Origin of the sequence: Amycolatopsis speibonae (assembly GCF_042647925.1) — a bacterium.
Classification (GTDB): Bacteria; Actinomycetota; Actinomycetes; order Mycobacteriales; family Pseudonocardiaceae; genus Amycolatopsis; species Amycolatopsis speibonae.
This window is the reverse complement of the sequence record NZ_JBHRWK010000008.1, coordinates 1-49,706: the sequence shown is the minus strand read 5'-3', so window position 1 is coordinate 49,706 and position 49,706 is coordinate 1. Positions and strand designations below refer to the sequence as shown.

At 69.1% G+C, this 49,706-nt stretch carries 46 protein-coding genes, 1 rRNA gene and 2 pseudogenes; 35 read left to right on the top strand and 14 right to left on the bottom strand.

Going from position 1 to position 49,706, the window contains the following annotated elements; all coding sequences use genetic code 11:
- Positions 1-100, top strand: a 5S ribosomal RNA gene (gene rrf / locus ACFOSH_RS04285); the annotation flags it as partial.
- A 325-nt stretch (positions 101-425) separates the two neighbouring features.
- On the opposite strand, the gene cobF is transcribed toward rrf, so the two are convergent.
- Positions 426-1,202, bottom strand: coding sequence for a precorrin-6A synthase (deacetylating) (gene cobF, locus ACFOSH_RS04280; RefSeq protein WP_378237316.1), 777 nt, complete (start codon positions 1,200-1,202; stop codon positions 426-428).
- Positions 1,203-1,298: 96 nt separating this feature from the next.
- Between cobF and ACFOSH_RS04275 the strand changes: the two genes are divergently transcribed.
- From ACFOSH_RS04275 to ACFOSH_RS04265, 3 genes are read left to right on the top strand one after another with little or no spacing between them, the layout of a single operon-like run.
- Positions 1,299-1,505, top strand: a complete 207-nt coding sequence (locus tag ACFOSH_RS04275; RefSeq protein WP_378237315.1) for a heavy-metal-associated domain-containing protein — start codon at positions 1,299-1,301, stop codon at positions 1,503-1,505.
- Complete coding sequence (locus ACFOSH_RS04270; RefSeq protein ID WP_378237314.1) at positions 1,502-1,672, top strand: hypothetical protein; 171 nt, start codon at positions 1,502-1,504, stop codon at positions 1,670-1,672. The genes ACFOSH_RS04275 and ACFOSH_RS04270 overlap by 4 nt, the downstream gene beginning before the upstream one ends.
- Before the next feature lie 41 nt (positions 1,673-1,713).
- Positions 1,714-3,870, top strand: a complete 2,157-nt coding sequence (locus ACFOSH_RS04265) for a heavy metal translocating P-type ATPase (RefSeq protein ID WP_378237320.1) — start codon at positions 1,714-1,716, stop codon at positions 3,868-3,870.
- Here the strand turns inward: ACFOSH_RS04265 and ACFOSH_RS04260 are convergent, their stop codons facing one another.
- Positions 3,871-4,152, bottom strand: coding sequence for a metal-sensitive transcriptional regulator (locus tag ACFOSH_RS04260; protein ID WP_009081418.1), 282 nt, complete (start codon positions 4,150-4,152; stop codon positions 3,871-3,873).
- Positions 4,153-4,320: 168 nt separating this feature from the next.
- Between ACFOSH_RS04260 and ACFOSH_RS04255 the strand changes: the two genes are divergently transcribed.
- Positions 4,321-4,683 (top strand): YciI family protein, encoded by a 363-nt coding sequence (locus ACFOSH_RS04255; protein WP_378237313.1) that lies wholly within the window; start codon positions 4,321-4,323, stop codon positions 4,681-4,683.
- Here the strand turns inward: ACFOSH_RS04255 and ACFOSH_RS04250 are convergent.
- The gene (locus ACFOSH_RS04250) at positions 4,680-5,348 is read right to left on the bottom strand and encodes a M protein (protein WP_378237312.1); all 669 of its coding nucleotides are present in this window, start codon (positions 5,346-5,348) and stop codon (positions 4,680-4,682) included. The genes ACFOSH_RS04255 and ACFOSH_RS04250 overlap by 4 nt on opposite strands.
- 300 nt (positions 5,349-5,648) lie before the next feature.
- On the opposite strand from ACFOSH_RS04250, the gene ACFOSH_RS04245 reads away from it, so the two are divergent.
- Positions 5,649-6,257, top strand: coding sequence for a hypothetical protein (locus ACFOSH_RS04245; RefSeq protein WP_378237311.1), 609 nt, complete (start codon positions 5,649-5,651; stop codon positions 6,255-6,257).
- Between the two features lies 1 nt (position 6,258).
- Here ACFOSH_RS04245 and ACFOSH_RS04240 read toward each other — a convergent pair whose 3' ends face one another.
- The 4 genes from ACFOSH_RS04240 to ACFOSH_RS04225 all read right to left on the bottom strand — a co-directional run bounded on the left by ACFOSH_RS04240 (position 6,259) and on the right by ACFOSH_RS04225 (position 9,834).
- The gene (locus ACFOSH_RS04240; RefSeq protein ID WP_378237310.1) at positions 6,259-7,593 is read right to left on the bottom strand and encodes a copper resistance CopC/CopD family protein; all 1,335 of its coding nucleotides are present in this window, start codon (positions 7,591-7,593) and stop codon (positions 6,259-6,261) included.
- Positions 7,590-8,168, bottom strand: coding sequence for a hypothetical protein (locus ACFOSH_RS04235; protein WP_378237309.1), 579 nt, complete (start codon positions 8,166-8,168; stop codon positions 7,590-7,592). The genes ACFOSH_RS04240 and ACFOSH_RS04235 overlap by 4 nt, the downstream gene beginning before the upstream one ends.
- 116 nt (positions 8,169-8,284) lie before the next feature.
- Positions 8,285-8,971 carry a winged helix-turn-helix transcriptional regulator gene (locus ACFOSH_RS04230; RefSeq protein ID WP_378237308.1) on the bottom strand — a complete coding sequence of 229 codons (687 nt, stop codon included), beginning with the start codon at positions 8,969-8,971 and terminating at the stop codon, positions 8,285-8,287.
- A 41-nt stretch (positions 8,972-9,012) separates the two neighbouring features.
- Positions 9,013-9,834 (bottom strand): AfsR/SARP family transcriptional regulator, encoded by an 822-nt coding sequence (locus tag ACFOSH_RS04225; protein WP_378237307.1) that lies wholly within the window; start codon positions 9,832-9,834, stop codon positions 9,013-9,015.
- 224 nt (positions 9,835-10,058) lie between these two features.
- Between ACFOSH_RS04225 and ACFOSH_RS04220 the strand changes: the two genes are divergently transcribed.
- From ACFOSH_RS04220 to ACFOSH_RS04105, 24 genes are all read left to right on the top strand, one after another.
- Complete coding sequence (locus ACFOSH_RS04220; RefSeq protein WP_378237306.1) at positions 10,059-12,335, top strand: TOMM precursor leader peptide-binding protein; 2,277 nt, start codon at positions 10,059-10,061, stop codon at positions 12,333-12,335.
- A 42-nt stretch (positions 12,336-12,377) separates the two neighbouring features.
- A complete protein-coding gene (locus ACFOSH_RS04215; protein WP_378237319.1) occupies positions 12,378-13,838 on the top strand; it encodes a SagB family peptide dehydrogenase in 1,461 nt (486 codons plus the stop codon).
- 150 nt (positions 13,839-13,988) lie between these two features.
- Positions 13,989-14,891, top strand: coding sequence for a helix-turn-helix transcriptional regulator (locus tag ACFOSH_RS04210; RefSeq protein WP_378237305.1), 903 nt, complete (start codon positions 13,989-13,991; stop codon positions 14,889-14,891).
- A gap of 145 nt (positions 14,892-15,036) precedes the next feature.
- A complete protein-coding gene (locus ACFOSH_RS04205; protein WP_378237304.1) occupies positions 15,037-16,014 on the top strand; it encodes a DUF1702 family protein in 978 nt (325 codons plus the stop codon).
- Positions 16,011-17,975 carry a CRTAC1 family protein gene (locus ACFOSH_RS04200; RefSeq protein WP_378237303.1) on the top strand — a complete coding sequence of 655 codons (1,965 nt, stop codon included), beginning with the start codon at positions 16,011-16,013 and terminating at the stop codon, positions 17,973-17,975. Before ACFOSH_RS04205 ends, ACFOSH_RS04200 begins: the two co-directional genes overlap by 4 nt.
- Positions 17,976-17,980: 5 nt before the next feature.
- Positions 17,981-18,970, top strand: coding sequence for an enediyne biosynthesis protein (locus tag ACFOSH_RS04195; protein ID WP_378237302.1), 990 nt, complete (start codon positions 17,981-17,983; stop codon positions 18,968-18,970).
- Positions 18,967-20,319, top strand: a complete 1,353-nt coding sequence (locus tag ACFOSH_RS04190) for a cytochrome P450 (RefSeq protein WP_378237301.1) — start codon at positions 18,967-18,969, stop codon at positions 20,317-20,319. Before ACFOSH_RS04195 ends, ACFOSH_RS04190 begins: the two co-directional genes overlap by 4 nt.
- A 5-nt stretch (positions 20,320-20,324) precedes the next feature.
- Complete coding sequence (locus ACFOSH_RS04185; RefSeq protein ID WP_378237300.1) at positions 20,325-20,882, top strand: DUF5987 family protein; 558 nt, start codon at positions 20,325-20,327, stop codon at positions 20,880-20,882.
- On the top strand, positions 20,879-22,531 hold the full coding sequence (locus ACFOSH_RS04180) for a GMC family oxidoreductase N-terminal domain-containing protein (protein ID WP_378237299.1): 1,653 nt from the start codon (positions 20,879-20,881) through the stop codon (positions 22,529-22,531). The genes ACFOSH_RS04185 and ACFOSH_RS04180 overlap by 4 nt, the downstream gene beginning before the upstream one ends.
- Positions 22,532-22,533: 2 nt before the next feature.
- Positions 22,534-23,463 (top strand): carboxymuconolactone decarboxylase family protein, encoded by a 930-nt coding sequence (locus tag ACFOSH_RS04175; RefSeq protein WP_378237298.1) that lies wholly within the window; start codon positions 22,534-22,536, stop codon positions 23,461-23,463.
- Positions 23,464-23,631: 168 nt separating this feature from the next.
- Entirely contained in the window at positions 23,632-29,451 is a 5,820-nt protein-coding gene (locus tag ACFOSH_RS04170) for a type I polyketide synthase (RefSeq protein WP_378237297.1), read from the top strand.
- Position 29,452: 1 nt separating this feature from the next.
- Complete coding sequence (locus ACFOSH_RS04165; RefSeq protein WP_378237296.1) at positions 29,453-29,893, top strand: acyl-CoA thioesterase; 441 nt, start codon at positions 29,453-29,455, stop codon at positions 29,891-29,893.
- Between the two features lies 1 nt (position 29,894).
- Positions 29,895-30,467 (top strand): flavin reductase family protein, encoded by a 573-nt coding sequence (locus ACFOSH_RS04160; protein WP_378237295.1) that lies wholly within the window; start codon positions 29,895-29,897, stop codon positions 30,465-30,467.
- A 16-nt stretch (positions 30,468-30,483) separates the two neighbouring features.
- Positions 30,484-30,651, top strand: a complete 168-nt coding sequence (locus ACFOSH_RS04155; protein ID WP_378237294.1) for a DUF6222 family protein — start codon at positions 30,484-30,486, stop codon at positions 30,649-30,651.
- 158 nt (positions 30,652-30,809) lie between these two features.
- The gene (locus tag ACFOSH_RS04150; protein WP_378237317.1) at positions 30,810-32,351 is read left to right on the top strand and encodes an acyl-CoA carboxylase subunit beta; all 1,542 of its coding nucleotides are present in this window, start codon (positions 30,810-30,812) and stop codon (positions 32,349-32,351) included.
- Positions 32,352-32,362: 11 nt separating this feature from the next.
- Complete coding sequence (locus ACFOSH_RS04145) at positions 32,363-32,563, top strand: acyl-CoA carboxylase subunit epsilon (protein ID WP_378237293.1); 201 nt, start codon at positions 32,363-32,365, stop codon at positions 32,561-32,563.
- A gap of 421 nt (positions 32,564-32,984) precedes the next feature.
- Complete coding sequence (locus tag ACFOSH_RS04140) at positions 32,985-33,107, top strand: hypothetical protein (RefSeq protein WP_378237292.1); 123 nt, start codon at positions 32,985-32,987, stop codon at positions 33,105-33,107.
- Positions 33,108-33,220: 113 nt separating this feature from the next.
- On the top strand, positions 33,221-33,529 hold the full coding sequence (locus ACFOSH_RS04135) for a DUF6235 family protein (RefSeq protein ID WP_378237291.1): 309 nt from the start codon (positions 33,221-33,223) through the stop codon (positions 33,527-33,529).
- A 276-nt stretch (positions 33,530-33,805) separates the two neighbouring features.
- A complete protein-coding gene (locus ACFOSH_RS04130; protein WP_020629598.1) occupies positions 33,806-34,291 on the top strand; it encodes a DUF6423 family protein in 486 nt (161 codons plus the stop codon).
- 8 nt (positions 34,292-34,299) lie between these two features.
- Positions 34,300-35,619 carry an NAD(P)-binding protein gene (locus ACFOSH_RS04125; RefSeq protein ID WP_378237290.1) on the top strand — a complete coding sequence of 440 codons (1,320 nt, stop codon included), beginning with the start codon at positions 34,300-34,302 and terminating at the stop codon, positions 35,617-35,619.
- Complete coding sequence (locus tag ACFOSH_RS04120; protein WP_378237289.1) at positions 35,612-36,097, top strand: DUF6187 family protein; 486 nt, start codon at positions 35,612-35,614, stop codon at positions 36,095-36,097. Before ACFOSH_RS04125 ends, ACFOSH_RS04120 begins: the two co-directional genes overlap by 8 nt.
- Positions 36,069-36,614, top strand: a complete 546-nt coding sequence (locus ACFOSH_RS04115; protein WP_378237288.1) for a carboxymuconolactone decarboxylase family protein — start codon at positions 36,069-36,071, stop codon at positions 36,612-36,614. Before ACFOSH_RS04120 ends, ACFOSH_RS04115 begins: the two co-directional genes overlap by 29 nt.
- A 269-nt stretch (positions 36,615-36,883) precedes the next feature.
- A complete protein-coding gene (locus ACFOSH_RS04110; RefSeq protein ID WP_191259243.1) occupies positions 36,884-37,075 on the top strand; it encodes a hypothetical protein in 192 nt (63 codons plus the stop codon).
- Between the two features lie 254 nt (positions 37,076-37,329).
- On the top strand, positions 37,330-37,938 hold the full coding sequence (locus ACFOSH_RS04105) for a response regulator transcription factor (RefSeq protein WP_378237287.1): 609 nt from the start codon (positions 37,330-37,332) through the stop codon (positions 37,936-37,938).
- Between the two features lie 7 nt (positions 37,939-37,945).
- On the opposite strand, the gene ACFOSH_RS04100 is transcribed toward ACFOSH_RS04105, so the two are convergent.
- On the bottom strand, positions 37,946-40,267 hold the full coding sequence (locus ACFOSH_RS04100) for a sensor histidine kinase (protein ID WP_378237286.1): 2,322 nt from the start codon (positions 40,265-40,267) through the stop codon (positions 37,946-37,948).
- Between the two features lie 366 nt (positions 40,268-40,633).
- On the opposite strand from ACFOSH_RS04100, the gene ACFOSH_RS04095 reads away from it, so the two are divergent.
- Positions 40,634-41,254, top strand: coding sequence for an L-threonylcarbamoyladenylate synthase (locus ACFOSH_RS04095; protein WP_378237285.1), 621 nt, complete (start codon positions 40,634-40,636; stop codon positions 41,252-41,254).
- A 59-nt stretch (positions 41,255-41,313) separates the two neighbouring features.
- On the opposite strand, the gene ACFOSH_RS04090 is transcribed toward ACFOSH_RS04095, so the two are convergent.
- From ACFOSH_RS04090 to ACFOSH_RS04080, 3 genes are all read right to left on the bottom strand, one after another.
- Positions 41,314-42,015 (bottom strand): winged helix-turn-helix transcriptional regulator, encoded by a 702-nt coding sequence (locus ACFOSH_RS04090; protein WP_378237284.1) that lies wholly within the window; start codon positions 42,013-42,015, stop codon positions 41,314-41,316.
- 46 nt (positions 42,016-42,061) lie between these two features.
- On the bottom strand, positions 42,062-42,886 hold the full coding sequence (locus ACFOSH_RS04085; RefSeq protein WP_378237282.1) for an AfsR/SARP family transcriptional regulator: 825 nt from the start codon (positions 42,884-42,886) through the stop codon (positions 42,062-42,064).
- 166 nt (positions 42,887-43,052) lie between these two features.
- Positions 43,053-43,658, bottom strand: a complete 606-nt coding sequence (locus tag ACFOSH_RS04080) for a response regulator transcription factor (RefSeq protein WP_026466657.1) — start codon at positions 43,656-43,658, stop codon at positions 43,053-43,055.
- A 433-nt stretch (positions 43,659-44,091) separates the two neighbouring features.
- Between ACFOSH_RS04080 and ACFOSH_RS04075 the strand changes: the two genes are divergently transcribed.
- The gene (locus ACFOSH_RS04075) at positions 44,092-45,087 is read left to right on the top strand and encodes a DUF1702 family protein (protein WP_378237281.1); all 996 of its coding nucleotides are present in this window, start codon (positions 44,092-44,094) and stop codon (positions 45,085-45,087) included.
- 84 nt (positions 45,088-45,171) lie between these two features.
- On the opposite strand, the gene ACFOSH_RS04070 is transcribed toward ACFOSH_RS04075, so the two are convergent.
- Positions 45,172-45,870, bottom strand: a complete 699-nt coding sequence (locus tag ACFOSH_RS04070; protein WP_378237280.1) for an AraC family transcriptional regulator — start codon at positions 45,868-45,870, stop codon at positions 45,172-45,174.
- A gap of 491 nt (positions 45,871-46,361) precedes the next feature.
- Here ACFOSH_RS04070 and ACFOSH_RS04065 point away from each other — a divergent pair, with 491 nt between their 5' ends.
- Positions 46,362-46,967, top strand: a complete 606-nt coding sequence (locus tag ACFOSH_RS04065) for a response regulator transcription factor (RefSeq protein ID WP_378237279.1) — start codon at positions 46,362-46,364, stop codon at positions 46,965-46,967.
- 12 nt (positions 46,968-46,979) lie between these two features.
- Here the strand turns inward: ACFOSH_RS04065 and ACFOSH_RS04060 are convergent, their stop codons facing one another.
- Positions 46,980-48,077 (bottom strand): carboxylate-amine ligase, encoded by a 1,098-nt coding sequence (locus ACFOSH_RS04060; RefSeq protein WP_378237278.1) that lies wholly within the window; start codon positions 48,075-48,077, stop codon positions 46,980-46,982.
- Between the two features lie 135 nt (positions 48,078-48,212).
- Between ACFOSH_RS04060 and pip the strand changes: the two genes are divergently transcribed.
- Entirely contained in the window at positions 48,213-49,154 is a 942-nt protein-coding gene (gene pip, locus ACFOSH_RS04055; RefSeq protein WP_378237277.1) for a prolyl aminopeptidase, read from the top strand.
- A 187-nt stretch (positions 49,155-49,341) separates the two neighbouring features.
- Positions 49,342-49,479: pseudogene (locus tag ACFOSH_RS04050) on the top strand (IS5/IS1182 family transposase); the annotation flags it as partial.
- Positions 49,480-49,523: 44 nt separating this feature from the next.
- On the opposite strand, the pseudogene ACFOSH_RS04045 reads toward ACFOSH_RS04050, so the two are convergent.
- A pseudogene (locus tag ACFOSH_RS04045) lies at positions 49,524-49,706 on the bottom strand (HNH endonuclease signature motif containing protein); the annotation flags it as partial.

Here is a 49,706-nt window from a genome sequence, read left to right as displayed (position 1 = left end):
CAGGGAAACGCCCGGTCCCATTCCGAACCCGGAAGCTAAGCCTGACAGCGCCGATGGTACTGCAACCGAAGGGTTGTGGGAGAGTAGGACACCGCCGGACTAACATTGAAAAAAGGTCTGGGACCTGGTCGAGAACCCTTGAGGTTCTCCCAGGTCCCAGACCTTTTTTCATACCCAAACCCCGTCACACACGTGCCCGAACCGGTCACACACGTGTCCAGAGAGGGATCACGCGTGTCCAGACGGGCGACACGGCGCCGCCGGCAGCGGGTGCCGTGTCGCCCACCCAATCACGCGAGATGCCCCCGCAAACACGGGTACCGTCCAGCTGATCACACGAGACCCGCCCCTGGACACGCGAGATCCGCCTCCGATCACGCGAGTGACGGGCCTGATCACGCGAGTGACGGCTCTGGACACGCGTGTTACGGGGTGGGGCGGGAGGAGACGGGGCGGCGCAGGTGGTAGATGTCCATGATCCAGCCCTTCCGTGACCGGGCTTCGGCGCGCACGGACTCGATCCGCGCGGCGAGATCGGCGGAGAGCTGGCCGGAGAGCAGGAGCTCGTCGGGTGTGCCGAGGTACGCGCCCCAGTAGATCTCCAGGCCGGTGTCCACGAACCGTGAGAACGTGCATCCCGCGTCCAGCATCACGAACACGTCGTCGACGTCCGCCGGCCAGCCCGCCTGGAGGCGGCGGCCGGTCGTGACGAGTACCGGGCGCCCGATCTGGTTCATCGTGGTCCGGTGCCGCGACGTCAGCGCGGCCACGCTGCTGACCCCGGGGATGACGTCGTACTCGAACTCGACGTTCCCGCGGGCGAGCACGGCGTCCAGCAGGGTCAGGGTCGAGTCGTAGAGCGCCGGGTCACCCCAGACGAGGAACGCGCCCCGCTCGCCGGAACCCAGGGAAGCGATCATGGTCTCGTAGACGTCGGTGCGGAGGCGGTGCCAGTCGGCGACGGCCTGCCGGTAGTCGTCCGGAGTACGGTCGCGTTCGGGGTCCGGCGCCCGCACGACGCGGTAGCCGGGCCGCTCGACGAACCGGTCGAGGATCTCCTGGCGCAGTCCCACCAGGTCCTGCTTCTCTGAACCCTTGTCGAGGACGAAGAACACATCGGTCTCGTTCAGTCGCCGGACGGCCTGGACGGTCAGGTGGTCCGGGTCGCCGGCGCCGATGCCGATGGCGGAGATCTTCCTCATTTCCGCAGTGTGCCCGCACCCTCGATGCACACCCCTACCCCCATGGGGTATAAAAGAAGTGATCGCTTCGCCTGTCCTGTAGAGGAGTCCGCACCGATGGCCGAAACCACCTACACCGTCAAGGGCATGTCCTGCGGGCACTGCGCTTCCTCCGTCACCGAGGAGGTCAGCGAGATCGCGGGCGTCAGCGCCGTGAACGTGGACGTCGCCAGCGGCAAGGTAACCATCACCAGCGACACCGCGCTCGATGTCCAGATCGTGGACGCGGCCGTCACCGAAGCCGGTTACCAGCTCGTCTCGTGAGCACCGCCGTCAAGGTGTCGGCGTTCGCCGCGGCCCTGGTCGCGGTGTTCGTCGTCGCCTGGGCGATCGGGTCCGCTGTCGGGCCGGTGGACGAGGCGCCGCCCCCACCCGCGCCGACCAGCGTGCACGAAGGGCATCACGAGGGACACCCGGGAGGCACGCCGTGAGTGTCGGGACATCCCAGCGCGTCGAACTCGTCATCGGCGGGATGACCTGCGCGTCCTGTGCCGCTCGGGTCGAACGCAAGCTCAACAAGGTCGACGGCGTCTCCGCCACGGTCAACTACGCGACCGAGAAGGCGCAGGTCGACTTCCCCGCCGCGGTCTCGGTCGACGACCTCGTCGGTGTCGTCGAGTCCGCGGGCTACTCGGCTCAGCCGCCCAAACCTGACGAAGAGGACGAGGACCAGGCCGGCGCGCTTCGCACGCGACTTCTGGTCTCGGCCGTGCTCGCGGTTCCGGTGATCGTGCTGGCGATGGTCCCGGCCTGGCAGTTCACCTACTGGCAGTGGGTCTCGCTGGTCCTGGCCGCCCCCGTCGTCACCTGGGGCGCGTGGCCGTTCCACCGCCCCGCCTGGACGAACTTCCGCCACGGCGCCGCCACCATGGACACCCTGATCTCACTCGGCGTCGCCGCCGCCACGCTCTGGTCGCTGTACGCCCTGCTGTTCGGCACCGCCGGGGTGCCCGGGATGCGGCACGGCTTCGAGCTGACCATGGACCGCGGGTCCGGCGCGGGCAACCTCTACCTCGAGGTCGCCGCCGGGGTGACCACGTTCCTCCTCGCCGGCCGGTACTTCGAGGCTCGGTCCAAGCGTCGCTCCGGCGCCGCGCTGCGGGCGCTGCTCGAACTCGGCGCGAAGGACGTCGCCGTCCTCCGGGACAGTGTCGAGAGCCGTGTCCCGATCGGTGAGCTGATGGCCGGTGACGAGTTCGTCGTGCGGCCCGGGGAGAAGATCGCCACCGACGGCGTCGTGACCGACGGCGGATCCGCGGTCGACCTGAGCATGCTGACGGGGGAAGCCGTCCCGGTCGAGGTGACCGTCGGCGACGCCGTGGTCGGCGGGACCGTCAACGCCGGCGGCAGGCTCGTCGTCCGCGCCACCCGGATCGGCGCGGACACGCGGCTCGCGCAGATGGCGCGGCTGGTCGAGGACGCGCAGAACGGCAAGGCGCGGGTCCAGCGGCTCGCCGACCGCGTGTCGGCCGTGTTCGTCCCGGTGGTGATCGCGCTCGCGGCCGGCACGCTCGGCTTCTGGCTCGGGGCGGGCAGCGGGGCGGACGCCGCCTTCACCGCCGCCGTCGCGGTCCTGATCATCGCCTGCCCGTGCGCGCTCGGCCTGGCCACGCCGACCGCGCTGCTGGTCGGCACCGGCCGCGGCGCGCAACTGGGCATCCTCATCAAGGGGCCCGAGGTACTCGAGTCCACTCGCGCTGTCGACACCGTCGTCCTCGACAAGACCGGCACGGTGACCGCCGGGAAGATGAGCCTCACCGAGCTCCACGGCGACAGCGAGGTCCTCCGGCTCGCGGCGGCTGTCGAGCACGCTTCAGAGCATCCGATCGCCCGCGCGATCGTCGCGGCCGCCGGAGAGCGCTGGGGTGAACTGCCGCCTGTCGACGGGTTCCGCACCGTCGAGGGCCTGGGTGTCGTCGGCGAGGTCGAGGGCAAGACCGTCCTGGCCGGGCGTTCCGCTCTTCTCGACCGGCACGGCATCACCGTCGGCGACAAGTTCGCCCGGCTCAAGACGGCCGCCGAGGACCGTGGCGCGACCGCCGTCGTCGTCGCATGGGACGGCGAAGCGCGAGGTGTGGTCGTCGTCGCCGACACGGTCAAGCCGACGTCGGCCCAGGCTGTCGCCGAGCTGAAAGCGCTCGGTCTCCGGCCGGTCCTGCTGACCGGCGACAACACCGGCTCCGCGCGAGCGGTCGCCGCCGAAGTCGGGATCGACGAGGTCATCGCCGAGGTACTGCCCGCCGACAAGGTCGACGTCGTCAAGCGGCTGCAGGCGGAGGGCCGTGTGGTCGCCATGGTCGGGGACGGCGTCAACGACGCGGCCGCGCTCGCCCAGGCCGACCTCGGCCTGTCGATGGGGACCGGGACGGACGCCGCGATCGAGGCCGGTGACCTGACGCTGGTGCGCGGTGACCCGCGTGCGGCCGTGGACGCCATCCGGCTCTCACGCCGCACGCTCGGCACGATCAAGGGCAACCTGTTCTGGGCGTTCGCCTACAACGTCGCCGCCCTGCCGCTGGCCGCGCTCGGCCTGCTCAACCCCATGATCGCCGGGGCCGCGATGGCGTTCTCGTCGGTTTTCGTCGTCAGCAACAGCCTGCGGCTGCGGCGGTTCCGCGGCGTCGCCTGATCAGGAACGGACCAGCCGGGCGATGGCGTCGGACGCCTCCCGCACCTTGAGGTCGGCCTCTTCCCCGCCCGCGGCGGCGGCCTGGACCACGCAGGTGGCGAGGTGCTCGTCCAGCAGTTCGAGGGAGAACGACTGCAGCGCCTTCGTGGCCGCGGACACCTGGGTCAGGATGTCGATGCAGTACTTGTCCTCTTCGACCATCCGCTGCAGACCGCGGATCTGTCCCTCGATCCGGCGCAGGCGCTTGAGGTAGGCCTCCCGCTCGCTGCCGTAGCCCGTCATCCCGCACCCGCTCTCTCGTCGTTCCCTGCCGTCGGCCACTATACCCTCCCCACGTATCCGTCACGGGCGGGTGAAATTCGCGGGTGCCAGGATGTCGAGGACGATCCGGCGGCTCCGACTCCTGTGCGAGCGGCCGGGAACCCGGCCGGACGACCAGGAGGAACACCGATGAAGTACATGATCATGATCACGATGAACCCCACCGCATGGGACGCTCTCCCCGAGGACGAGCGCAACGAGGTGGTCGCCCGTATCGACCCTTTCATGAAGAAGCTGACCGACAGCGGCGAGCTGCTCGGGACGCAGGCGCTGGGGGAGCCGAAGGAGAGCACGGTGGTCCGGGTGCGTGACGGCGTCCCGGTGGTCACCGACGGCCCGTTCGCCGAGTCGAAGGAGTACCTGGCGGGCTTCTACCTGGTCGAATGCGACAGCAAGGAGCGCGCGATCGAGATCGCGGGCCAGGTCCCGGACGCGCACATCAACGCGATGGAGGTCCGGCCGGTGGTTTACTCCTCGGGGGATGACGCTTAGGTGGCGGCCGCTTCGGTGCCGGTGCGGGCCTCGGGCCTGCTCCGGCGCTGAACGGGCACTTCGGGCTTCGGATCCGCGGTGATCGTCAAGACGGTCCTGGCTTCCGCGAGCAGTTCGCGGCAGCCGAGCAGCTGTTTCAGCACGTCATCGCGCAGGCCGAGGGCCACATCGGCCTTCTGCCGCGCTTCGGCGACCAGGCGCTCGCCCTCTTCGGTGGCGTCGTCGAGCAGTTTTCTCGCCCGCGCCTGCGCGGCTTCGTCCCGTGCGGCGAGCACGCGCATCGCCTCCGCCCGGCGCAGCGTCATGGCGCGCTCGAAATCTTCGGCGACCTGCTTCCGCTCCGCCTCGGCCTTGGCGGCTTCCTCGGCGGCACGCGCTGTGATGTCGTCGGCTTCTTCACGGGTGAGTTCGAGCATCCGGCGCGAGCGCTCCTGCAGCGCGTCCGGGGCGATCGGCACGCGGCTGATCCGGTCGACGCTGGCTTTCAGTTCACGGTTTTCCTCTTGTGCGGCGGTGAGCCTCGCGGCGAGGGCCTCCCCGCGCCGGATGGCTTCGTCGCGCTCGGCGGCGGCTCGGCGTAACTCGGTTTCCACCTCGCGAACGAATTCCCGGACCTGGGCGCGATTGAAACCACGCCACGCCAGATCGAAGCCGGGCTTCTCCATTGGTCACCTCCACAGTGGGCGATCCGTCACCGGTGTGTGATTTTTTCTTGCCACACGGGGCTTTCCCCGTCCAGTGTGCCTGAAGCCGAGACGACACGCGCCACTGGTGGGTGATCTTGCGCCGAACGGTCCGGCGCAAACGGGAAGAAGGGGCATCCTTCCCACGGTGGGAGAATGGACGACCATCGCTTGACCCCTACTGGAGGTGGCCGCGTGACGAGCAGCCGAATTCGGGTCCCTGGCTGGAATACGGCGACCGCGGCCGAAGGATATCGGCAGGTCAGAGAGAACATCTCGATCTTGCTCACCGATCACGCGGGCGCGGGGGAGCGGACCGTCCCGGCATGTCCACAGTGGACCGTCCGGGAGCTGCTCGCGCATCTGACCGAGATCTGCGACCGGGTGATCACCCGGTTCGGTGGCGAGGCCTGCCCGGTTCCGGAGACGGCGTCGGTCGCCGCACTGCTGCGGCTCTGGACCGAACGCGGACCCGAGGCCGACACCCTCCTCGCCGCCGACGGCGAGGGGAAGAGCCGCGGCGACATCATGGTGATGGACGCCTTCACCCACGAACTCGACCTTCGGTACGCGCTCGGCGCTCCGCCGCCCGAGGCGCACGCGGCCTGGCTGAGGGGTTTCGAAGTGCTCGTCGGCGGCCTCGGCGCCTCGCTGGGGAAACACGGGCTGCCCGGGATGCGGATCGAGATCGAGGGCGCGACCTGGATCGCCGGCACCGAACCGGTCGCCGCGGTGCTCTCGGGCACGCCGGTGGCGGTGTACCGGTCGCTCGCCGGGCGCCGGAGCCCGGCCCAGATCGCCGCCATGGACTGGCTGGGCGATCCCGAGCCGTGGCTCCGGGCCTTCGCCTGGGGGCCGTTCGCCCCGCCGGAGGAAGCGACCGAACAGTGAGCTAGCCGGTCGGGGACATCGAGGACAGCGCCGCGGCCAGTGCGAGCACCACGGCCACGATCAGGACCTCGACCCCGACGCTGACCCGCAGTTTCCGCAGGTCGGCGGTCACGACGCCGGTGCCGCCGCGGCCGGAGATCCCGCGGCGCACCGCGTTGCGGCTCAGGTTCGCCACCAGCAGCAACGCGGCGAACCCGGTCAGCTTCAGCAGGAAGACGATGCCGTAGGCCGAGGTCCAGAGCGCTTCCACCGACGGCACGAGCCGGAAGCCGAGGTAGGCGCCGCTGACCACCATGACCACGATCGACCAGGTGGCGATCGGGTGGAACCGCGCCAGCGCAGGCTCGGCCTCCGCCGCCGAGTACTTGCCGCGCAGGAGCACGGCCAGCTGGATCAGCCCGCCCACCCAGACGGCCATCGCGCCGAAGTGCGCGAGGTCGGCGCTGACCGAGAGGAACATGATCTTGTCGGCCACCGCGTGCCCGGTCGCGGAGAAGCTCAGCATCACGATGAACCCGGCGGCGATGCCGAGGTTCTCGTAGCGCGACCGCAGCCTGTCCGGCAGGTCGGCGGCCAGCAGCCGTCGCACGAGCACGGCGAGCGCGACGATCGCGGCCAGGCGCAGGAGCAGGAGCTTCCCGTACGCCACCCGCAGGGTCGCTTCGATCAGCGCCGGGTCGAAGACCGAACCGGCGCCACGCCCTGCGACGTACGGGCCTTGCAGCAGGAACCCCGCCACGGCCGTGACCCCCGAGAGCCACAGGCCCGCGGTGAGCAGCTTCCGCGCCGCCGGGTCGGTCCGGCCGCCCGGGCGGCAGACCAGCATGAACACCAGCCCGCCGAGCAGCGCGACGCCGAGGAACGAGCCCCAGCGGAAGGTGGTGAACAGCGCGTCGGTCACCGGGTCGGTGCCGGTGGAAGCGGACACCGCGCCCGCCGAGGTGATCAGGGGGCCGGTGCCGAGCACGAAGGCGATCGTGCCGCGCACCGGATGCGAGTCGGCCGAGACGAAGGCGTACTCGACGAGGTAACTGCCGTCGGGGAGGTCGGGTTCGAGTTTGACGGCGACCTGCTCGGCGATGTCACCGGGCTGGAACACCGGACCGGACACGACGTCGGTGCCCTGCTGATCGACGACCTTGATCGAGTTCGGCTGGATGCCGATGTTCTCCGACAGGGTGATCGAGACCAGCGGGGGCGCCGAGGTGAGCCGGGCGCCGTCGGCGGGGTTCGAGGAGAGGAGTTCGACGTGGGCGGAGGCCGGGGCCGCGGCGAGCACCGCGACCCCGAACCAAGCCGCCACCAGGGCGAGGAGCGCGAAGAGCCTCCGGGTCACGAGGCGGCGGCCGCCAGCTCACGCCGGCTTTCGGGCGCACACGTGCAGCCGGTCAGCTCCCGTTCGATGGCGGAGGCCTTCCGGTGCACGAGCATCGCGATGATCATCGGGATGGTGACGATGGTGTTGTAGAACAGGTGCAGTTCCACCCGCGGGATGAACAGCTGGATGATGCTGCTCGGCGCGGTACCGCCGCCGAGGCGCCAGCCGGTCTGTGCCTGGATCAGCAGGAGCAGATGCTCGATGTGGTGCCAGAACTGCAGGCCGAGCGCCAGGTTCCACCACTGCCGCGAGCGGCCGGCGAAGCCCTTGCGCAGGGCGAACAGGAAGACCAGCATGACGATCGCGTAGCCGTAGTGCAGCCATTCGGAGCTGATCAGCTTGGGGAAGGGGATGCCGAGCACACCGCGCGCGTCCGAGGTCTTCCAGCCGAGGGCGTAGATCTGAAACGCCTGCACGAGGTGTTCCGCCCAGTGAGCCAGCACGACGAGCGCGAAGATGGTGAGCGCCGCACGGTGGTATTTCCCGTTGAGCGAGGCGAGCGGGCCAGGACGTGGCGAATCGAGTGCGGCCATGAAGGGGCTCCTTGGGCGAAAGACCGGCCGGTGACGGACACCGACGATATCTCGCAAACCGGTGAATTCCGTTACTCCGGATTGCTGATCCGACCTGCGGTATTGCGCCGGATGGCTCAGCGAATGACGATTCCGTGGGACACCTGGGGCGCGGCGGGAATGTGGAACAATTCGGTGAACAGTTCCAGATATTCGAACGCGCCTTCGATCCGGACCTTGCCGGTCCGCGTGGCGTCGGCGGCGGTGAGCTCCCCGCTCAGCAGGTCCTTGATGAACGGGCCCAGCGGTTCGATGATCGCGTCGGCATCGGGATGCGCGCCGTCCGCGACCTTGAGCGCGCCGTCCTCGATGATGGCGTGCAGCACCATCCCGCCCGGGTAGTGCAGTTCGTAGGTGGCCTGGATGCCCTTGGCCTTCTCGCTCTGGAAGGTCGTGTACAGCGAGAGGATCGCCGCGTCCAGGGTGAAGACGTCCTCGGGAGCCGGACGGCCGAGCGAGCGCGCGCCCCAGAGGCCGAGGTCCAGCACGATCTGGTCGAGTTCGCCGCCGTACTCGGTGAGCTCGTAGACCACCGCGGCGTCGAGCTGGGGGAGCAGGCGGCGGCGGAGCACACCGGACTGCTCGAGTTCGTTGAGCCGCGCGGACAGCGTGCTCGCCGGGATCTTGGGCAGGCCGGCCTGCAGTTCCGTGAACCGCTTCGGGCCGAGGACGAGGTCACGGACGATGAGCAGCGACCAGCGTTCGCCGATGATCTCCAGCGCGCGGGCCAGACCGCAGAACTGTCCATAGGTACGACCGCTCATCCGCCGATCCTCACTTTCGGTTGCCGTGACAGCAGTGGGTTTCACGCGGGTTCACCCTCGGAGAGCAGGCCGTGGTGCAGGACCTGGAGCTCTTCGCAGGGTTCGACGCCCAGTTCATTGTTGAGCCTGGAGCGCACCTGGCGGTAGGTCGCGAGCGCGTCGGATCGCCGTCCGCTGCGGCCGAGCACGCGGATCAGCTGGCCGTGCAGGGCCTCGTCCAGCGGGTTCGCGGTGACCAGGGAGCGCAGTTCGCCGATCAGCTCGTGCCGCATCCCGGCCGCGATGTCCGCCTCGATCCGCAGGTGCAGGGTGCTGCGCCGCTGTTCGACGAGGTCGACCGCGTACGCCGACAGCACCGGTCCACAGTGGACGTTCGCGAGCGGCGGCCCGGACCACAGGTCGAGCGCGGACCGGAAGGCCTTCGCCGCTTCGGCGGGCTCGCCCCGTAGCTGCAGCTCCCGGCCCTTCTTCTGCATCGCCTGGAACTCGAAGACATCGACCTGCCGCGGCTCGATCCGGAACACATACCCCGGCGGTTTCGTCGCCAGCATGGTCTCGCCGTACGGGGCCAGATCGTTCTCGTCGATGCACCGGCGCAGCTGGTAGACATAGGTGTGCATCGTCGTGCGGACGCTGCGCGGCGGGTCGTTGGCCCACAGCTCCTGGACGATCGTGTCGATGTGCACGATCTTCCCGGGGCTCATCACCAGCATGGCGAGCACCTGTAACAGCTTCGGCGTCGTCGGCGCGTAGTCGATGCCGTCGCGCAGGAGTTCGAGCGGGCCGAGGAGGGTGAAGTGGACGGGGGCCGGTTCGGGTGCCGAGCCGTGCCGCGTGTCCGCTACTCGTGATCCGGGGTACATCGCAAGCGCCCTCCAGCTCGATACGCGTCGTGACCTGTGTTTCCCAGTGCGTCGACAGTGACAGAGCGGCGGGGCGCCGGGCCAGTGAGCCGTCCACCAGGTCCCGCGTGCGTGCGTCCCGGAAAAACATGGGTTTTTCACGGTCGACCCGTGAATCGCGCACTGGCCGGTACGCGGCTCCGCCCACCAGGATTCGGGGACCGCACCGACCTACGGGGGTTCCCATGCGCGAGGCAGTGTCGAACGGGTCCGGCTCGATCAGCGGCGGTCTGGGATTCAAACGGCATCTGCGCGCGGAGATCAGCGAGGGCAACGGCGCCTACCTGTTCTCGGAGCAGGGCGTCATCGCCATGCGCGGCGCGCAGGTCGCGTCGGTCGCGGCCCTGCTCGACGGCACCCGTGACCTCGACGGACTCCTGTCCGCCTGCCCGGAGGGGATGAGCGCCGAACAGGTCACCGGCGTCCTGGCCCGGCTGGTCGAGGCGGGCCTGGTCACCGTCCGTGTCCCGGACGAGCTCAGCGGTGACGCGCGCGCGCTCGCGTACTGGGACGCGTGCGGGCTCGACGCGTCCGCGGTGGCCTGCCGCCAGAAGCCGGCGACGGCGAGCCTGACCGCGATCGGCCGCGGCGTCGACACCTCGCAGGTGGACAGCGCGCTCGTCGCGAGCGGCATCGAAGTGGTCGAGACGGCCGCCGAACTGGCCATCGTGCTGTGCGACGACTACCTCGACCCGAGGCTGGCCGAGATCGACGCCGAGCACCGGCGCACCGGGCGGCCGTGGCTGCTGGCCAGGCCGTCGGGCTCGCAGGTGTGGATCGGCCCGATCATGCAGCCCGGCCGGTCCGGCTGCTGGCACTGCCTGACCAACCGCCTGTGGGGGCACCGGCACGCGGAGGCCTGCGTGCAGGAGGTGCTCGGGCACGACGGCCCGGCCTCGTTCCCGATGCCCGCCGTGCCGCCGCTGACCGCGGCCGCGTCGCATCTGATCTCGCTCGAAGCGTCCAAATGGCTGGCGGGACACCGCTATCCGGGGCAGCAGGCCGTGTGGATCCTGGACACCCTCGACCTGCAGGGGCGGCTGCACGAACTGCGGCGGCGCCCGCAGTGCCCGGAATGCGGTGACGAAGGGATCGTCGCCGCGCGGACGGCCGAGCCGATCGTGCTGCTGGAGGCCAAGAAGGCGACGTCGGGTGGCGGCGGGCACCGGACGCTCACCCCGGTCGAGGTGCTCGACCGCTACGGCCACCTGGTCAGCCCGGTCACCGGCATCGTCAAGGAGATCGCCCGTGACCCGAGGGCGCCGGCGTTCGTGAACGCCTACCGCTCCGGGCTCAACGTCGCGCGCCGCGTGCGCGGTGAGGCGGGGCTGCAGGCCGGGCTGCGCGGGGACAACGGCGGCAAGGGCGCGAGCCCGATCGACGCCGAGGTCGGCGCGCTGTGCGAGGCGATCGAGCGGTTCTCGGCGAACTACCAGGGCGACGAACTGCGGATCCGCGACACCTTCCGCGCGCTCGGCGAGGACGCCGTCCACCCGAATTCGTGCATGCTCTTCGACGAGCGTCAGTACGAGGGCCGCGACGAATGGAACGCCAAGCACGCGATCTTCCAGCACGTCCCCGATCGGTTCGACGCCGAGAGGCCCGTCGACTGGACGCCGCTGTGGTCGCTGTCGCAGCAGCGCCGGAAGCTGATGCCGACGGCGTACCTCTACTACGGGGTGCCGCCGGAGTGCGGGATCACCGGGATGCGCGCGGACTCCAACGGCTGCGCGGCCGGGAGCAGCATCGAGGACGCGATCCTGCAGGGACTGCTCGAACTCGTCGAACGCGACGCCGTCGCGATGTGGTGGTACAACCGGCTTCCCGTGCCCGGCGTCGACATCGCGTCGTTCGACGACCCGTGGGCCGAGGAGATGGTGGGCCAGTACGCGCGGGCGGGCCGGGAGCTGTGGGTCCTCGATCTGACCGCGGATCTCGGGATCCCGGTCATGGTCGCGCTGTCCAGGAGTATCGCCGGGCCCCGCGAGAACGTCATGATGGGCTTCGGCGCCCACCTGGACCCTCGGACGGCGCTGCGGAGGGCGGTCAGTGAACTCAACCAGATGATCCCGGCGGTGCTCGCGAACGACGTCGAACTCGACGATCCCGACGCGGCGCGGTGGCTCAGGCACGCCACGGTCGCGAACCAGCCGTATCTGCGGCCGGCGCCGGGACGGTCGGCGAAACGGGCCGCGGACTTCAAGTTCGTCCGGCGGCCCGACGTACGGGACGACGTGGAATGCTTGGTACGCAAGCTTTCCGCACTGGGAATGGAGACGCTCGTGCTGGATCAGACCAGGCCCGACATCGATCTTCCGGTGGTCAGGGTGGTCGTTCCGGGGCTGCGCCCGTTCTGGAGCCGCTTCGCCCCCGGCCGGCTGTTCGACGTGCCGGTGCGGCTGGGCAGGCTCACCGAACCGACCCCGTACGACCGGCTGAACCCCTTCCCCATGTTCTTGTAGATCCGGCTGGAGCGACAAGTGAGGACAGATCCCCCCGGCGGTGTGGCCGAGACGATCCCCTTGTGGTCGCTCACCGACGACAGTCTTGTCGAAATCGGTGAGGACGGCACACTGGTGGTCGTCACGCGCTGGGGGGAGTACGACTTCGATCGTGCGGAACCGCTGGTCCGGGAGTCGTTGCGGCGCATGGCTTTGGGCCCGATCTCGCTGGCGAACGTGACGTCCTCTTGGGAGCCTGTCGAGCGGGAGCCCGATCTCGAAGGCGAGCTGAGCTGGACCGCCGAGGGCGCCGACGCGCTGCGGCGGGCGCTCAAGGAACTCGGCGGTTCCGTGGTGCGCTCGCTCGGTCTCGCCGACGGCAGGGGACCTTTGCTGTCGGTGATCCCGGTGGCGCTCGCTCCCGTTTTCGTGCCGGTGGAGATCCCGGCCACGCGGCCGATCCGGTTGTCCCGCTTCAGTTCCCTGCGTTCCGACGCCTACGGGATGGGGCTGGAGTCGCCGTCCGCGCGCTACCGTGTGGTGCTGTACCAACCGTGGGCCGTGCACGTCGCCGCGACACTGGCGACGGCGAAGTCGGTCGGGGAAATCGTGGCCACGACGGGAATCGGGCCCACCGTGGTCGGCGCGATCGTGTCCTATCTGGTCGCCGCGGGCGTCGTCCAGGTCGCCGGGGAATACGGCCGGTTCGCCGAGGACGACGACCCCGAACTGAGCCTGTGGTCCCCGGACGAGCTGTTGTTCCACACCACGAGCCGGACCTGGCGGCCCGGTGGCCCGGCCGATCTTCCCGGACTCGGGAAGCCGCCGGTGGTCAAGGCCGCCACCGGCGAGGGGCCGGTCTACGCGCTCTACCGGCCGGACCTGGCCGACCGCGCGGTGACCGATCCGACGCTGACGGCGTTGCTGGAGAACGACCACACCTGTCCCGAGTTCACCGAGGGTGTGCTGTCCGCCGAGCAGATCGGCGAGTTCCTGTTCCGTGGCGCGCGGATCCGGTCGATCGGGCCCGCGCACTTCCCTAATGGACACGGCCCCAATGGACCGGTCCACAGTGCCTCGCAGCGGCCGTACTTCAGCGTCGCCTGCCTGTACGAACTCGAGCTGTACGTCTCGGTCAACCGCTGCTCGGGGCTGGACCGCGGGATCTACCACTACGACCCGCTCGAACACCGGCTCAGCCTGGTCAACGACGACGAGTCCGATCTGGACGCGATGCTCGACATGGCGATGATCGGCGGCGGCAACCACCGGCGGCCCTCGGCGCTGATCACCGTGACCGCGCGGATGCCGAGGATGGCTTCGGTACTCGGCGGTGGTGCGTACGCCACGACGCTGGCGCACGTCGGCGCGCTGCAGCAGACGCTCTACCTCGTCGCCAGGGCCATGGGGCTGGCCGCGCACGCCGTCCCGGTCGACGCCGGCGACCGCGTCGACCGCGCGCTGAAGCTCGCATGGCCGGCCGAGGTCGGCGTGGGCGAGTGCGTGCTCGACCTGCCTGTGTGATCAGACGGCGATCTCGCGTGATTGAAGGCGGAACTCATGTGAGTAGTACCAGCGCATGGTCGGTCTCGATCGCGTGTCGAGTGCTCCGAAATCGGTGACGCGTTTGCTGGCGTGCAGAGGAAAAGCGACAGCGAATCCGAGGTTGGTCTGATGCAGCTACGAACAGTCGCCACGGCGGCGAACGAGAAAGGCGTCATCGAACCCGGTCGGCTCCCCGAGCCGGCGTCTCCCCTGCAACCCGCGGTGCTGCAGGCCATCTCATCGATGCACGCGCGGTACTTCGACCCGATCACCTTGGGCGACCTGGCATCGGAAGTCTTCGTCAGCCCGTTCCACTTCTCACGGATCTTCACCAAGGCGACCGGCGTGACCCCCGGCCGGTACCTCACCGCGATCAGGCTCTTCGAAGCGAAACGACTGCTGCTGACGACATCGCTGACGGTGTCGGACATCGTGTGCAGCGTCGGCTACAGCAGTGTCGGCACCTTCACCAGCCGGTTCACCCGCGCGGTCGGGATGACCCCGACCCAGTACCGCGACCCCGAGGTCGGCGAACTGCTCGTCGCGCTGGCCCCGCACTTCCAGCGGCTGCCGACCCTGGAAGCCTTGCACAGCGCCGGAATGGGCTGCGCGACGATGCGCAGCGGCACCGGCACGATCAGCGTGCGCGTCGAGACGCCGCGCGGGGCGGGCCCGGCCAGTGTCCTCATCGGACTGTTCGCCGAGTCGATCCCGCAGTGCGGCCCGGTCGCGTTCGGCGGCAGGGCGAACGTCCTGTCGGCGGACATCGAGATCCAGAACGTCCCCGAGGGCCGGTGGACCGTCATCGCGGTCGCCGAGCACGCCGCCGGGACAGCGGCTTCTTCGTTCTCCGTGGGCACGCTGCCCGGCCGCGTCGACATCACCCGGTACGGCCGGGTCCACCTGCGGATGCCGATGCGCACCCCGCGGCCGACCGACGCGCCGATGGCGATCACCCTCGCCGGCGGCCCGACCTCGACCGGGAACCGGATGACCATGCCCGCTCCCGGCTATCTCCGCGCGGCGGCCTGACCAAGGGGGTTATTCCCGCGTTCTCCCGGTCTCGCAAACCGGGAGAACCGCGGGCGCAACCGTGGAGTAGCTGCCCTATCGCCACGCATGTGAGCCTTTAAACCAGTCCGCAGAATTCGAATCCACCCGTTAGGGGGAGAGTGCGTTGGGCAATGGTTGGCGCACGTTCAGACGCCGCATGATAACACCGGATGTCTCCGAGACGTCGCTGGACAAGCGCGGTTTCCACAAGAAGAGCCCGGCCGCTCAAGAATTGCTGGAGACCGTCGGTGAGAAATTCCTGCTCGGCTACGCGCACGCGGTCGAAGCACGTTCCGTCGGCCAGGCGGAAGAATGGCTGGAACGTATTCCGGTGAAATACCGCGGCTTCGCCTACGAAGGTGCGGGAATGGGTTACGGAATGCTGGACGGCCTGCCCGGTGGGGGTCGCGGGCACATCGCGGACTTCCTCGCCGGTCCCGGCGAGAAGCACGACTACATCATCTACGTCGGCGTCGGCTGGGCGATGGCGCGGCTGCCGCGCTTCCGCTGGCCGTCCGCCGAGGACTTCGACCCGTTGCTGCGCTGGCTGGTGCTCGACGGGTACGGGTTCCACCAGGCCTACTTCAAGACGGCGAAGTACGTCGACGGGCAGTTCCAGGACCCCGACTTCACTTGGCCCGCAGGCAACAACGGCTACTCACTGCGGGCGATCGACCAGGGCATCGGCCGGGCGCTGTGGTTCATCTGCGGCACCGACGTCGATCTCGTCACCGACACGGTCGCGCGATTCCCCAAGCGGCGCCACGGTGACCTCTACGCCGGGATCGGGCTCGCCTCGACCTACGCGTGCGGTGTCACTTCCGACGAACTGCTGAAGCTGGCCGAGTTCGCCGGTGAGCACCGGGGAAACCTGGCCCAGGGCAGTGCTTTCGCCGCCGAAGCCCGCGTTCGCGCCGGGCTGCTGATCCCCGAGACCGAGGTCGCCACGCAGGCGATCTGCGGGCTGCCGGCCGAGCGCGCCGCGGCCATCACCCAGGAGGTCCGCCCGGCTGTGGTGGTCGACGGGGAACTCCCGCATTTCGAAACCTGGCGACAGCGCATCGCCGCCGAGGTACTCACTTCTGGAGGTGCAGGTAAATGACCGCGACCTTGGGCTGGCTCCGCAAGCAGCTTGCGGGCATCGTGGCGCTGTTGCTGATGGCGGGACTTTTCGTGGTGGCTCAGCTGCCCACGGTCTCGACCGCCGAGGCGGACACCATGGCCTCGAAGTACGCGTTCGAACCCCTGACGATCGCCTTGCCGGAAGCGGCCAAGAGCCAGTCGATCCGCACGGTGAACAAGGAGTACGAGCACATCCGTGCCTGGATCTCCTCGGTCGGCGCCGCGATCGCGGTCAACGACCTCGACGGCGACAAGCTCGCGAACGACCTGTGCTTCGTGGACCCGCGCAGCGACCAGCTGGTGATCACCCCGACGCCGGGCAAGGGCGGCGACCGGTACAAGCCGTTCGCGCTCGACGCGGCGCCGCTGCCGATGGGCAAGTACATCGCGCCCATGGGTTGTGTGCCCGCCGACTACAACGAGGACGGCCGGGTCGACCTGCTGGCCTACTACTGGGGCCGCACCCCGATCCTGTTCCTCTCGAAGCCGGGCGCGACCAAGCTGGAGCCGTCGGCCTACGAGCCGGTGGAACTGGTGCCGGGCAACAACTCCAAGAACGGCGAGTACGCCGGTCCACTGTGGAACACCAACGCCGCCTCGGTCGGTGACTTCGACGGCGACGGCCACCAGGACATCTTCATCGGCAACTACTTCCCCGACAGCGCGGTGCTGGACGACCGCGTGAACGGTGGGGTCGAGATGAACAAGTCGATGTCCCACGCCGACAACGCCGGTGGCAAGTACATCCTCCGGTTCACCGGTGCCACCCAGGGCGCGAAGCCGTCCGCGACGTTCGCCCTCGACGACAAGGCCATCCCGGCCGACTCGCAGGGCGGCTGGTCGCTGGCGGCCAGCGCCACCGACGTCGACGGCGACAACCTGCCGGAGCTCTACATCGGCAACGACTTCGGTCACGACCGCCTGCTGTACAACAAGTCCCGCCCCGGCCACGTCGAATTCGCCGAGGTGAAGGGGATCCGCGGGGCCAACGAGCCGAAGTCGAAGGTGCTCGGCAACGACTCCTTCAAGGGCATGGGCGTCGACTTCGCCGACCTCGACCACGACGGTCTCTACGACCTGTACGTCAGCAACATCACGACGTCCTGGGGTATCGAGGAAAGCCACTTCCAGTTCATGAACACCGCCAAGGACACCGCGGATCTGCGCGGCCGTCTGCAGGGTGGCGAGGCGCCGTGGGTGGACCGCAGCGCCCAGGCCGGCACCGCGTGGTCCGGCTGGGGCTGGGACGTGAAGATCGCCGACTACAACAACAGCGGCGAATCGGTGATCACGCAGGCGACCGGCTTCGTCAAGGGTGATGTCAACCGCTGGCCGCAGCTGCAGGAATTGGCCACGTCGAACGACGAACTGCTGAAGCACCCGTACTTCTGGCCGAACATGGTCGCCGGTGACGACGTCGGTGGCGACCACACCCTGCACTTCTGGGCCAAGGGCTCCGACGGGCGCTACACCGACCTGGCCCCGCGCCTCGGTCTCGCGGTCCCGGTGCCCACCCGCGGTATCGCCACCGGTGACGCCGACGGTGACGGCAAGCTCGACTTCGCCGTGGCCCGTCAGTGGGAGCAGCCGATCTTCTACCACAACGTCAGCCCCGACTCCGGTTCGTACCTGAACCTGAAGCTGGTGCAAGACAAGGCTTCGGCCGACGGTCCGCTCAAGGCGGCGGGCACCGCGGCGATCGGCGCGCAGGTCACCGTCATCACCCCCGACGGCAAGAAGTACATGGACCGTGTCGACGGTGGCAGTGGCCACTCCGGCAAGCGCAGCCACGAGATCCAGATCGGGCTCGGCAAGGTCACCGGTCCGGTGAAGGTCCACCTGCAGTGGCGCGACCTGACCGGGCAGATCCGCACGCAGGAAGTCCAGCTGACCCCGGGCAACCACACGTTCCAGCTCGGCGCTCAGGCTAAGGAGAAGTGACCGTCATGGCTGAGCAGACACTCACCGCACCGAAGAGCAACAAGACGATCACGGCGCTGCGCCGGTTCGCGATCTCGATCACCGTCTTCAACATCATCGGCTACACCGTGCTCGGTTTCGAGCAGCCCTACACCTATCCGTTCATCGCGCTGGCGACGGCGTACACCACCGAAATCCTGCTGGAGATCATCGGGGCCCGCGTGCAGGGCCGCGACGTCCGGTTCCGCGGCAACGGGTTCAAGGGGCTGTTCGAGTTCCTGCTCCCCGCGCACATCACCGGTCTCGCGCTCAACATGCTGACCTACGTCAACGACCAGGTGCTGGTCATGATGTTCGGCGTCGTGGTCGCCGTCGGCGCCAAGTGGGTCCTCCAGGCCCCGGTGCGCGGACGGCTCCGCCACTACATGAACCCGTCGAACTTCGGCATCACGATCATCCTGCTGGTGTTCCCGTGGGCGAGCATCGCGCCGCCGTACCACTTCACCGAGCAGGTCGACTCGTGGGTCGGCTGGCTGATCGTCGGCATCATCATGATCTCGGGCACCGTGCTCAACGCGATGCTGACCCAGCGGATGTGGCTGATCGGCGCGTGGCTCATCACCTTCGCGCTGCAGGCGATCATCCGGGGCCTGGTGTTCGACACCGCGATCCCGGGCGCGCTCGGGATGATGACCGGGGTGGCGTTCGTGCTGTACACGAACTACATGGTCACCGACCCGGGCACGACGCCGTCGAAGCCCGCGTCGCAGGTCCTGTTCGGTTCGGGAGTGGCGCTGGCGTACGGGTTCTTCATGGTCGTGCACGTCGCCTACGGCCTGTTCCTGGCGACCGCCCTGGTCTGCCTCATCCGCGGGATGTTCCTGTGGGGCCTGCACTTCTCCAAGAAGGCAGGAGAAAAATGGGAGGCCGAGCAGGCGAAGTCGGCCGAGGTCACGACCTTGCCGAAGCCGGCCGAAAAGCCGGAAGCCGAAGAAACCGGGGCCGTGGCGGCATGACCACCGGTGCGGAAACCACCCGGGGGGCGCGTCTCGCGCCCCCCGGGCCGCCGCGCCGAGCGACTTTCGGTCTGCTGAAGAAGCTTTTCACCGACCGGCTGGCGCTCATGTCGGATTCGGCGGAGGCGCACGGGGACGTCGTCCGGATCGCGATCGGTCCGAAGACGATGTACCTGGTGAACCACCCCGAACTGGCGAAACACGTGCTCGCGGACAACGCGGCCAACTACCACAAGGGAATCGGCCTCCAGGAGGCCAGGCGGGCGCTCGGCGACGGGCTGCTCACCAGCGACGGCGACGTCTGGAAGAAGCAGCGCCGGACCATCCAGCCGGTGTTCCAGCCCAAGCGGATCGCACGGCAGGCCTCGGTCGTCGCGAACGAGGTCGAAGGTCTCGTGAAACGCCTGCGCGACACCAAGGGACCGGTCGAGATCCTGCACGAGATGACCGGGCTGACCCTCGGCGTGCTCGGCAAGACCCTGCTCGACGCGGATCTCGGGGGGTTCACCTCGCTGGGGCATTCGTTCGAAGCCGTGCAGGACCAGGCGATGTTCGAAGCGGTGACGCTGAGCATGGTCCCGGAATGGGCGCCGCTGAAGAAGCAGCGGCGGTTCCGTGAGTCGCGGGCCGACCTCCGCCGTATCGCCGAGGAACTCGTCGAGCAGCGGCTGGCGAACCCGGTGGACAACGGCGAGGACATGCTTTCGCGCCTCATCGCCACCGACGGGACCCGCGAGCAGATGCGCGACGAGCTGATCACCCTGCTGCTGGCCGGGCACGAGACGACGGCGAGCACGCTGGGCTGGGCGTTCCACCTGCTCGACGAACATCCCGACGTCGCGGCGAAACTGCGTGCCGAGACGGACCAGGTCCTCGGCGACCAGCTGCCCACGCACGAGGATCTGCACCGGTTGCCGTACACGGCGCGGGTCGTCGAAGAGGTCATGCGGCTGTACCCGCCGGTGTGGCTGCTGCCGAGGGTGGCGCAGGCCGACGACGAGATCGGCGGCTACCACGTCCCCGCCGGTTCCGACGTCGTCGTCGTGCCCTACACGCTGCACCGGCATCCGGCGTTCTGGCCGGAGCCGGAGAAGTTCGACCCGGACCGGTTCGATCCCGACCGGCCGAGCGGACGGCCCCGGTACGCCTACATCCCGTTCGGCGCCGGGCCGCGGTTCTGCATCGGCAACAGCCTCGGCGTGATGGAGGCCGTTTTCGTGCTGACGATGGTCCTGCGGGACCTCGAACTCAGGAAGCTCCCCGGCTACGACGTGGTTCCCGAGGCGATGCTGTCGCTGCGGGTCCGCGGCGGGCTGCCGATGACCGTGCACACCAGGAACAGGAGGTAGGTTCCGTGGATTCGGACGAACAGGTCAAGGTGTCCACTTTGGAGGCCTACGCGGACACGATCTTGCCGGGGGAGAAGCGGTTCCCCGACGACCACGCGATCGCCGGCGCCTCGCCGGGGCCGGGCGCGGTCGTGGCGGGCGCGCTCGAACTGCTGCACACCGAGGCGACCGGGGTGACCGTCGGGCTGCCGTATCTGGCGCAGTCCCTCAACGATCACGCGAAGGTCTACGCCAAGGAACAGGACCTCACGCTGGACGAGGCGCTGCCTCCGTTCGTCGCACTGTCCTTCGCGGACAGGACGGCGCTGGTGCGGCAGCTGACCGCGCCGGGGCATCCGGAGAAGGACGGCTGGGTCAGCCTCGCGTTGTTCTGCAACATGTCCTTCGACAGCGCGGCGCACAAGCACACCGCCGAAGCCATCGCCGAAGGCCACCCCGGTCTGCTGGCGATGGGCTACACCGCGCCGGACGAGGACGGCCTGTGGCGGTTCCCGAAGTTCTCCTACCGCCGCGAAGTGGCGCGACTCCACCCTGACACCACGCCTTCCGGGAGCCCCGCATGACTGCCTACGACAAGACCGACGTCGTCATCGTCGGCAGCGGGTTCGGCGGGTCCATCCCCGCCTACCACCTGGCGGCGGGTGGCGCGAAGGTCACCGTGCTGGAACGCGGGCCGTGGCTGGAGGCCAAGGAGTTCGAGCACGACTACCTGCTCGGCTCGTCCTACACCAGGGCGTTCGACTTCGTCGTCGGTGACGGCATGAGCGTGCTGGGCGGCAACTGCGTCGGCGGCGGCAGCGTGGTGTACTTCGCCGCGATGCCGCGCGCACCGAAGTTCGTCTTCGAGCGCCACGGCAGCATCGGCCGCCGCATGTGGCCTTCGGTGCTGACCCGGGACACCCTGGAGCCTTGGTACGACCGGGTTTCGGATTCCCTTCCGGTGTCCACACAGGACTGGAACGATGTGTCTTACGCGGGCGGCCTGTGGGGAGCGCTCTGCGACCACTCCGGCCGGACAGCCAACCCGGCGCCGGTCGCGGTGGACAACGACCGGTGCGTGAACTGCAACTTCATGATGGCGGGCTGCCGGTTCGACGCGAAACGCTCGCTGCTGACCAACTACCTGCCCGCCGCGCTCGCGCACGGCGCGAAGATCCGGCCGCTGCACGAGGTCCAGCGGATCGAGCGCATCGACGACGGCGATTACCGCGTGCACTTCAACGTCGTCGACGACTCGGACTACCGGGTGCAGTCCGGCAGCGGGACGATCGACGCGAAGGTCGTCATCATCGCCGCCGGCGCCGGGGCGACCCCGGTGATCCTGCAGCGTTCGGAGTCGGCGCTGGGCACCATGCCGCACGGCGTCGGCCGGTACTTCTCGGGCAACGGTGAGCGGCTCAACACCGCCATCATCAACGAAGAGCGGGTCCGCGAGGTGCTCGGGCTGTCCCGTGAGGACGGGAAGGTCTACGAGGCCAACCACATCGGCAAGGGCCCGACCGTGGCGAACTGGGACAAGCTCGACGGCTCGCTGCCGGAGTACGAGCGATATTCGCTGGAGCAGCTGTACTTCCCGCCCGGACTCGGCACGATCCTCGCGCAGGTGCCCGATGGCGACGAACCTCGCTGGTTCGGGGCGCAGAAGAAGGAGATCCTCAAGAAGTGGGCCTCCTGGCTGACCATCTTCCTGATGACCGAGGACGACAACGAAGGCGTCTTCGGCGCGCCGCCGCCCACCGGCAACGCGTACCGCATCTCGCAGCAGATGCTCGGCCGCGGCCCGCTGAAGTACGACCCGACGCCGAACACCCTGCACGGCTGGTCGCTGGCCGACGCGGAGTGCAAGGAGATCCTGGAGAAGGACGGCCTGGCGAAGGTCGCGCCGTGGACCAACGACGTCGTCGGCGCGTACACCGTGCACCCGCTGGCCTCGTGCCGGATCGGTGACGACCCGGAGACCTCGGCGCTGCACCCGAACCACGAACTCCGCAACCACCCCGGGATCTTCGTGACCGACAGCGCTTCCGTGCCGGGCGCGCTGACGGTGAACCCGGCGATGACGATCGCGGCGCTGGCCGAACGGTCGGTGCCGGGGATCGTGCGGGCGCTGCAGGCGCGTGGCGTCGACGTCTCCTACGGTGCTCCGGCTCCCGACGGTTCCATCACCGGGCGGCGGGCGGTCAGCAAGCTGTCGCTGGTGGCCGGGAGCTGATCATGGCGCCCAAGCTGGTGCGGCTCGCACTGCGGCGGGTGTCGCGCGAAGTCCGGTACGTCCGGCCGGTTCCGTTCGGCCGGGCGTCCGGGCTCGTGCGTGACGTCTACCGTCAGCTGGAACGGGACTTCGGGATGCTGGCACCGCCGGTGGCGCTGCATTCGCCGTCACCGGCGGTGCTCGCGGCGAGCTGGGTGATGCTGCGGGAATCGCTGGTGGCGGCGGGGGAGACGAGCCGGGCGGACCGGGAAGTCGTCGCCTCCCTGGTGTCGCAAGCGAATTCGTGTCCCTACTGCGTCGAGGTCCACGGGATGGCGCTCGACTCGCTCGGGCGGTCTTCGGAGGCTTCCGAAGACCCGCGCTCGTCGGACTCTTTGCCGGCTTCCGCTCGCGCGGAGCTGACCGCGGTCGCTTTCACGTTCCACTATCTGAACCGGGTGGTGAGCGTGTTCCTCGGGCCGTCGCCGCTGCCCCCGTCCGTGCCGGATTCCGCACGGGCGAAGGCGAAAGCGGTGCTGGGGCGGTTCCTGCGGCCGGTGATCGATGCTCCACCGGGCCAGTCGCTGGAGTTCCTGCCCGCCGGCTCCCGGGACTTCTCCTGGGCGGCGGGGAATCCTGTGGTCGGGGAGGCCTTCTCGCGGGCTTCCGCGGCGTTCGGATCGCTGGCGGTCTCTCCGGCCGTGCGGGATGTCGTGGCCCGGGAACTGTCCACTTGGGATGGTTCGCCGCCGGGGTTGAGCCGGTCTTGGGTGGACGCTTTCGACGATCCCGCGACCCGGTTGGCCTTGGTGGTCGCGAAAGCGCCTTACCAAGTGGACGACGGTTTGGTTTCGGCCGCCGGATTGGGTGATCGGGAACTGGTCGAACTGGTGGGGTGGGCGGCTTTCGCCGCCGCCGCGCACCGCGTCGAGCCCGTCCCCGTTCGCGATTAGTCCGCTGAACGCGGTGGTCCCGGCCGCCTTCAACAACATGAGAGAAGACTCTTCACCCTGCTCCGGGTCATGCTTGACCGGACTGCAGATGCGGACGGTTGCCGGGTTTCTGGCGCCGGGACCGGATTCCATGACTTGAGTGGTTGAGAGCTAGGGGAGTGCGGTGGCATGAGCGTTGAGCGGATTTCGATTGTCGGTATCGGTCTCCGATACCCGGACGCCGGTTCCCCGGATGAACTGTGGGAGAACGTCCTCGCCGGCCGTCGGGCGTTTCGGAGACTGCCCGACGAGCGGATGAACCGCGAGGACTACTACTCGCCCGACCCGAAGGCTCCGGACCGTTTCTACGCCCAGAAGGCCGCGGTCCTCCGCGACTACGAGTTCGACCGGATCAAGTACAAGGTCGCGGGCAGTACGTTCCGCTCGACCGACACCACGCACTGGCTCGCCCTCGACGTCGCCGCGCAGGCCTTGGCGGACGCGGGTTTCCCCGAGGGTGACGGGCTGCCCCGCCCCGCCACCGGCGTGGTCATCGGCAACAGCCTCACCGGTGAGTTCTCGCGTGCCAACATCATGCGGCTGCGCTGGCCGTACGTGCGCCGCACTGTCGCGGCCGCGCTCGCGGAGCGAGGCTGGGCGGAGGGCGACACCGCCGAGTTCCTCCACGATCTCGAAGCGCAGTACAAGGCGCCGTTCCCGGAGATCGACGAGGACTCGCTCGCGGGCGGGCTGGCGAACACGATCGCCGGCCGTGTCTGCAACTTCTTCGACTTCGGCGGCGGCGGGTTCACTGTGGACGGTGCCTGCTCGTCGTCGCTGCTTTCCGTGGTGACCGCGGCGAACGCGCTTTCCGAAGGTGACCTCGACGTCGCCGTCGCGGGCGGTGTCGACTTGTCGATCGACCCGTTCGAGGTGATCGGTTTCGCGAAGACCGGCGCGCTCGCCAAACGTGAGATGAAGGTCTACGACGCCGATTCCAACGGCTTCTGGCCCGGCGAGGGCTCCGGCATGCTCGTGCTGATGCGCGAGGACGACGCGATCGCGCAGGGTAAACGGATCTACGCCTCCATCGGCGGCTGGGGTGTGTCCTCCGACGGCAAGGGCGGCATCACGCGGCCCGAGGCGTCGGGTCACCGCCTCGCGCTCAAGCGGGCCTACGACAAGGCGGGCTACGGCGTCGAGACCGTTTCCTACTTCGAGGGCCATGGCACCGGGACCGCGCTGGGCGACGCCACCGAGATCGAGGCGCTCTCCACCGCCCGCCGCGACGCCGACCCGCTCGCCGACCGTGCCGCGCTGAGCACGATCAAGGGCAACATCGGCCACACCAAGGCCGCGGCCGGGGTCGCCGGGCTGATCAAGGCCACCCTCGCCGTGTACCACCAGGTCATCCCGCCCGCGACCGGCCACTACGAACCGCACGAGTCGCTCGTCGGCGACTCGGCGCGGATGTACGTCCCGGCCGAGGCCGGGCTGTGGCCCACGGACCATCCGGTCCGCGCGGGTGTCTCCGCGATGGGCTTCGGCGGCATCAACTCGCACGTCACCGTCACCGAAGCGCCGGGTGCGGCGCGGCGCAAGGAACTCGACGAGAAGACCCGGACGCTCGTCGCCGGACGGCAGGACAGTGAACTGCTGCTGTTCGACGCCGACGACGCCGCGTCGCTGCGCGGTCAGGTGACCGGGCTGCTGGAGGTCGTGCCGAAGCTTTCGTTCGCGGAGCTCGCGGACCTCGCCGGCACGCTTTCCGCGGAACTGTCCGGAAAACCGGTCCGCGCGGCGATCGTCGCGAGCAACCCGGAGGATGCCGAGCGCAAGCTCTCGAAACTCCTCGACCTCCTCGGCGAGGGGGAGCCGGAGGTCTTCTCCGCCAGCGAAGGCATCTTCGCCAGCTCCCGCTCGAAGGACCCGAAGATCGGCTTCCTGTTCCCCGGTCAGGGTTCCGGGCAGGGCACGGTCGGCGCGGTGCGCAAACGCTTCGCCCACGCGGACGACATCTACCGCGCCGCGGGCCTGTCCACCGGCGCCGACCAGGTCGCCACCGACGTCGCGCAGCCGCGCATCGTCACCGGATCGCTCGCCGGGCTCCGTGTCCTCAAGAGCCTCGGCATCGAGGCGAGCACAGCCGCCGGGCACAGCCTCGGCGAGCTGACCGCACTGCACTGGGGTGGCGCGCTCACCGAACGCGAAGTCCTCAAGCTGGCCAAGATCCGCGGCAAGGTCATGGCGACCGCGAGCGACGGAAACGGTGCCATGGCGGGGATCGCCGCCACACCGGGTGTCGCCGAGCGGCTCGCCGAGGGCGAAGAGGTCGTCATCGCGGGCTACAACGCTCCCGAGCAGACCGTCCTTTCCGGACCCGCGACAGCGATCGACAGGGTGATCTCCCGTGCCCGCGCGGAGGGCTTCACCGCCACCCGTATCAACGTCTCGCACGCCTTCCACTCGCCCGCGGTCGTCCCGGCCGCCGAGGCGATGACCGAGGAACTCGCCGCGTTCGGCTTCGCCCGGCTCGACAGGCCCGTCGTGTCCACGGTGACCGGTGACGTCCTGCACGCCGCCGAGGACCTGCGTGATCTGCTGCGCGACCAGGTGGTCCTGCCGGTGCGCTTCCGTGAGGCGGCCGCGAAGGTCGCCGAGCGTAGCGACCTGGTGATCGAGGTCGGCCCCGGCCGGGTGCTCACCGGGCTGTTCGGCGAGATCGCGCCCGGTACGCCGGTACTCGCGATCGACACCGACAGCCCGACACTGGCCGCGGTACTGAAGGTCGCCGGTGCCGCGTTCGCTTTCGGCGCCCCACTGGAGACCTCCGCGCTCTTCACCGGCCGCGTCGTCCGGACCCTGCCGGTCGATGGTGTCTTCAACTTCCTCGCCAGCCCGTGTGAGGCCGCGCCGTCCATCGGCGCGGAGTTGGCCCGCGACCGCGTCGCCGGGTCTGCCGAAGCCGCCACCGGGGAAGCTTCGGAAAACGGGGGCAGCAGCACGCTCGACCTGCTGCGCAAACTGGCTTCCGAGCGGGTCGAACTGCCGCTCGAAGCGGTCACCGCCGACACGCATCCGCTCGACGACCTGCACCTTTCGTCGATCACCGTCGGCCAGCTGGTCAACGACGTGACCCGCGCGCTCGGCCGCCCGGCGCTGGAGGGCATGCCGAACTTCGCGACCGTCTGTCTCGGGGAACTCGCCGAGATGATCGACGAACTCGCGCAGACCGCCAAACCCGCCGACAGCAACCAGGCCGAGGTCGCCGGTGTCGGACCGTGGGTCCGGCCCTTCGCGGTCGAGTACGTCGTCGCGCCGAAGCCGGCGCCCGACCTGACACCCGGCATTTCCACCGCCGAGTGGACGGCGTTCGCCCCGGACGGCCATCCGCTGGCGGAACCGCTGCGCGCGGCGCTGGCAGGAGCGGGGGTCGGCGACGGCGTCCTCCTGTGCCTGAACGAGGACAGCGACGCGAGCGACGTCGGACTGTTCCTGGACGCGGGCCGCGCGGTGCTGGCCGCGCCCAACGGCACGCGGTTCGTCGTGGTGCAGCACGGCCTCGGCGCTTCCGGCCTGGCGAAGACGCTGCGGCTGGAGGACCCGTCGGCCCGCACCACGATCGTCGACCTCGCCGACGTCAACCCTGTCGACCCCGAAGCCGTCGGCGCGGCGGTGTCCACTGTGGTCACCGAAGTCGCGGCGACGAACGACTTCAGCGAAGTCCGCTACGACACCGCCGGTGTCCGCACGGTACCGAAGCTCGGCGCCCTGAAGCCGTCCGAGGCCGAAGGGACCCCGCTGGGCACGGACGACGTCCTGCTCGTCACCGGTGGCGGCAAGGGCATCACCGCGGAGAGCGCCTTGGCGCTGGCCAAGGACTCCGGCGCGAAACTGGCGTTGCTGGGCCGGAGCGATCCGGCCGACGACGCCGAACTGTCGGAGAACCTCGGGCGCATGGCGGCGGCGGGCATCACCTACCGCTACGAGCGCGCCGACGTCACCGCCGCTCAGCAGGTGGCCGACGCGATCGGCCGGATCCAGGCCGAGTTCGGCCCGGTCACCGCGGTCCTGCACGGCGCGGGCCGCAATGAGCCCGCCGCGCTGTTCTCCCTGACCGAGGAGACCTTCCGCAAGACCCTCGCGCCGAAGATCGGCGGCCTCAACGCCGTCCTCGACGCCGTCGACAAGGACAAGATCAAGCTGCTGGTCACCTTCGGCAGCATCATCGGACGGGCGGGCCTGCGCGGTGAGGCGCACTACGCCACGGCCAACGACTGGATGACCGAACTGACCGTGCGCTTCGGCCGCGAACACCCCCAGGCACGGGCGATCGCGCTGGAATGGTCGGTCTGGTCCGGGACCGGGATGGGCGAAAAGCTCGGTGTCGTCAGCGCTTTGATGCGCGACGGCATCACCCCCATCCCGACCGAGGAGGGCATCGAGATCCTCCGCCGGGTCGTCGGCGATCCGGCCGCCCCGTCGGTACTGGTCGTCTGCGGCCGTACCGCGGGGCTGGCCACCCTGCCGGTGGAGAAGCGCGAACTGCCGCTGACCCGCTTCGTCGACCGGGCGGTCGTGCACTACCCGGGTGTCGAGCTGATCACCGAGGCCGACCTGTCGGCGGGCAGCGACCCGTACCTGGCCGACCACCTGCTCGACGGTCAGCTGCTGTTCCCGGCGGTGATCGGGATGGAGGCGATGACCCAGGTCGCCAAGGCCGCACTGGCCGTGGAAAGCCTGCCGGCCCCGGTGTTCTCCGACGTCGAGTTCCTGCGCCCGATCATCGTCTCGCCGGGTGGCTCGACCACGATCCGGCTCGCCGCGCTGGCCAGGGACGCCGAAACGGTGGACGTGGTGCTGCGCAGTGGTGAGACCGGGTTCAGCGCCGATCACTTCAGGGCCCGGCTGACGTTCTCCCGGCCGGATCCGCTCGGCGAGACGGTCGTCCGCGACGTCGCGCTGCCGCCGGTCCCGGTCGACCCGACGACCGAGCTGTACGGCACGGTTCTCTTCCAGGGCAAGCGGTTCCAGCGGGTCACCGGCTACCGGCGGGCGAGCGCGCGGCACGCGGTCGCGGAGATCGCGACCGGCGCGAAGGTCGACTGGTTCGCGCCGTTCCTCCCGCAGGAACAGCTCCTGGCCGACCCGGGCACCCGCGACGCGATGATGCACGCGATCCAGTGCTGCGTCCCGGACGCGACCCTGCTGCCGCAAGGGATCGAGCGGCTGTACCTGGCCGAGCCCGGCGAGCAGGACCCGGAGTACGTGCTCCTCGACGCCCGCGAGCGTTCGCAGGACGGCGACAGCTACCTCTACGACCTCGACGTCCGCAACCCGGACGGGAAGCTCGTCGAGCGGTGGGAGGGGCTGAAGCTGCGCGCGGTGCGCAAACGCGACGGCGAAGGGCCCTGGGTCCCGTCGATGCTCGGGTCCTATTTGGAGCGTTCGATCGAACGGCTGCTCGGCTCGTCCCGTGCGATCGTCGTCGAACCGGACCCGGTGGGAGTTTCCGTCGAAACCACGCCGGAAAGGCGGGCGCAGACGGCCTTGGCCGCCGGCCGCGCCGTCGACACCCCGCTCGAGATCCGCTACCGCCCGGATGGGAAACCGGAGGCCGACGGGGTCGAGGTGAGCGCGTCGCACAGCGCCGACCTCACCCTGGCGATCGCGGGCACCGGCCGGATCGCGTGCGACGTCGAGACGGCGATCGAACGAACGGCGGAGGACTGGGCGGGCTTGCTCGGCGAGGATCTGCTCTCGGTGGGCGAACTGCTCGCCGCGGACGCCCGCGAGCCGCTTTCCGTCGCGCACACCCGGGTCTGGAGCGCGCTGGAATGCGTGCGCAAGACCGGCGACATGACACAGGCGCTCACCGTGCACCGGGTCGACCCGGACGGCTGGGCGGTGCTTTCCCACGGCAGTGCCCGCATCGCCACCTGGGTGACGACCGTCAACGACCGGACCGATCCCGTCGTCTTCGCGGTGCTCCAGGGAGAGGAGAACTGACATGGCCGACTACTACGAGATCCTTCACACGGTCGGGTTCGAAGAGACCAACCTGGTCGGCAACGTCTACTACGTGAACTACGTGCGCTGGCAGGGCCGGTGCCGCGAGATGTTCCTGAAGGACAAGGCTCCCGCGGTGCTCGAAGAGGTCCGTCACGACCTCAAGCTGTTCACGCTCAAGGTCGACTGCGAGTTCTACGCGGAGATCACCGCGTTCGACGAGCTGTCCATCCGGCTGCGGCTGGAAGAGCTGACCCAGACCCAGATCCAGTTCACCTTCGACTACGTCCACCTCACCGACGAGGGCGAGCGGCTGGTGGCCCGCGGACGGCAGCGGATCGCGTGCATGCGCGGCCCCAACACGGCGACGGTGCCCAGCCGGGTACCCGAGCAGCTGCGTGAGGCGCTGGCCCCGTACGCGGTCGATCGCAAGGGAGAGTGACGTGGGCACAGAGGACGAGCCCAAGCGGCCGGTGCTGAAACGCCTGCCGACACCCGCCTCGCGGCGCCGGTTGTCCGCGCAGGCCGGGCTGCGGGAGGTGATGGGCCAGTTCGCCACCGGGGTCACCGTGCTGACCGCCGGGGGCGAACGGGCCCACGGGATGACCGCCAACGCCGTCACCTCCGTGTCGCTGGAACCGCCGATGGTGCTGTGCTGCGTTTCCCGCGCGGCCCGGATGCACGAGGCGATCGTGACGGCGGGCTCGTACGCGGTCACGGTGCTGGCGTCGGATCAGAAGGACCTGGCGAAGTACTTCGCGGACTGGCGCCGCCCGGCCGGGCTCGCGCAGTTCGACTCCGTGGACTGGACGGCGGGGCCGCAGACCGGCGCCCCGCTGCTCGACGGCGCGCTGGCATGGCTGGAATGCGAGCTGGCCGAGGTCCACGAAGGCGGTGACCACTCGATCTTCCTCGGCCGGGTGGTCGCCTCCAGCCGCGGTACCGCGCAGGAGTCGCTGGTCTTCTACAGCGGTGGCTATCACCAGATCGACGGCCGGGTACGGGCATCGGCCTAACGGGAGAGGAACTGTCATGACCGTCAACGAATCCGCCACGCCCGCTCCGGAGCTCTCGCCCGAGCGGCCGCCGGTGGTCACCACGATGCCCCGGCTCGGACGGGGGGTGTGCTGGCGCGACATCGTGCGCGAGATCGAACTCGACGAGCTCGAGCGCGAGACCCGCCTCAAGGAGGCGGCGTGACCCTGCAGGGCGATCCGGGCGCCCAGCGCACGGAGGACTCCGAGGTGGTGCCGCTGCCGGAAGACCGGCTGCGGCGCCCCCGGCTCCCGAGGGCGACCGACGGGCAGGTGATCCCGCTCGCCCGCGGCGCCGAACCGGTGCATCCGCCGGAGCCGACGATGCCGTTGCTGCGCACCCAGCGCGACGAGCTGCGCGAGCATATCGTCGACGGACGGCTCGACGGCGTCCGGCGGCAGCACTCGCTCGGCAAGCACACCGCGCGCGAACGGCTGGATCTGTTGCTGGACCCCGATTCCTTCACCGAGGTCGAGCTGTACCGGCGGCATCAGGCGAGCGGGCTCGGGCTGGCGGAGAACCGGCCGTACACCGACGGCGTCGTCGCCGGCTCGGGCACCATCGACGGACGGCGTGTGTTCGTCTACGCGCAGGACTTCACCGTCTTCGGTGGTTCGCTCGGCGAGGCGCACGCGGCGAAGATCCACAAGGTGATGGACCTGGCCGTCGCCACCGGGTCGCCGCTGATCGGGCTCAACGACAGCGGGGGAGCGCGGATCCAGGAAGGGGTCATGGCGCTCAACGGCTACGGCGGCATCTTCCGCCGCCAGGTCGAGGCGTCCGGCGTCATCCCGCAGATCAGCGTGGTGCTCGGACCGTGCGCGGGCGGGGCGGCGTATTCGCCCGCGCTCGCGGACTTCGTCTTCATGGTGCGCGACACCGCCCGCATGTACCTGACCGGGCCGGACGTCGTCGAGACCGTGACCGGGGAACGCGTCAGCCACGACGAACTGGGCGGCGCGGACGTGCACGGCGCGTCGTCCGGCGTGGCGACCGTGGTGCACGACGACGAGGAGAGCTGCCTCGCCGACGTCCGCTACCTGGTGTCGCTGCTGCCGTCGAACTACCTGGAGCCCGCGCCGCGCGAGCCGTCGCAGGACGCGGGCAAGGACCGGCGGCCCCGGTTCGCGGAACTCGTCCCCGTGGAGCCGAACAAGCCGTACGACATGCGGGACGTCTTCGCGGAGCTGACCGACGACGGCGAGTTCTTCGAGCTGCACGAGCGGTGGGCACAGAACGTGCTGTGCGCGCTCGCCCGGATCGACGGACGCGTGGTCGGCCTGGTCGGCAACCAGCCGGTGGTGTTCGCCGGCGTGCTCGACGGCCCCGCCTCGCAGAAGGCGGCGCGGTTCGTGCGGTTCTGCGACGCGTTCAGCATCCCGCTGGTGACCCTGGTGGACGTCCCCGGCTTCCTGCCCGGCGTCGAGCAGGAGCATTCCGGGATCATCCGGCACGGCGCGCAGTTGCTGCACGCCTACTGCGAGGCGACCGTGCCGCGGATCCAGGTCATCCTGCGCAAGGCCTACGGCGGCGCGTACATCGTGATGGACTCGCGGTCCATCGGGACCGACCTGTCGCTGGCGTGGCCGACCAACCAGATCGCCGTGATGGGCGCCGAGGGCGCGGTCAACGTGCTGTTCCGCAAGGATCTCGCCGCGGCATCGGATCCGGACGCGCTGCGCGCGCACCTGGTCGCCGAGTACACCGAGGAGTTCATGAACCCGCAGTACTCGGCCGAGCGCGGGCTGGTCGACGACATCATCGACCCGGCCGACACCCGCTCCACCGTCGCCAGGGCGCTGGACATGCTGCAGGACAAGCGAAAGGCTGCGCCCCAGCGCAAGCACGGCAACCACCCGATCTGAACGGGGGAACCATGTCACCGTCCGGAAAGGACAGTGCGCCGGTCTTCCGGGTCCTGCGGGGGGACCCGGAAGACGCCGAACTGGCGGCGCTCGTCGCCGTCTTCACCGCGCTCGCCACGTCCGCGTCCGCCGCGCCTCCGCCCGCCGCGCCCGCGCGGCAGGCCTGGTCGCCGCTCGCCGCCGCGACCTGGCGCACCTCCACCCTGCGCTGATTCGGGCGACACGCGTGACTAGACGGGCGACACGCGTGACTAGACGGGCGACTCGCGTGTCGCCCGTCTGATCACGCGTGTCGCCCTTTTCGTGCCGCGCTCACGGCCGGTCCCGCTGCTCGGGGACGGCGGGGTCGGGCCACGACAGGCCCAGCAGGTCGACGTCGAGTTCGTCGTCGGCGTAGATCTCGTACGGGTCGAGGCGCTCGGTCATGGCGTGCTCCTTGGCTTTCCGGGTACCACAAGAGCACTACCGGAAGGGCCTTACCGGCGACTCGATTTTTGCTCACCGGCGTCTCCAGCCACCTCCGAGCGCACCACGATCGGCTTCCGATCGGACGGGGCCATCCTTGGTTGTCAAGTGAGCTCTTCATCGAAGGCCGGGAGGAACGTCATGACGGCACAGGTGCGAATTTGGGTCGTGACCGATGATTTCGACCCGCGCGGGCTCGCCGAGGCCGCCCCGGTGGCGTTCGTCCCGGAGCCGAGGCAGCCGGCGGAAAACGAGTTCCCGGCCGAGCACATCGTCCTCGGCTACAACTAGCGGACCTGAGCCGCGACCAGCGAAAACAGCAAGGACAAAGAAGACCATCGGGTATCCCGCGCGAGAGAATGAACTTCGCCCGCGACCCGGAAAGACCTCGAGGAGGCCTTCGGATGGCTATGCGCCTCCAGCTCACGTCGGGTTTGCAGGTGCTGGAAGAATGGGCGATCAACGCCCCGCAGGCCGAACGCAATGTTATCTACGAAGCTCTTTTCGCGGTAGCCGACGGATCCGCTTTTCTCATCTACGACATTTTCGGAGACGGCCGGGATCCGCATCAGTTCATTATCCTGGTGAAACACGATCTGGTCATCCGGATCGGGCTCAGGCGATCCGATTCCTCGTTCGAGATCGTCTATATCGGGGCGCTGGAGCACGGTACACCCGCCGCCGTGTGGGCCGAGGACTCCGACGGCTCCTGACCTGCCTGGCGGGTGGGTGAGACCGAAAAGACCTGGTCGCATACCGCTGAACGGACCAGCGGCGTGACTTGTACCGGCAGCCTTTCGCGCCAGTGGATCATGCGTTTCTCATCTTGACACCGTCCAGTTCGGCGTGAAATTCTTCCCGTGTTTGCGGATTGGGAAACAGCGCCGGTTCGGAATTGCGGTTATCGAGATCTGGAGGCATGAAAGATGTCGTCACCTGAATTCCCGGGATTGGACGTTTCCACGCGGGTACGCGCGCGTGACATCCAGATGGCCGGGGTCGCCGACGTCCGCCGCCGGGTGCTGATGATCTCCGGGGCGATCGACACCACCGAGCACGACGTCTCGGTGAGCGTCAACCTGCCGGAGCCGGGGCGCTGGCAGGTGATCAAGTCCGAGACCAACCTGACCGACAAGACCTGGGTCGCGATGCAGGTCGTCACCGACGAGGATTCGACCTTCGTCGACGACGCCGAGACCCTCGTGCTTTCCCGGCAGTTCTCGAAGTCGTTCATGACGCCGGACCAGCGCCGCCTCACCTTCTACGACGGCGAGGTCCGCCCCGGCGAGGCCGTGCTGAAGGTGTACTCGCTGGACGCGGGCGGCCGGAAGCCGACCTACTCGTACTCCCGCTACAGCCCGATCGCGACCGACACCGCCGAGCAGTCCCAGCAGACACTGGACGAACTGATCAGCAACGGGATGAAACAGCGCCCCGTGATCGAGCTGATCGTCCCGGTGACCGTGATCGGCTGAGCACGCCGGTGATCACCTTCGTCCCGGAACCCCAGCTGCTCGAATCGCCGCGCGGACGGGAGTGGCCGGTGCTCCCGGCCATCCGCGCCGCCGTCACCCCCGATCCGCCGCCCGGCGCCGACGTGGTCATCGTCGGCGCGGGCCCGGCCGGGCTCGCGGTCGCTTCCGCGCTGTGGCACCACGGCGTCCGCGACCTCGTCGTCGTCGATCGCGACGGCCGTCCCTGCGGCCGGTTCTTCGACCGCGTCGACCTGCTCGGCCAGCGCGTGCTGCGGTCGCCGTACGAACACCACCCCGGCGTCGAGGGCTACCGCGACTGCGAACTGCTGGACTTCGCCCGGCTGCACTGGTCGGTGCTGACCCCGGTGGAGCGCCGGGAGATCCGGATGGCGCAGGCCGGGCACCGCTCCGTCGTCCCCGTCGACGTCTTCGAGGCCTACTGCCGTCATCTGGCCGCGAGCCATCACGTCACCGAACGGACCTGGCGCGGTTCGGTCCGCGAGGTGCTGCCGACGTCGGACGCGGTCACCGTGCGCGCCGACCGGTTCTCCGTCACCGCGCGCCACACGGTGTTGTGCCTCGGCGAGGAGCGCCGGTCCGCACCGGACACCTGGTGGGGCGGCGGCTATCCGCCGCGTGGCGTGAGCTACTGGGACGAACCCGTTCCCCCCGGTGGAAAGCGGCTCGCCGTCGTCGGTGCCGGCCTCACCGCCGCGCATCTGATCTCCACCGGGCTCGCCGAAGGCCGCGAAGTGCACTGGGTGGTTCGCGAAGCGGGCGAACGCTACCAATGCGCCGACGTCAACTCGTCGTTCTTCCGCCCGGAAGGCCGCGCCCGCTTCGACGGCGTGAGCTGGTCCGACCGGCTCGAACTGATGGGCCGCTTCCGGCGCGCGTCGATCATGTTCGAGTTCCGGCCGATGCTCGAAACGGCCGAAGCCGAAGGGCGGCTGGTCGTGCATCGCGGCAAGGCGATCACGAAGGTGACCCCGGGCGTCGGCCTTCACCTCGAAGACGGTTCGCGCGTCTCCGTGGACCACGCCGTCCTGGCGCTCGGCACCACGCCGTCGATCGGTGACGGCCTGATGCCCGACGACGCCGTTCTCGACCGCGGCGGCTGGCCTCAGCTGGACGAGCGCACCTTCGCCTACGTCGGCGCGCCCCGGGTCTTCGCCGTCGGCGCGGCCGCGGGGATGGCGCTCGGCCCGGCCGCCCGCAACATCGACGGCCACCGCGTCGCCACCGCCCGGGTCGCGGCCGCCGTCGCCGAGAACCTGCGCCGGGACACCCCGCAGCGGGTGGCCGCCAAGGACGTCGCCCGTGTCTGAGCCCTACGACTCCCGATTCACCCTGCCCTCGATAGACGACTCGCCGTCGACGGAGTCGGGGGTGATCCTCATGGGCCTGGACGCCGGACGGCTGCTCGCCGGCGTCGGGCTGGCCCGGCTCGCCGATGAGCCAGCGCTGGTCGCCCTCGCCGTGGACCAGGCCCGGCACGACGCGCTCGACCTGGGCATGGACGCGCTGGTCGAAGCCGGGATCATCCGCTGGCGCGCGGTCCGCCCGCTGATCGAAGCAGGTCCGGAGATGACAACGGCCGGTTCCCTGCGCAGAGAATGGGAACACGCCGCCGCGCGGGTCACCGCCACGGTGACCGGGCTGGGACCGGCGTCGGTGGCGTGCCTCGCGGCCTGCTGGCTGCGTCGCGACGACGTCGACGCCATGGCCGAGCTCGCCGGACGCGGGCGGGCGCCGGAAAAGGGGAGCGGTACCAACGATGTCCTATCTCGGGTCTTTGCCGACTGACGCCACCTTGCTGCAGGTCTTCCAGAAGTTCCCGGCCCCGGCGTCGAAACTGCTGGACTTCCACGAACTGATCATGCGGGCGCAGTCGGCGTTCGACGCGGGGCAGCGGGAGCTGATCGCGGCCTACGTCTCCGGCGTCAACGATTGCCGGTACTGCCACGGCGTCCACACCGTCACCGCGGAGGCTTTCGGTGTGCCTGAAGGACTTCTGGCCGCCGCGCTGACCGACCTCGGCTCCTCGCCCGTGGACGAACGCATGAAGCCCGTGCTGGCCTACGTGGGCAAGCTGACGCGGACGCCGTCGCTGATGACCGACGCCGACGCGGAAGCCGTGTTCGCGGCGGGCTGGGACGAGGCCGCGCTGCACGACGCCGTGCTCGTCTGCGCTCTGTTCAACTTCATGAACCGGATGGTCGAGGGACTCGGGATCCGCGCCGACGCCGCTTACGCGAAGACCTCGGGCGTGCGGCTGAAGGAAGGCGGGTACGCCGGCCTGGCGCGCCTGCTCGCCGGGTGACTACGCCATCCAGGTGAGGAACACGGTCAAGTGACCACAAGCCGTCACCGTGCCCCGTTGGGCTCACTCTGACACTTTCCGTGACCGAAAAAGGCCTCCACTGCTCCATTCGATAGTCATGACCGGGGAAGTGGAGCAGCTTGGCGAACCTTCTGGCGTAGGCGAAAAGCACATCCCCGCGATGATGCATGGCACTGGCCGTGACCAGGCCTCGGGAAGCACGATTTCCTCATCGAAGGAAAACCACCGAAAAGCCTGGGAGCCACTCGATGAAGAACGCTGTGACCGACAACGTCCGCTCGCTCTTCGCCGTCCAGGGAATCGACACCGATTCCGCCCGGAATCAGGTCGAGCTGGTGATCGACCGCTTCGACCACTGGACCAACCAGCCGCGTGGTGAGGTCTTCAACTGTTTCACCGGCGCCTGTTGCACCGCCCCGCCGCTGGCCGAGGCGAGCTGAGAGCATCCGCCGCCGCCCGTTTCCCGCCTCTCCGGACGCGGGAAACGGGCGGTTCGTGCTTCCCCGTCCCAGCCGCCCACCGGCCGCGGCGACGGAAAGTCACCGACCGACTGCGGAATCCGTAGCCAGGCGACCCTTTTGCCGTAGTGCCTCCGAAGTGGACCAACCTGACTCACCACCCGAACGGTGGAACGCGTTCCGTCCGGGCGTGTTTATCTTGGGCCCACGGGGGTGTGCGTTGAAGGGGCGGCGCGATGGTGATCCGGGTTCTCGTGGCCGAAGACATGCACATCGTCAGAGGAGCGCTCGTCGCGCTGCTGCGGCTGGAACCGGATATCGAAGTGGTGTCCGAAGTGGCGTGCGGTGACGAGATCCTCGCCGCCGCACGGACTTCGCGGACCCAGGTCGCGGTCATCGACATCGATCTTCCCGGCAAGGACGGGCTCACCGCGGCCACCGAACTCCACGAGCAGCTTCCCGAGGTCAGAACCCTGATCTTGACCAGCCTCGGCAGGCCCGGCACGCTCCGCCGGGCCCTGGCGGCCAAAGTGAACGGGTTCCTGTTGAAGGACGCCCCGGCGGAGAAACTCGCCAACGCCGTGCGTGGCGTGGCGGCCGGACGGCGGATGGTCGACGGCGATCTGGCGCTCGCCGCCTGGGACACCGTGGAATGCCCGCTGACCCCGCGTGAGATCGACGTCCTGCGGCTGACCGCGGAAGGCCGCGACACCCTGGAGGTCGCGGCGAAGGCCTTTCTCTCCACCGGAACCGTGCGCAACTACCTGACCACGATCGTTTCGAAGCTCAACGCCCGCAACCGGGTCGACGCGATCCGCATCGCCAAGGAGTCCGGCTGGATCTGAGCGCGCCCTAGACGGGCACGACCGCGCGCAGCCGGAACCGCCCGTCGGCCTCGACCCCGGCCGTCAGCTCGCCGCCGAGTCCGGCGACACGGTCGGACATGTTCGTGATGCCGCTGCCCGCGGCCTCGACCCGCATCGGCTGCTCCGGCTCCGGCGGCCGCCCGTTCTCGACGCCGTCGTTGACGATGTCCAGCGCGACGCCGTCACCGGTCCGCCGCACGGCGATCTCGCAGCGTTCGACCTTGCTGTGCCGCAACACATTCGTGACGCCCTCGCGCAGCACCACGGCCAGCACCGTCCGCACCGTCGCCGGCAGGTCCTCGTGCTCGATCTCCAGCCGCACCTGGACGTCGGCGGCCACCAGCACCGCCTGCGCCGACCGGGACTCCTGATCCAGCGACAGCTCCCGGTAGCCGCTCGCCACCGAGCGGACGTCGGTCAGCGCCTGCCGTGTCAGCCCGAGGATCTCCAGCAGCTCGTCGGAGGCGCGGGTGGTGTCGATGTCCATGATCCGGCTGGTCAGCTCGCTCTTGAGGGCGATCGCCGACAGGCTCATCCCGAGCAGGTCGTGCAGATCGCGGGCGAACCGCAGCCGCTCCTCCGCGACCGCGACCTCGGCGAGGCGCTTCCTGGTCTCGCCCAGTTCGGTCACCAGCCGGATCAGCCAGATGAGACCGAAGACCATCAGCCCGGTGTTCAGGATGGACGCGAAGCTGTAGAAGCCACCGAGGAAGTCGGTGCCGTATTCGATCCGGATCAGCACCACGCCGGCGGCGGTCGCGGCGAACGCCGTCCACCCCGCCAGCGGCGGCAGCACCAGGAGCGCGGTGCCCGCGAACAGACTGGGCAGGCTCACCCAGGTGTGCCCGAGCGGGATCAGCGGCAGGAAGATCAGGCAGGCCTGGACGAACAGCAGCGCGTAGGTCTGCCGGGAGCGCAGCCGGAGGTTCGGCCGGGCGAAATAGGACAGTTGCAGCGTGATCAGCGCGGTGAGGTAGCCGGCGATGAGCGCGAGGGACCAGCCGTCCTCGGTCAGCATGAAGGCCCGCGCCATCGCGGAGAGACCGAAGAGGATGAAGACCACCGTCAGCGTCCATTGGACGTTCCTGGCGTCGATCCGGGACCAGTGCCCGGGCCCCTGGGCCAGCGCCGTCTCGGTGGGTTCGATCCGGTCGGGCACCGGGAGGTCGGCGCTCAGCCACCACCGGCCCGCCGCGTCGGGGCCCGCGTCCAGCGTCCCGCCGTGGCCGGAGACCTCCGCGATCACCTCGCGCAGGCTCTCGGCCGTCTCTTCCGGGAGGTCCTCGTGCGCCGCTCCGTCGTGGACGATCTCCAGCGTGACCCGGCCCGCGTTCTCGCGCACGGTGATCTCGCACTGCTCGACACCGGTGTAGCGGAGCACGTTCGTGACGCCCTCCCGCAGCACCTTCGCCAGCAGGGTGCGCAGCTTCACCGGCAGTTCGACCTGCTCGAGGTCGACCCGCACGGCGACGTTCGACGCCGAGAGCAGCGACACCGCGGTCCGCGATTCCTTCTCGAGCGAAAGCTCCCGGTACCCCCTGGCCACCGACCGCACGTCCGACAGCGTCCGCTGGGCGATCCCGGTGATCTCGGCGAGTTCCTCGCGCGCCCGGTCCAGCGACTTGCGCAGCAGCCGGTGCACCAGCTCGCCCTTGAGCGCGATCGCGGACAGGCTGAGCCCGAGCAGGTCGTGCAGGTCCCTCGCGAAGGCCAGCCGCTGCTCGGCCACGGCGCGCCTCGCCAGCTCGGTCCTGGCCTGGTGCAGTTCGGTCACCAGCCGCGCGAGCCAGGTCAGCAGGTACACGACCAGCGCGTAGAAGACGGCGGTGATGCTGTCGAACACCGCGCCGAGCCACGTGTCGTCGTAGGTCCACAGGATCCACGTCGTGCCCGCCATGAACACGGTGAACACCGTCCAGCCCGTCCGCGGCCGGAACAGCAGTAGCGCGCTTCCCGCCGCGAGGGTGGTCAGCGAGCTCAGCGCCGCCTCGAAGTGCAGCGTCGGCAGGTAGGCCAGGCACGCCTGGACCACCAACATGACTTTGGCGACCTTGGTGTCGAGGCGGACCGCCGGACGGCTGAAGTACAGCAGCTGGATCGCCAGCACGGGACCGACGTACAGCACCGCCAGCAGGCCCTGCCAGAAGTCCACCCCGGGCCGCGTCAGGACGGCGAGGAGACCGAACAGACAGGAGTTGACGAAGACGACGGTGATGATCAACCCGGCGAGGAACAGCGCTCTGCGGGGGCGCCGGTCGATCCCGGCGGTCCCCAGTGGTTCGGCGGTCACCGCGAGCTGTTCCGGCACAGGCACCCCAGTGGTAACAGGAGACGTCTCATCTTCGTTGTGCTTCGCCCTCACGACGGCCGAGGCAGGGCGCCGCACGACCTTCCATCGCGGTGTATTCGGATCCTAACCCATGCTCGTTACCCCCGTTGATCCTTCAAGGTAAGGGAGAACGACGAACAGGGAGACGTTTTCCCCGCCGGGGGCAGGGAAAATCCTGACTGCCCCGCGACCGGGTGTGGGACGTTCGGACCCTGCGGAGGATCGCGGAACACGCCACGATGGAAGACGTGAGTCGCTCCTGGGTTCCACTGTGTACGCAACCGTGTACGACACACGGGGCGGCCTCTCGCGGCGCGTGGGAGCCGGGGGCCTTAAGCTCGGCGTATGGCCAGGTATTTCGACGTACATCCGGAAAATCCGCAACGGCGCGCGATCGGACAGGTCGTCGACATCCTGCGCGAAGACGGGCTCATCGCGTACCCGACGGACTCCTGCTTCGCCCTCGGCTGTCAGCTGGGGAACAAACAGGGCATCGACCGTATCCGGAGCATCCGCAAGCTGGACGACCGCCACCACTTCACCCTGGTGTGCCAGGACTTCGCCCAGCTGGGCCAGTTCGTGCACGTGGACAACGCGGTCTTCCGCGCGATCAAGGCGTCCACGCCGGGCAGCTACACGTTCATCCTCCCGGCCACCAAGGAGGTTCCGCGCCGTCTGCTGCACGCCAAGAAGAAGACCGTCGGCGTGCGCATCCCGGACCACGTGGTCACCCAGACGCTGCTGGGCGAACTCGGCGAACCACTGCTGTCGAGCACGCTGCTGCTGCCCGACCAGGAGGAGCCGATGACCCAGGGCTGGGACATCAAAGAGCGGCTGGAGCACGTGGTGGACGCGGTGATCGACTCCGGCGACTGCGGGGTCGAGCCCACCACGGTCATCGATTTCTCGTCGGGGGAGCCGGAGATCGTGCGCCACGGCGCCGGCGACACTTCACGCTTCGAATAGGCACCTGGAGTGACCGCGCGGGACCGGTGTCTCGGCCCGGTCCCGCCGCGGACACGTCCTCAGTGCGTGACGAGCCCTTCGGTCTTCGACGGCGCCGAGGGGATGTGGAACAGCCTCGTGAACAGCTCCAGCCGCGCCGGGTCGCCCTTGATGGCGACAGCGCCGCAGGTGAGCGCGCTCGTGGCGTCCAGTTCGCCGTTCAGCAGCTTGAGCATGAGCGGCCCGCGCGGCTCGATGACGAGGTCCGGATCCGGATGCGGGCCCTCGCCCGCGGTCACCGCGCCGTCCTCCACCACCGCGTGGACGATCATCTGGTCGCCCATCTGTTCAGCGCCGTAGTGCAGCTCGAACGAGCCACGGACGCCGCGGGCCGCGTCCGGCTGGAACGTCGTGTACAGCGACAGGATGGCCGCGTCGAGGGTGAACAGGTCGTCCGCCGCCGGGTCGGTGAGCGAACGGGCACCCCACAGGCCCAGCTGCAGCAGGATCTGGTCGAGGTCGTTTCCGTACTCGGTCAGCTCGTAGACCACCCCGGCGTCGAGCTGCGAAAGCACCCGTCGCTGGACGACGCCGTGCCGTTCGAGTTCGTTGAGCCGGGTCGACAGGATGCTCGTCGGGATCTTCGGCAGGCCCTGCTGCAGCTCGTCGAAGCGCTTCGGGCCGAGCACCAGGTCGCGGATCACGAGCAGGGACCAGCGTTCCCCGATGATCTCGAGCGCGCGGGCGAGGCCGCAGAACTGGCCGTAGGTGCGAGCGGTCATGCTTGACTCCTCAACTTCCTGGATCTGGTGGCGGGGTGGTGCTCGTTCAGCGGATCGGGTGTCCCTCGGAAAGCAGTTCGCGGTGCAGCTCTCGCAGTTCGGCGCAGGGTTTCACCCCCAGTTCGTCCTCGAGCCTCGCCCGCAGCCAGTGATAGGACGCCAGCGCGTCGCTGCGCCGCCCGCTGAGTCCCAGCGCGCGGATCAGCTGGCCGTGCAGGGTTTCGTCGAACGGGTTCGCGGTGGTCAGCGACCGCAGCACGCCGAGCATCTCCCGGTGCCGCCCGGACCGGATCTCGGCCTCGATCCACAGGTCACGGGCGTTGCGCCGGTGCTCCAGCAGATAGACGGTGTAGGCGGCCAGGGTCGGTCCACAGTGGATGTTGGCCAGCGGGGGACCGGACCACAGGTCCAGCGCGGTACGGAAAGCGTGGGCGGCCGCCGCGTTGTCGCCCTCGTCCAGCAAGGTGCGGCCTGCTTGCTGCAGCCGCTGGAACTCCGACACGTCGACCACCGCCGGATCGACGTCCAGCCGGTACCCGGGCGGGCAGGTGATCAGCAGGTCGCCGGTGCCGTCGGGGTCGAGGTGGCGGCGGAGGTGGTGGACGTAGGTGTGCAGGGTCCGGCGGACGCTGCGCGGGGGCGCGGCGTTCCACAGCTCGTGGACCAGGGAGTCGACGTGGACCGTCTTGCCGGGACGGATGAGCAGCATCGCCAGTAGTTGCAGGAGTTTCGGCGTGCTCGGCGCGCGATCGGCGCCGCCGGCGTGCAGTTCGAGAGGGCCGAGGAGCCGCGCGCGTACCGCGTCCGGCACCCGGTTCGAGGCTACCGGTGCGGTGGCCGTGTCTCCCTGGTCGATGGTCATCGCGTGCATCCCCTGCCCCTCCGGCGGACTCCCCCTCTGTGACGGTGACAGAGGGAGAACCTTCGGAACAGTGCCGGAAACACCCGGCGAACCGTGATTTCTTCGTTGCCGCGTATGCGATCGTCATGACCTGGAGCACGGAACCGTTCGCGGCAAAGGAGAAGACGCGCGCGGGTCAGAGCCAGTCGGAGTCGGTGGCGATGCGGATGGCGTCGACCCGGTTGCGGGCGTTGAGTTTCGTGACCACCGTGGCGAGATAGTTCCGCACGGTACCCGGTGACAGGAACAGTTCCGCCGCGATGTCGGCGACCGTGCGCCCGTTCGCGGCGAGGCGGAGGATCTCGACCTCCCGCGGGGTCAGCGGGCAATCCTCCGTTTCCCAGGCGGACAACGCGAGTTCACTGTCGATGACGCGGCGGCCGATGGCGACCGAGCGGACGGCGTTGGCGAGCTTGTCGGCGGGCGCGTCCTTGAGCAGGAAGCCGTTGACCTTCGCGTCGAGCGCGCGGCGCACCGTGCCCGGACGCCCGAGCGAGGTGAGGATCAGCGTGCGGACGCTGGGAAGTTGCTGGTAGAGCTCGGAAGCGGCGGCGAGTCCGTCCTTGGCGGGCAGGTCGATGTCGATGATCGCGACGTCCGGGAGGTACTCCGCGGCCATCGGGAGGATCTTGTCGCCCGAGCAGACCTCCGCGACGACCTCGATGTCCTGTTCGAGGTTCAGCAGAGCGACCAAGGCGCCGCGGACCATGTGCATATCCTCGGCCAATAGGACTCGGATCACTCCGACCTCCTCTTCCCCAAAACGCGCTAACTCTCAGTGTACATATCAAACCCGGAAGAGTGAATCTGAATCGCACGATTCAAGGTTGTGCTTTTTTCGGCGGCCTGCTCGGTCGATCAATGCCCTGGTGAGCTGCGGTGATGCCGAAGCTTCGAGGGGTATGAAACTGCTATCGATCGATTACCCAGTGTCAGGATAGAAGACGGTAAAATTGCCGCCATAAGTGCTTTTCATTCCCCGTGAAGTACGTACCACTCCGGTGAATTGGACTGGCGAACGGGTGAAATCGCCATTGTCAATGGCGGGGATGGACTGTTCGGCGGTACCGGCTACGACCTCGATCGACCGTCGAGCGGACGGCGAGCACGGCGTGGTCTCCTCGGCAAGAGCCGAGTTCGCGCGAAGCCGCCACTATCCACAAAGGACGTATGTGATGAGCTCACTGCTGGGTGCCCTCCGTCAGGCCGTGTTCGCACCTTCGCTGGCTTCGGTCAGCTTCGAGGGACGCGGGTTCGGGGTGCCGCCGACGCCGGCGACCGCCCGGCTGGAGTCGATCCCGCAAGCGGTGGTGTGCGGGTTCGAATGGGGGATCCACGGGCCCGCGCTGTGGGAGGCCGAGCGGCGGCTGGACATGGTCGAGCAGGAGATGCGCGGGTTCGCCTACGAGGGCGCGGCGATGGCGTTCACCATCCTCGACGTCATGCCCGGCGGCCGGAAGGACCGCACGGCCGAACTGATGAGCGGCCCCGGCCTCCCGCACGTGTTCCTGACCTACATCGGCATCGGGTTCGCGATGGCCCGGCTGCCCCGGCCGCTGTGGAAGAAGGTGCTGCCGGATCTGGACGGCGTCCCGTTCCATCCGACGATGAGCTGGCTGGCCGTCGACGGCTACGCGTTCGACCGCGCGTACTTCGACACGCGCAAGTGGGTCGACGGGCAGTTCGTCCCCAAGCCGTACCCGTGGGCGGGCGCCCCGGCGTACTTCCCGCGCGCCTGTGACCAGGGCATCGGGCGGGCGCTGTGGTTCATCAACGGAGCGGACCCGGTGAAGGTCGCCGCGGCGGTGAACCGCTTCCCCGCCGGACGCCGCCCGGACCTGTGGAGCGGCGTCGGGCTGGCCTCGACCTTCGCGGGCGGCTGCGATCAGCCGGGGCTGGCCAGGCTGCGCGAGTCGGCGGGGGAACACCAGGACGAACTCGGCCTCGGTGTCGTGTTCGCGGTGAAGGCGAGGACGTTCTCCTCGTTCGTCCCCGCGCACACCCGCCGCGCCGCGCGGACGCTCGCCGGGCTCAGCATCGAGGAGGCCGTCGACCTGGCCGACTCGACCGAGGTCGTCGAGAACGACGCGGACGGGACGCCCGCCTACGAACTCTGGCGGCAGAACATCCGCGAGGGCTTCGCTCCCTCGGCGGGCCGCCTGTCCGCCTGAGACCCCGCTCCCGTGGATGTCATGAAAGGGTCGTTCAAGACATTTTTTGTCTTGAACGACCCTTTCCTGACACTGGGGTGAAGGTCAGGCCGCGCGCTTGACGGGCTCCGGCCGGTGCCGCAGGTCGGGCAGCGCGAGCAGGACCGGCGGGTCGAACAGGCGCTTGGGGCGCATCCGCAGGTCCGCCAGCCGCGCGGTGACGCCCGGCTCGACGGTGATCGGGCCGTGGTGCCCGGTGAACCCGGTGCCGCGGCGGGTGAGCGGCCCGGTCACGCAGTGCGCGACGAGGTGCCAGGTGCCTTCCGGGACGTCGGTCAGCTGATAGGGGCCGGGGACGTCGATGACCGTGTAGCGCACGGGCGCGCCCTCGGGGATGCGAGTCGGGAAAAGACCGACGAAGACGAGGCCGGGCGAGATCTCCGGCGGCGCCGACACGAAACCGCGGACGATCGCCGGCTTCGGGCCGGGACGGGGTTCGCCCGCCAGACGGTGCTGGAAACCGCCCTGCTGGCGGTACGCGGAGGGGGAGAGGCCGACGCGGCTGCTGAACCGCGTGCTGAAGGTGCCGACACTGTTGTAGCCCACGCGGTGACTGATGTCGGCGACCGTGATCGAGGTCGTCAGCAGCAGGCGCTTGGCTTCGTCGAGCCGCAGCGCGGACAGGAACCGGCCGGGCGAGACGCCGGTGGCCTGCTGGAACACCCTGGTGAAATGGAATTTGCTGAAGGTCGCCGCACGGGCGATGTCGTCGATAGTGAGCTCTTCGCCCAGTTTCTCGTTCATGGCGCCAATGGCTCGCTCCACGGCTCGCCGGACAGTCTCATCCATTGTACCGTCCTTTCGCTCGAGGAATTCCGGTGTGCTTTGTGGTTTCCGACAGTAGTGTTCGCCGCCGCTTCTCCTGAAGTGCTTGATTCACCGCCGGATATGGATTCATGTGTGCGGCGACGTGAAAATTTCACGGTCACCCCGGCGGGTCCGAGGAAGGCCGCACATCATGGGATGACCGTGCGAAAACCACAGGTCGGCGGTGGTGTGAACACTGGATCTTCGCGTCGGGCGGCCGCAAAATTCCTGGTAGCGCATTCACGCCGGAACTACCCCGGCCGTGTTGGTGCGGTCCGAAGAACGTATTCCCGCGGCAACACAGAACCGGCCCTTGACCGCGTCCCCCCGCGGCGGTCAAGGGCCGGTTTCCATTTCGCGGGACGGGTGTGTGAGGATAGTATTGTCGGCTCGTGGGGCGAGGCGCAGGCGAAAGGCAGATGGGGTCGATGATCAAGGTCCTGGTGGCGGAGGACATGCACATTGTCCGTGGGGCTCTGGTCGCGCTGCTCGGCCTCGAAGCCGACATCGAGGTCGTCGCCGAATGCGCCAGCGGTGACGAGATCCTCCCGCTCGCCCAGTCCGCGCGCCCCGACATCGCGCTCATCGACATCGATCTCCCCGGCAAGGACGGGCTCACCGCGGCCGCCGAACTCCACGAGCAACTGCCCGAGGTGCGCACGCTGATCCTCACCTCGCTCGGCAGCCCCGGCACCCTCCGGCGGGCGCTGGCCGCGAAGGTCAACGGTTTCCTGCGGAAGGACGCGCCCGCCGACAGGCTGGCCAACGCGGTCCGCGGGGTCGCCGCCGGGCGGCGTGTCGTCGACGGCGACCTGGCGCTCGCCGCCTGGGACAGCGAGGAATGCCCGCTCACCGCCCGCGAGATCGAAGTGCTCAGGCTGGCGTCGGTCGGCTCCGAGCCGACCGAGATCGCGGCGGAACTGTTCCTGTCCGCCGGTACCGTGCGGAACTACCTGACGACGATCGTTTCGAAGCTCAGCGCCCGCAACCGCGTCGACGCGGTGCGGATCGCGCGGGAGTCCGGCTGGCTGTGACGCCGGACCTCTTCATCGGGTCGGCACGTTCATCGTCGCGTGGGCGAGATCCGCGGCGAATTCGCCGGGGGAAGCCGCTTCCGCGAGCAGACGGCGTTGCCGGGCCGCGCCTGTCCCGTGCTCGAACAGCGAGTCCAGCCCCCGCTCGACGTCTTCGGTGTCGCCCGCGGCACCGAGCGCCGGCCGGATGAAATCGACGAGTTCCCCGAGCAGGTCGCGCTGATCGGCCTCCCTGCCGGTGAAGACGTCGACGCCCGGCCCGTCGAGGCCGCGGCGCGCGGCGGCCGTCAACGCCGCACCGATCCGGGCACCGCGGGCTCGCGGCGGCCTCGCGGTTCCGGCGCAGGTCGCGACCAGTCCGCGCACCAACGCCGCGAGCAGCACGGCGTCGTCGACGGCCAGGCAGACGTCGGCGATCCGTACCTCGACAGTGGGATAGCGAGGGGAAAGGCGGGCGTAGAAGTACACGCCCGCCGCGTCGAGGGCGGCGCCGTGACGCAAGGCGTCCCCGATACTCCGGTCGTAGGCGGCCGCACCGGGCCATTCGTCGGGAGGTTTCGCCGTCGGCCACCGGTCCCAGATCGGGAAGCGCCTGCTCGACCAGCCGGAGTCGGTGCCGTTCTCGACCGGGGAGTTGACACTGAGCGCCAGCAACGGGGCGAGCCACGGCCGCAGCCCGGCGAGGACCCGCGCGCCGAGATCCCGCGAAGGCAGGCCGACGTGCACATGGCAGGCGCACGTCCCCGCTTCGTCGATCAGCTCGGGGAACGCCTGCGCCAACCGCCGGTAGCGGGGATCGGGCGTGAGCGCGTCCGGCCGCAGTTCGCCGGGCGGGATCCCCGCCGCCACCATCAGGCAGCCGTCGGCCTCGGCCGCCCTCGCGACGGTCTGCCGCAGCCTCGTCAGTTCCGACCGCACCTCGTCGAGGCCGCGGCAGACGTCGGTCGCGGTCTCGATCTGGAATCGCATCAGCTCACCGGTGACGCCCGGTCCGGGCGCGAGGTTCTCGAGAAGATCGGGTGCGCGCAACGCGACCGAGCCGTCCATCGGGTCCAGGAGGACGAACTCTTCTTCCACACCGAGCGTGAAGTTCATGCCGTCAAGCGCCATGGTTCTCCGTTTCTGGTGATTTCCGCCGGTACCAATGAATCTCCCCCTTCGAGCCCGGCGAGGAAAGGGCCGGTGTGCTGAACTTCGTTGCGGCGAAAGTGTTTCGCGGTCTCACTGACGGTCTAGTCTCGGTTCATGATCGATCTGTATCCTCCTGTCGAGCCCTACGACTCGGGACTGCTCGATGTAGGTGACGGCAATCTCGTCCATTGGGAAACCTGCGGTAACCCGGCCGGGAAACCGGCGGTCATGCTGCACGGCGGCCCCGGACAGGGCTGCACCCCCGGCATGCGGCGGATGTTCGACCCGGCCCGCTACCGCGCGGTGCTGTTCGACCAGCGCGGTTGCGGCCGCAGCACCCCGCACGCGAGCGACCCGGCGACAGACATGCGGCACAACACGACGGAGCATCTCGTCGCCGACATGGAACGGCTACGCGAACACCTGGGCATCGAACGCTGGCTCGTCACCGGCGGATCGTGGGGCACGACGCTCGCACTCGCCTACGCCGAACGATTCCCGGAGCGGGTCACGGAGATCATCGTCAGCTCCATCAGCACGACACGCCCTTCCGAGATCAACTGGTTGTATCACGGCGCCGGCCGCTTCTTCCCCGAAGAGTGGGCCCGCTTCCGCGGCGATCTCTCCGGCGACCTGGTCGCCGCCTACGCACGGCTCCTGGCGGATCCCGACCCGCACATCCGGACCGAGGCCACCCGTTCCTGGTGTACCTGGGAGGACACTGTGCTTTCACTGGAGCCAGGCGCGACCGTCCACAAAGGTCCCAACGGCGAGTGGGAACTGGCATTCGCACGAATCGTCACGCACTACTACTCTCACGTGGGCTGGCTGGAACCGGGGGCGCTGATCCGCGATGCCGCCCTGTTGCGGAACATCCCCGGCGTACTGATCCACGGGCGCCGGGATCTGAGCTGCCCAGTGGACACGGCCTGGGAACTCGCCCGCGCCTGGCCCGGAGCCGAACTGCTGATCGACGACGGCTCAGGACATCGGTCCAGCGACGCGAAACGGGCCTGGAAGCTGGACGCGCTGGACCGGTTCGCCTCACGCGGGTGATGACACGAACGCGAGTAGTCGACTAAGGATCCTGTGTGTGGGTTTGATGTGGTTGCCCGGCGGTCTTCTGCGAGGGGTGGGGCAGCGGCGTCTGTGGGAGTTCCTGCCGCAGGAGCTGCGGGACCGGACCGAAGCCAGTGTGGCAGCTGCTGGCCGAGTTACTGTCGGCACGACGTCACCCCGGCGGATGCCGTTGATCCACGCGATCCCGCCAGTGCGGGGCCACTGCGGCGACGGCCACGACAAATACCGCCGCCTTGTCCGCGCCGTGGGAGTCACACCCGCCATCGCCCGCCGCGGCGAACGACACGGCTCTGGTCCGGGCTCGTTGGGTGGCGCAAGTAGTCGGCTGCTTGCGGGATGGTCGGTCTATGTTCTGAGGTGCATGGTGTTGCGTCTGGGTTCGCCGGCGGGGTCGAGGTAGGTGGGGGCGGTGAATTCGGGAAGTCCGTCTTGGGCTATCCGGACTTTCCATTCGCTGCGGTGAATCAACCGGTGATGACGCGAGCACAGGAGCACGAGATTATCGATTTTCGTTTCCCCGTGATGCCG

Bases quoted from the DNA above. Each gene is read 5' to 3' on its own strand.
- ACFOSH_RS04135 (WP_378237291.1), top strand. From the start codon at position 33,221: ATGGCTATGCGCCTCCAGCTCACGTCGGGTTTGCAGGTGCTGGAAGAA.
- ACFOSH_RS04075 (WP_378237281.1), top strand. From the start codon at position 44,092: ATGAGCTCACTGCTGGGTGCCCTCCGTCAGGCCGTGTTCGCACCTTCG.
- ACFOSH_RS04260 (WP_009081418.1), bottom strand. From the start codon at position 4,152: ATGACGGGCTACGGCAGCGAGCGGGAGGCCTACCTCAAGCGCCTGCGC.
- ACFOSH_RS04180 (WP_378237299.1), top strand. From the start codon at position 20,879: ATGACTGCCTACGACAAGACCGACGTCGTCATCGTCGGCAGCGGGTTC.
- ACFOSH_RS04170 (WP_378237297.1), top strand. From the start codon at position 23,632: ATGAGCGTTGAGCGGATTTCGATTGTCGGTATCGGTCTCCGATACCCG.
- ACFOSH_RS04220 (WP_378237306.1), top strand. From the start codon at position 10,059: ATGCGCGAGGCAGTGTCGAACGGGTCCGGCTCGATCAGCGGCGGTCTG.
- ACFOSH_RS04225 (WP_378237307.1), bottom strand. From the start codon at position 9,834: ATGTACCCCGGATCACGAGTAGCGGACACGCGGCACGGCTCGGCACCC.
- ACFOSH_RS04200 (WP_378237303.1), top strand. From the start codon at position 16,011: ATGACCGCGACCTTGGGCTGGCTCCGCAAGCAGCTTGCGGGCATCGTG.
- ACFOSH_RS04095 (WP_378237285.1), top strand. From the start codon at position 40,634: ATGGCCAGGTATTTCGACGTACATCCGGAAAATCCGCAACGGCGCGCG.
- ACFOSH_RS04235 (WP_378237309.1), bottom strand. From the start codon at position 8,168: ATGGCCGCACTCGATTCGCCACGTCCTGGCCCGCTCGCCTCGCTCAAC.
- ACFOSH_RS04150 (WP_378237317.1), top strand. From the start codon at position 30,810: ATGCCGTTGCTGCGCACCCAGCGCGACGAGCTGCGCGAGCATATCGTC.
- cobF (WP_378237316.1), bottom strand. From the start codon at position 1,202: ATGAGGAAGATCTCCGCCATCGGCATCGGCGCCGGCGACCCGGACCAC.
- ACFOSH_RS04105 (WP_378237287.1), top strand. From the start codon at position 37,330: ATGGTGATCCGGGTTCTCGTGGCCGAAGACATGCACATCGTCAGAGGA.
- ACFOSH_RS04065 (WP_378237279.1), top strand. From the start codon at position 46,362: ATGATCAAGGTCCTGGTGGCGGAGGACATGCACATTGTCCGTGGGGCT.
- ACFOSH_RS04110 (WP_191259243.1), top strand. From the start codon at position 36,884: ATGAAGAACGCTGTGACCGACAACGTCCGCTCGCTCTTCGCCGTCCAG.
- ACFOSH_RS04090 (WP_378237284.1), bottom strand. From the start codon at position 42,015: ATGACCGCTCGCACCTACGGCCAGTTCTGCGGCCTCGCCCGCGCGCTC.
- ACFOSH_RS04210 (WP_378237305.1), top strand. From the start codon at position 13,989: ATGCAGCTACGAACAGTCGCCACGGCGGCGAACGAGAAAGGCGTCATC.
- ACFOSH_RS04070 (WP_378237280.1), bottom strand. From the start codon at position 45,870: ATGAACGAGAAACTGGGCGAAGAGCTCACTATCGACGACATCGCCCGT.
- ACFOSH_RS04145 (WP_378237293.1), top strand. From the start codon at position 32,363: ATGTCACCGTCCGGAAAGGACAGTGCGCCGGTCTTCCGGGTCCTGCGG.
- ACFOSH_RS04085 (WP_378237282.1), bottom strand. From the start codon at position 42,886: ATGCACGCGATGACCATCGACCAGGGAGACACGGCCACCGCACCGGTA.
- ACFOSH_RS04255 (WP_378237313.1), top strand. From the start codon at position 4,321: ATGAAGTACATGATCATGATCACGATGAACCCCACCGCATGGGACGCT.
- pip (WP_378237277.1), top strand. From the start codon at position 48,213: ATGATCGATCTGTATCCTCCTGTCGAGCCCTACGACTCGGGACTGCTC.
- ACFOSH_RS04230 (WP_378237308.1), bottom strand. From the start codon at position 8,971: ATGAGCGGTCGTACCTATGGACAGTTCTGCGGTCTGGCCCGCGCGCTG.
- ACFOSH_RS04275 (WP_378237315.1), top strand. From the start codon at position 1,299: ATGGCCGAAACCACCTACACCGTCAAGGGCATGTCCTGCGGGCACTGC.
- ACFOSH_RS04165 (WP_378237296.1), top strand. From the start codon at position 29,453: ATGGCCGACTACTACGAGATCCTTCACACGGTCGGGTTCGAAGAGACC.
- ACFOSH_RS04115 (WP_378237288.1), top strand. From the start codon at position 36,069: ATGTCCTATCTCGGGTCTTTGCCGACTGACGCCACCTTGCTGCAGGTC.
- ACFOSH_RS04175 (WP_378237298.1), top strand. From the start codon at position 22,534: ATGGCGCCCAAGCTGGTGCGGCTCGCACTGCGGCGGGTGTCGCGCGAA.
- ACFOSH_RS04155 (WP_378237294.1), top strand. From the start codon at position 30,484: ATGACCGTCAACGAATCCGCCACGCCCGCTCCGGAGCTCTCGCCCGAG.
- ACFOSH_RS04250 (WP_378237312.1), bottom strand. From the start codon at position 5,348: ATGGAGAAGCCCGGCTTCGATCTGGCGTGGCGTGGTTTCAATCGCGCC.
- ACFOSH_RS04060 (WP_378237278.1), bottom strand. From the start codon at position 48,077: ATGGCGCTTGACGGCATGAACTTCACGCTCGGTGTGGAAGAAGAGTTC.
- ACFOSH_RS04195 (WP_378237302.1), top strand. From the start codon at position 17,981: ATGGCTGAGCAGACACTCACCGCACCGAAGAGCAACAAGACGATCACG.
- ACFOSH_RS04130 (WP_020629598.1), top strand. From the start codon at position 33,806: ATGGCCGGGGTCGCCGACGTCCGCCGCCGGGTGCTGATGATCTCCGGG.
- ACFOSH_RS04190 (WP_378237301.1), top strand. From the start codon at position 18,967: ATGACCACCGGTGCGGAAACCACCCGGGGGGCGCGTCTCGCGCCCCCC.
- ACFOSH_RS04265 (WP_378237320.1), top strand. From the start codon at position 1,714: ATGACCTGCGCGTCCTGTGCCGCTCGGGTCGAACGCAAGCTCAACAAG.